Below are 42796 nucleotides of genomic sequence, written 5' to 3'. Positions count from 1 at the left end.
CTCCGGGGGCGTCGCCGCCCTTCAGGCAGGATTTGATCAAGGCATGCCGGTCGGCCTTGTCGGAACCGGCGGATTTCGCCTCCTCCTTGCACGCCTTGCGCGCGTCGACCTTGCAGGACTTCATGAACGTCTTGGCTTCGTCGCCCTTCAGGCCCTTGGCCTTCATCTCCTGCTTGCAGGCCCCGATGCGGCCGCCGACGGCGGCGGAGGCTTCCGTCACCGGCAATCCGGCGAGCATCCCGACAACCAGGACGGACTTCAACGTCGAACTCATCATGATCGTACTCGCTTCATCGGATGGAGAGGTGGGTCCAGGCAGAGGCGGGCCGTGATCGATGGGCCGCCCCGCCTCGTGTCATCGCTCAAAGCGCCGCGGCGCGGCTCCGTCTTCGGCCATGCCCGCCATGGATGCAACGCCCAAGCCCCCTCCGGTCCGTCCCCCGCGCGGGCACATTGCCGTGAGGGAGATCCGCGACGAGGGGGCGCCTTCGGCTCATCCGGCCTGAGGCATCCGGATCTGATCGAAATCGAGCAGGGCCGTCTCGATCACGATCTGCGTCCGGCTGATGACGTCGAGCTTGCGCAGGATCTCGGAGACATGGGCCTTGACGGTGGAATCGCCGACCTGGAGCTCGTGCGCGATCTGCTTGTTGAGCTTCCCCTGCCGGATCATCAGAAGGACGCGCAGCTGCTGGGGCGTCAGGCGGGCGATCCGCTCCGCGAGCTGGGTCGGAGGGGCCGAGCCGGCCGCTTCATCCGACAGGGCGGCGGGGATCGACAGACCTCCGCCGAGCACGTCGGCGATGGCCCGTGTCAGCGTCGCCTTGTCCACCGCCTTCGGTACGAACCCGGCCGCGCCGTGCTGCAGCGCCTCGCGCATGATGCGCGGGTCGTCGAGGCCGGACACGACGAGGATCGGCACACGCGGGAAGCGGGAGCGGATCGAGACGAGCCCCTCGAAACCCAGGACGCCCTGCATCGAGAGATCGAGCAGGACGAGATCGACGGTGCCGGCTGCCGCCAGGACCGCCATGGCGGCGGCGATCCCCTCGGCCTCGTCGATGACCGCTTCGGGAAAGGCGAGCTTGACCGCGCTCGCCAGCGCGTCGCGAAAGAGCGGGTGGTCGTCGACGATCAAAAGATGCATGGCCGCTCCGCCGCTGCCCTCTTCCATCGCAGATCCCCCGCACGCCCTCGGCGATCCTATCAGATCCCCGCCGGGCACGCCAAAGCGGTGGGAGGGCCGGACCCCGAGGGCCCCGGCACCGTCACGGCGCCGTGATCTTGACGCCGGTCTTCTCCACCTCGGCCCGGACCATCGTCTTCGTCTCGACGGGAGCCACGGACCAGGCCACCGCACCGATCAGGCACAGTGCGGCGAGGCTGTAGGCGAACCCGTGCATCACCCTCATCAGGCCGAGGAGGAGCGGAATGAGCGACAGCGCCATCGCCATGGTCGGATTACCCGTCAGGTAATAGACAGAGGCGAATGCGATGACCGACATGATGATCGCTTTGAGGAAGTTAGGCACGCATCTCTCCGTTCCGTGAAGCCACTGACGCCGAGGGTCCGATCGCTCGAAGTCTCCTCGGTCGATCCGACCCCGGAGGTTCCCCTCCGAGGGACTTATGCCGGAACGGTGACAGTTGACGCATCCCTTCCCCCAGGAGGCAGGACGCGACGACATTCCCCGCCCGACGACCCGCCGGTGCCTCGCTTCCTGCAGGGAAGGGAGGGCCGGGACCACCCCTTGCCGAACAGACCGCCCATGCGCGGCAGCGGGCCCGATGGACGGCGTTCGCCCACCCGCCATCCGCACCGGCGAGAACAGGCAATTCCCGCGCCGATGCGGCGGTCATCGACGCGCCGGCCCGCGACCGCGCTCGCAGGCCGGCCGTGCATCCTTGCCGCACGATGGATTCGGCCATCGGGAGAACCAGGCCGAACCGGTTGAATTGAAAAATTGAAGCGAACCGGCAAGAATATGAACGACCCCGCACGGTCCGGCATGGAGGACTTGACGGAGCGCTGCATACAAGTCAGATGTACGATTACGCACGTAAAGTTTCAGGGACGACGAATTTCATCAAATGAATATGCTTCATTTGTTGAATTTGCAGCTGCGTTGCTATGTCATGATCAACCTCCGGCGTTGATGAGCGGCTCATAACTGCGACGTCGTCTCCTCAGGGCGCATGCATGGCCATTTCCTCCCAGCACACGATCCGCAACAACCTCCTCTCCCGGCTGCGAGCGGACGATCGAGCGGCCATCCTGGCTGCTCTCGATCGGGTCGAGCTCAAGCGGAAGGACGTCCTTGCCCAGCCGAACGAACCGCTGACCCATGTCCATTTCCTGGAGACCGGAGTCGCCTCGGTCGTCGTCGGCACGCGGGACCGCCGGCGGATCGAGGTCGGCATCATCGGCTCCGAAGGCGCGACCGGCCTGCCGCTGCTGTTCGATGTGGATTCCACGCCCCACGAAACCTTCATCCAGATCGAAGGCGAAGCCTTGCGGATGAGCAAGGACGCATTCATCGGCCTGATCGAACAAAGACCCGCGTTCCGCAGACTGATGATGCGCTACGCCCACATCTTTCAGCTCTTCACGGCACAGACGGCCCTGTCGCACGGCAGCTATACTTTGGAAGAGCGGCTGGCCCGCTGGTTGCTGATGTGCCACGACCGGGTCGAGAAGGATGAATTTCCCATCACCCATGAGTTCCTGTCCGTCATGCTCGGTGTCCATCGCCCGGGCGTGACGACGACGATCCATATCCTCGAGGGGGCCGGCACCATTCGGGCGCGCAGGTCCCACATCGAGATCGTAGATCGGCCGAAACTCGAACTCATCGCGGGCGACAGCTACGGCATACCGGAGGCCGAGTATCGTCGCCTCATCACGGATGACGTCGCACTAGGGTAATGAATAGTGGGCGCCTTGAGGCCCGACCGATGGCGGACCGCACGGATCCCCATTCTATAAGAGCGTTCATCCAGGCAGGGCGAGACGCCGGAGAGCGTCGCGTTCGTCCGCAGCGAAGGCGATGTTCCGCGCCAAGACAATAAAACGACCCTCATTACCCCGTTATTTATTTGCCATGACGCAGTACAGCCGGAAGATCGCCTTCGACGCAAAATTCAATCCGATCCATCCCTCTCAAGAGTGGTTGCACGGCCGGCTGAATACTGAATTCATGCGTCGACGGGGCCGCACCCATTCGACAAGGTCACGCTTAAATTCGTCTTGTTGTCTGTCGAGGGCGAAGGTGCGGCGAAATGTCGACACGACTTTATGTGTTCGGATCGGGCAGATGCGCGAACAGGTCCATACATACCTCGGGACATTCGCAGACCATTACGACCGAGCCGGAAGACGGAATCCGAGGCTGGACTACGACTTTGGTACATGGTCGATTGCTTTAAGATAATGATCTTTTGCACGTTCATGCCATCATGGCTCGTTGAAGTCGCATCAAGAAAGATGTTACTTCTGAGCAGATTTCGATGCTTATCGATAGAGATATTGAACATTGTCGAGGAATAGAATCTCGAATACGATGGAGAGCGTGTTCAATCCGCTTGTCCAGAAGCTCGAAGGCTTCGTTGCGCTCGACGAAGCCGACAGGGACGTGCTTCATCGGATCACAGCCATCGCCCGCGACGTCCCCGCCCGCACCAACCTCGCCCGTGAAGGCGAGCCGCACAACGACATCGTCCTCATCACCGAGGGGATCGGGTGCCGGTTCAAGCAGCGGGCCAACGGCGCCCGCCAGGTCACGGCCTACCTCGTGCCGGGGGACACCTGCAATCTCGACATCACCCTGTTGGACCGCCTCGATCATACGATCGCGACCATCTCCGCCTGCAAGGTCGCGCGCATTCCCGCCCCGGCCCTCCGGGAGATCATGGAGAACCATCCGGCGATCGCCCGGGCGCTGCGCATCTCCGCCTTGATCGACGAGGCGACGCTGCGCGAATGGCTGGTGAATATCGGCTGCCGTTCGGCCCTCGAACGGATCGCGCATCTCTTCTGCGAACTCCTCGTGAGGCTGCGGGCCGTGGGCCTCGCCACGGAAGACAGCTGCGATCTCCCCATGACCCAGCACGAGCTCGCCGATACGACGGGGATGACGACCGTGCACGTGAACCGATCGCTGCAGGAGCTGCGGCGCCGGGGATTGATCGAACTCAAGGGCAAGAGTCTCAAGATCCTGGACTGGCCCAGGCTGAAATCCCTCGCCGAGTTCAAGGCCGGCTATCTTCGCGTGGAAGGGCAAGCCGTGAGCTGAGCGCCCGTCGGGTCGTCACGGCAAGGAGGTCGGTATGCCGCGTTACTTTCTGAACCTGCGCGATCGCGACGGGCTTCATCGCGACTTCGACGGAGACGTGTTCGACTCCATGGACGAGGTGCGCAACGACGCCGTAATCGGCATCAAGCAGATCGTCGCCGACGCGCTCGGCGGCGGCGCGACGTTGAGCGAAGCCCTGGACCGCTCGTTCGAGGTGGTCGACGAGGCGGGTATGACCGTCCTGACGATCTCGTTCGCCGAAGGCGTCGCATCGCGCTCCACGCCCTGAAGGAGGGACAGGTCACTCGAGGCCGGGTTCGCATTGGAACGGCGCCCGAGAATCTTTCCCCGACACCGTGCTTTGGGTGGTTGACCGGTAGGGACCAGCCGTTGTGTTGTCCCCGCCGACAACGCAACTGGGTTCACACATCTCCTCGACGGCTGCTTTCTCGAGCCGACGGCATCGATATGAGGCGCGGCAGGCCACCTCTTCCTGGAAGGAGAGGGACCCCGTCGTACCCGCGAGAGGTGTGAACATCGCAGGCCGACAACGAGGGGCTTTCGCGGATGACTTCGAGGCACGTGCCGACTTCGCCATTCTCCGACCAGAAGCCGGGGACGTCGGGCCTTCGCAAGAAGGTCCCCGTCTTCCGGCAGCCCCGCTACGTCGAGAATTTCGTCCAATCCATCTTCGACATCATCCCCGACCGCGAGGGCGCGACCCTGGTGGTGGGCGGCGATGGCCGCTTCTTCAACCGCGAGGTGGTGCAGACGACCCTCAAGCTCGCCGCCGCCAACGGCTTCGGCCGGGTTCTCGTCGGCAGGGCTGGTCTCCTCTCCACCCCGGCGGCCTCCTGCGTCATCCGCAAGCACGGGGCGATCGGCGGCATCGTCCTGTCGGCGAGCCACAATCCCGGCGGACCGGATGGGGATTTCGGGATCAAGTTCAACGCCGCCAACGGCGGTCCGGCGCCGGAATCCGTCACCGCAGCGATCTACGAGCGCACGAAGGCGATCACCGAGTATCGCATCGCCGACGCGGCCGATCTCGACCTCGACACCGTGGGCGAGGCGAGGATCGACGGCATGGTGGTGTCCGTCATCGACCCGGTGGCCGATTACGCGGCCCTGATGCAGGAACTCATCGACTTCGACGCGATCCGCCGCCTGTTCGCCTCCGGCTTCCGGATGCGGTTCGACGCCATGAGCGCGGTGACCGGCCCCTACGCCACCGCCATCCTGGAGGGGGCGCTGGGCGCCCCCGCCGGCACGGTGGTGAACGGCACGCCGGAGGAGGATTTCGGCGGCCACCATCCCGACCCCAACCCGGTCCACGCCCACGAGCTCTACGAGCTGATGCTGGGCGCGGACGCGCCGGATTTCGGCGCGGCCTCGGACGGGGACGGCGACCGCAACATGATCGTGGCGCCCGGCCTCTTCGTCACCCCGAGCGACAGCCTGGCGATCCTTTCCGCCCATGCCCATCGCGCGCCGGGCTACGCCTCCGGCCTGGCGGGCATCGCCCGTTCGATGCCCACGAGCCGCGCCGCCGACCGGGTCGCCGCCTCGCTCGGCATTCCCGCCTACGAGACTCCGACGGGCTGGAAGTTCTTCGGCACCCTGCTCGATGCCGGGCTCATCACCCTCTGCGGCGAGGAGAGCGCCGGCACCGGCTCGAACCACGTCCGCGAGAAGGACGGGCTCTGGGCCGTGCTGCTGTGGCTCAACGTCCTGGCGGCGACGGGCAAGCGCGCCGACGCCATCGTGCGCGAGCATTGGGCCGCGTTCGGCCGCGATTACTACACCCGCCACGATTACGAGGAGATCGAGTCCGAGAGCGCCAACCGCCTCATGGAGGGGTTGCGCGCGCAGCTCGCGAGCCTGCCCGGCCGCCGGATCGGCGACCTCACCGTCTCCACGGCGGACGATTTCCGCTATGTCGACCCGGTCGACGGCTCCGTGACGGCGCAGCAGGGCATCCGCATCAGCTTCGCCGAGGATGCCCGTGTGGTCTACCGGCTCTCCGGCACCGGCACGGCGGGGGCGACGCTGAGAGTCTATATCGAGCGCTACGAGAACGCCCCGGACCGGCTCGACCTGACGCCGGATGTCGTCCTCGCCCCTGTCGTCCAGGCGGCGCGCGACATCGCCGACATCGCCGGCATCACGGGGCGCAGCGAGCCGAGCGTCATCACCTGAGCCCGGGGAGCGACGCCCCTCCCCGCCGATGCCGCACCCCGGGAACCGGGTTTTACCGTGCCCATTGTCCTGAAGATCACGGGTGATCGCCGGCCACGTGATGCCCGCGCACCCCTTCTCGCACAGATGGGACAGACATGAAGTTGCAGGGCAAACGCGCTCTGATCACCGGGGCGGATTCCGGTATCGGACAGGCTGCGGCCGAGTTGTTCGCGCGCGAAGGCGCGGACGTGGCGATCACCTACAACACCGACGCGGACGGCGCGCGGGAGACCGCGCGCCGGGTCGAGGCCGCCGGGCGCACATGCCTGGTGATCCAGGACGATGTCGGCGACCCGGCCTCCGTCGAGGCGACCTTCGCCAAGGTGGCGGCCGAGTTCGGCGTCCTCGACATCCTCGTCAACAATGCCGGTCAGGCCATGAGCGGCATGCCGGTGGCCGAGATGGATGACGGCAAACTCGAGCAGATCCTGCGGGTCAATCTGATGGGGCCGGTCTTCTGCGCCCGCTCCTTCATCAAGGTCCGGCGGGCCAATGGCGGGCGGGGGAAGATCGTCATCGTCTCCTCGGTGGCCCAGCACCTGCCGACGCCGGAAAGCGCACCCTACGGCATGTCGAAGGCCGGTGTCGGCTCCCTCTGCCGGAGCCTGTCGCGCGAGCTCGCCGAGGACAAGATCAACGTCAACAACGTCGCCCCCGGCCTGATCGAGACGCCGATGACCAGCGACCGGTTCGAGAACCCCGAGAAGCTCGAAGCCTCCCTGGAACGCATCCCGTGGCACCGCGCCGGCCAGCCCGACGAGATCGCCAAGGCGATCCTCTACCTCGCCTCGGACGATGCCGATTACGTCACCGGCCATACCCTCGTGGTGGATGGTGGCCTGACCATGCAATGGGGCGGCGCGTAGGGCGGGTCTCTCTTCGGGAACGGGATAGCGAAAAGGGCCGGATCGTGATCGATCCGGCCCTTCTCATGTCTGGTCTCACGCCGCCGCCTTGGGTGCGGCGGGTATGAAAGGCTACGCGGCCGGCGGGGCGGTGGCCTCGACGGCCGTGAACTCTTCGAGGATCGTGTAAGTATGCTCGGCCCCGGCCGGGACGAGCCAGGAATCGCCGGGCTCCAGGGTCACGGTCTCGCCGCCGACCGTGAGTTCGGCCCGGCCGGAAATGACGTAGCCCACCGTCTCGTAGGGTCGGCTGGCGCTCGGCTTGTCGTCCGTCGGCGGCTCGTGGCGCCACATCCGCATGGCGACCCGCTCACCCTTGGCGAGGCCGATTTCGCCATGCGCACCCGCGCGGGCATTCTTCGTGGAAATCTTCGTGGTCATGGCGCTTGAAACCTCGTCGCGTTGCGGTGAATCCAACCGGGGAATGGCGGTGGCGTTCCTCAGGAATCGTCAGGAGGGATGGCCCAGGAACGCCTCGGCCGAGCGCAGGGCCAGGGCCATGATGGTCAGGGCCGGGTTGGCGGCGAGCGAACTCGGGAAGGTCGATCCGTCGCTGATCCAGAGGTTCGAGATTTCGAAACTCCGGCCATGGGGATCGACCACGGCGCTGTCGCCGCTCCGGCCCATCCGGCACGTCCCGATCGTGTGCGCGACGCGCTCCAGCACCCAGATGTCGGTGGCGCCGGCGGCTTCCCAGATCGCCGTCATGGTCCGCGTCGCATGGGCGTTCAGCCGGTCCTCGTTGGAGGAATAGCCGAAATCGATGCGCGCCTTGCGCATCCCGAACGCGTCCACCTCGTCGGCGAGGACCAGCACATTGGCGTCGCAGGGCAGGGTCTCACCGTTGATCCCGATGCCCGCCATGTGGTTGTAACGATTGAGATGTTCGGTCAGCGCCCGCCCCCACAGGCCACGCCCCCGCGCCACCGAGTTGCCCCAGGTGACGGGCAGGACGCCGAGACTCTGCATCAGGTAGCCGCCCGCGAAATCCGCATCATCGGGCCGGACCATGTCCTCGCTGATGAGCGAGGAGGGATAGCCCCGGTTCATCCGCATCTCGGCCTCGAACGTGCCCCAGACCTGGGTCGCCACATGGCCCATATAGTTGCGCCCGACCTGGCCGCTGCCGTTGGCGAGCCCGAGATGCAGGAGGAGCCGGGGCGTCTCCACGGCGCCGGCGCAGAGGTAGACCGCCGCGCAACGCTGCCGGTGATCGACGCCGTCGTGCCGGTAAATCACGGACGTGATCCGGCCCTCGCTGTCGCGATCGATCCCGTGCACGCGACAATCGGGACGGATTTCCGCGCCGTTGGAGACGGCATGCGGCAGGTAGGTGACGTCCATGCTGGTCTTAGCGCCATTGCGGCAACCCTGGTGGCAGTATCCGCAATTGATGCAGCCCCGGCGCAGGGCACCGCCCTCCTGGGGGAAGTCACCCGAGACAACGGCTGCCGGTGAATCGGCTGTCCGGATGCCGAGCCGGTCGCACGCTTGGCCCATCACCTGCGCCGGCCCGTTGCGCGGGACCGGGGAGAGAGGATAGCGCCGGCCAGGATCCCAGGGGTACTGGGAGGGGCCGGACACGCCGATAAACGCCTCGACGCGCTCGTAGAACGGCCGCAGGTCATCGTAACCGAGGGGCCAATCCACCCCCATCCCGGTCTCTGAGTGAAGACGCAGGTCGCGCTCGTCGGCGCGAGGCGTGAAGGCGCCCCAATGCAGGGTGGAGCCGCCCACCCCGGTGCCGCTGTTGTTGGCGCCGAAGGCCTCCGGCGTCGAACCGCCGCTGAGGCGCTCCTCGGTCCAGTAGATCTCGTCGGCGAGCGTCTCGTCGAAGGCAAATCGCGCGGGGTCGAAGTTCGGCCCCGCCTCCAGGGCGACGACCTTGAGCCCGGCCGCCGCGAGGCGGGCGAGCACCGGCGCGCCACCCGCGCCCGTACCGATGACGACGACATCGACGATGTCGGTGGTTGCGTAGCGACGCATCGCATCGAGCTTCATCGTCCGGTCTCCCCGAGGGTAGAGGACTTTTGCAGAGCGGAGGACTCCCAGGGTTCCGGGTCACCGATGCCGACGCGCACGAAGCCCGGCAGGGTTTCCGCATCGTCGCCGCCCGCGCCAATCCCGGAAAAGCCGATCCGGGCGAGGCTTGCGGGGTGGGCGAGATAGATCCGCACTGCGTCGCTGCGCAGATCCTCGAACCACAAGGTCATCTCTTCGGCATCGAGCCCATCCACCGGCACCTCATGCGACAGCGGCTCGCCGGCGGCGGCGGCCTGCAGGAAGGCGTCCTGCTCACCGCCGTCGAGGCACAGGAAGCCCGTCGCGTGGACGGACCGGGCGGCGGCATCCAGGGTTCGCAGGGCGGCGCGGTAGGCCGCTCCGTCCGCCGGCAGCTTGGCAAAACGCCATCCATCCCCGGTTCCGGCAGCGAGCCGAGCCTCGATCTGCGCTGCGATGTCGATCCGGCCCGTGCCGTCCTGCGGCAAAACCCTGTCCACGACGGCGCGAAGCTGCGCGAGCTCGACCGGGTCGAGGTACACGGGCCGATCGGCCGAGCCGTCGGGTTCGGCCCGAGCGAGGAGCGCCGCGCGCAGGCGCGTGTTCACCCGGTCGGATTCGATCAGCGCGCGATAGGGCTCCGGCACGGTCGGTGCCTCGGACTTCAGGAGCGGTTCCTCGGAGGCGAGACCCGCGATGAGGCTGGCCACGGCCTCCGGCCGCTCCAGCGGCAGCAGGTGCCCTGCGCCATCGAGAGCAACCAGCCGGCCATGGGCCAAGTGGGGAAGGGTCAGAGCCTTCTGCGCGGCGGTGCCGAGATCGGCATCCTCGGTTCCGCCGACGACCACGGCCGGCATGCGCAGGATGCCGATCCGGCGGCTCCAATCCTCGCGGGAGCCGTCGCGCAGCCACGCCGTCCAGGCGGCGGGAGAGGCGCGCAGAACGTCCTCGACCGCGCGGGTCCGAAGCGGCTCGCCGAGGGGAGAGCCGGTATTCTGGTCGACGAACTCTCCGGCCTTACGGCGACGGGTCTCCGCATCCGCTGAGATCCATTCCATCATCTCCCGCCGCTTGTCGTCGGACATCGGCTCGGGGCTCGGCGGTGAACCGCCCAGCAGCACCAGCCCGGCGAGCCCCGCCAGATCCGGTGCACCATCCTCGGCGCGCCGGGCGAGGGCCAGGGCGACCTTCGCACCCATGCTATGGCCCGCGAGATACCATCGACCACCGGGATCGGCGGCGGCGATCCCCGCCGCCACATGATCCGCCATCGCCGCCACCGAATAACCGGACACGGCGGCGGCATCGCCGAAACCGGGCAGGTCAAGAGCCACAATGCGAGCGACGCCATCGAGAAGAGCCGCGACCGGCTCCCATTCCCGCGCGCTTCCCCCAAGGAAATGCAGGCAAACCACCGTGCAGGGGCCGGGGATGGTAGTGTGGGGGGCGGGAGAGTTTGGCATGCGCCGGGAACTCGGGCGGATCCCATGTCGATCAAGAGTCTCATCCCCATCCCGGCTTGCGGCATGGCGTCCGACCGTCCCCCATACGATCCCGGCCCGACCTGCAATACGGGGCCGATCCATCCATCCCCCCCTCCTCAGTCAGGAGAGTAGGACCGACGCGATGCGATCGTCCGGCACGACGGCGCTGTGCCATCCCAGAGAATTCTCGCTGCCGTCTGCGTTTCGACACCGGATCGCTTGCCGAAGCCCGTGGCGCGGAACAAACCGCCGCCCCTCACGCTTTCGCATGTCGGTGCGCGGGGATATCGGGGATCGGCCGATCTTTCCTCGCCGAACCCTATCGAAGCCGTTAGGATATTGCGGTGCGCCATCGGGTGCCCACCCAACCTTGCAGAGAGCCTGCCTCGTGCCGACCCGGCCGCCACTCGTTTCCTCCGCCGAAGCCTCGATGTCCCTGCCGACCCTGCGCCGCGGGTCACAGCTCCACGAGACCGAGCGCCGGCTGAACGCCGTGCTCAACAACGCGTCGGTGGCGATCTTCCTGATGGATGACCGGCAGCACTGCGTCTACATGAACCGCGCCGCCGAATTGCTCACCGGATTCAGCGTCGGAGAGGTGCTCGCGCGCGACTGTCCGCTGCACGACATCGTCCACCACACCTACCCCGATGGCCGTCCGTTCCCGTTAGAGGAATGCGCCATCGACCGTGCCTTCCCCGAGAACAACCAGGAACGCGGTGAAGAGGTGTTCGTCCACAAGGACGGGCATTTCTACCCCGTCGGCTTCACCGCGAGCCCGATTCGCGACGATGCGGCCAAGATCATCGGTACGATCATCGAAGTCCGCGACATCACGGAGGAGAAGGCGGCGGCCGAGCGGCAGAAATTGCTGACGAACGAGCTGAACCACCGGGTGAAGAACACCCTGGCCACCGTCCAGTCCATCGCGGCGCAGACTTTCCGCAACGTCGCCGACCAGCCGGCCCGCGCCGTGTTCGATGCCCGCGTCGTGGCGCTCTCGGACGCCCACAATGTCCTGACGGAATCCAATTGGGAGAGCGCCAGCCTCATCGGTGTCGTCGAGCGGGCGATCGCACCCCATGCGGTCGCGGAGACCGACGGGACGCGGTTCAACATCACCGGCCCGGATACCCGCCTCCACCCCAAGGTCGCCGTGACGCTGGCGATGGCGTTGCACGAATTGATGACCAACGCCGCCAAATACGGCGCCCTCTCGGTTCCCGAAGGCCGCGTCTCAGTGACATGGACGCTGACGTCCGATGGCGGGCGCGAACGCCTGTCCCTCACCTGGACGGAGACGGGCGGCCCGGAAGTGATCCCTCCGACCCGCAGGGGTTTCGGCTCGAGGCTCATCGAGCGGCAATTGCCGCTGGAATTCGACGGCAGCGCCGAGATCGATTTCGCACCGGCCGGACTCGTATGCCGCCTCGACATCCCACTGACCGCGCTGGGTTGGCATGGACAGGATGTCGTGACGGGGCGTCCGGTCTCATGAGTATCCTGGAGGGACGCCGGGTCCTGCTGGTGGAAGACGAAAGCCTTGTCGCGATGCTCGCCGAGGACATGCTTATCGATCTCGGCTGCGAGGTCGTTGTCGCCATGCGCCTCGACCAGGCGCTGCGGCGGCTTCAGGCCGGCGACTTCGATGCGGCCGTCCTCGATGTGAATCTCGGCGAAACGCGCAGCTATCCCGTGGCCGATCAGCTGTTCGAGCGCTGCATCCCGTTCCTGTTCGCAACAGGTTACGGCTCGGCCGGACTGGAGCCGGCCTATCAGGCTGTGCCCGTGATGCAGAAGCCGTATCAGAAGGATCAGCTGGAGGCGCAGCTCCGGCATCTTCTCACCTGCGAGGCGGTCTCGCGGGGAGCCGACAGCGGCGCCAGGGTGTTCACCTGCGGCTGCGCGCTCAACTCCAAGGATCCCGGCGCGGCCCAGATCCGCGCAGACTGAGGCCGGCCCTGCCCGGCATCCGCTTTTCGGGAGAGCGGCATCCGCTTCCCTGCTATCGCCTCAACGGAAGTCGGGCGGCGTATCCACGGCCTGCAGACCTTTCAGCGACGCTTCGAGCGTACAGACCACACCGGCCGTGCGGTAATCGAGGGAGACCTCGCCGCCGAAATTGCCGGCAAGTCCCCGCCCGATCAAGCGTGTCCCGAACCCCGTGCGGGTGGGCGGACTGACCGGCGGCCCTCCGGCCTCGATCCAGCGCAGCAGCACCTGATCGCCGCCCTCGCCCTCGCTCCGACAGATCTCCCAGACGATGGAGACGCTGCCTTTGGCGGTAGAGAGGGCGCCGTACTTGGCGGCATTGGTCGCGAGCTCATGGAGGATGAGGGCCAGCGACATCGCGGCCTTGGCACCCACATTCAGGGCCGGCCCGCGAAGGGAGAAACGGTCTGGCTTGTCCTTGTGAGGCTCCAGGGCACTTTCGATCAGCGTCTTCAGGGGCGTATCGCCGAGCGACCCGCCCAGTAGCAGGTCGTGCGACTTGCCCAGCGCGATCAGACGTCCTGCCAGCACCTCCTTGGCGCTCACGACATCGGTGGCGTTCCGCATGGTCTGAGTGGCGATGGATTGCACCATCGCCAACATGTTCTTCATGCGGTGGCTGAGTTCGAGATTCAGGACGCGCTGCTGCGCCTCCGCCTCAATCCGCGCGATGGCGGCACGTGTCCGGTCGGCGATGTTGCGGATGAACCCGATTTCTTCGGTATTCCAGGCGTGCGGGACGTCCTTGGCTGCGTAGAATACGGCGACGAATCGTCCGTGCTCCATGACCGGCAAGTCGACGAACGAACGGATGCGGATGTCGTTCAGCGAAACCGCATCCGATGCGGTGCGCGGATCCGCGGCGGCATCCTCGATCAGAACCGCCGTTCCAGCCTTCAGCGCGTCGATACACGAGCCGTAATCCCGAAACTCGCGGGCTCCGTCGATGCCGGGGAAGCCCGGCGCCGACCACCCTCGACCGACGACGATGGTCTCGCGCTCCTGGTCCACGGCTCCGTAACCGGAATGGGACAGTCCCAGGGTCCGGCCCGTGATCTCTGCCGCGACGAACGCGATCGCTTCCGGGTCGCTCAGGTCGCGCAGGCGGTCGCCGAGTTCCGCGATGGCGAGCCGGCGGGTCTCGCCCTGCTTGCGTTCGGTGACGTCGAGGAAAAGGCAGCTGAACCGCTGGCCGCTTTCGTGTCCGGCGCGGACCTCGAAGGTCCGGCCGAGGCCGGGCACGGTGATCTCGAACAGGCTCGGTTCGCCGGTATCGACCACGCTCGCATAACGGTCGATCAGCCCCTGGTCGATCTCGGGAACGAGCTCTCGAACGGTACGGCCGACGCTTTGCTCCGACAGGCCCGATTGCCGGGCGAAGGCCGGGTTGATCTCCAGGAAGCGGTAATCGCAGGCCCGCCCGGCCCCGTCGCGAACGAGTTCGCCGAGGAAGAACCCTTCCTGCATGCTGGTGAACAGGCCCCGCCAGCGCGCCTCGCTGGCGCTGATCCGCTGCTCGGCGGTCTTCTGGACGGTGATGTCGCGGGAGACCGAGAGCAGCCGCTCGGGGCGTCCTTCGGCATCGAGGATCGGGGTGACTTGCACGTCCCACCAGCGGGGATTGCCCGCCATGGTGTTGGCCTGACCCTGGAAATGGCCCGTTCCCCCGGCCTTGGCGGCAGCAAGAGCCGCATAGGCGTCGTCATTGCCCTGGTTCTGCCAGAAATCCGGCCAGGGACAGTTCTGGATCGCGTTGAAGTCGCTCACCTCCATCACCCGCATCCCGCCCTCACTCATGAAGGTCAGGCGGTTGTCGAGGTCGATCACCTTTATGCAATCGGCCGACGAGGCGAGGACGCTGCGCATGAATTCCGCGTCGTCGCGCTGCTTCTGGTTCGCGAGGCGCTGTTCCGTGCGGTCGCGCAGGATCTTGATGAATCCCTCCGGATGTCCGTCCTCGTTCCTGAGCGGCATCATCTCGCCGAGGCCCCAGAACAGGGTCCAGTCCTTGCGCCGGTGCCAGCGCTCGTCGCTAGCCCGCCCGTGCAGCAGTGCGGCACCCATCTCCTGCTCGGGAGCGCCGGTCTCGACATCCTCGGGCGTGAAGAAGACATGGGCGGGCTCGCCGAGCATCTCGGCCTCGCTCCAGCCGATGACGCGTTCCGCGCCGGTGTTCCAGCTCGTCACCCGGCCGGACAGATCCAAGGAGATGATGCCGTAATCGACGGCGCTTTCCAGGATCGCCTTGTTGAGCCGGTCGCTCTCGCGCCGGTCCTGCAGGGCACGGCGCAGTTCGAGCAGGGCCATCACCTGCTTGGCCAGCGTCTGCAGGATCAGCTTCTGCGCCGCGGTCAGGCTGTTCGGTTTTGTGTCGAGGACGCAGAGCGTGCCGAGGGTGACGCCTTTCGACGTCTGCAGAGGCACACCGGCATAGAAGCGCACATGCGAGTCGCCGGTGACCAACGGGTTCGCTGAGGTCCGTTCGTCGCGGGTCGTGTCGGGAATCACGAACACCGCGTCCTGCTCCTGGACGGCATGGCGGCAGATCGAAGAGGAGATCGGGGTCTCCCGCCGACCGAAACCCGTCTCGGCCTTGAACCATTGGCGGTCGCCGTCGAGCAGGGAGATCAGGGAAATCGGCATATCGCAGGCCGCCGACGCGGCCTTCACGATATCGTCGAAATCCGCTTCGGCCTCCGTATCGAGGATGCCGTAGCGCACGAGGGCCGCACGACGGTCGGCCTCGATTCCTGCGCTGCTGTCGTCGTGGTCCACAGAGCTCTTCCCGCCCGTCGTCGTCTGTTTCGGACCGAAAAGCCGAGATCAGCCGGTTCATGCACCCAAATCTCGGGACCGGCAACCGGAAGCGATATGTCCTTCAGTCTGGTTCTAATCAAGCATGATCCCGCCGGAATCCCTTCGGCCGGGAACCCCTTCCGCGCGAGGGCGGGGGCAACTCGCGCGACTTTCCCCGTCGGGACCGGCGGGTGGTCCGGGCTTCAGCAGTCGAGCGTGGTGTCGCGCTCCCACTGGGTGAGGTGGCGCGAATAGGCGTTCCATTCCTCGGTCTTGAGCTTGAGATAGCTCGGCACGAACGAACCCAAGGCCTCGTTGAGCACGTCGCATTTCTCGAGGGCCCGCATGGCGTCCAACATGTTGAGCGGCAGACACTTGACGCCCTCAACCGTATGGCCGTCCGTGTACATGTTGATGTCGAGGCGCTGGCCCGGATCGCGGCGGTTGCGCAGGCCGTCGAGGCCGGCGGCGAGGAGGCCCGCCTGGAGCAGATAGGGATTGGCCGCACCGTCGGCGAGGCGGAACTCGAAGCGCCCGCCATCGGGGATGCGGATCATGTGGGTACGGTTGTTGCCCGTATAGGTCACGGTGTTGGGAGCCCAGGTCGCGCCGGACGTGGTGCGCGGGGCATTGATGCGCTTGTAGGAATTTACGCACGGGTTGGTGATGGCGGCCAGCGCATCGGCGGAGTGGATGAGCCCGCCGATGAAGTGGTAGCCCTCCCGCGACATTCCGATCTCGTCCGACGCATCGGCGAAGACGTTGCGGTCGCCCTTCCAGAGCGAAACGTGGGCGTGGCAGCCGGAGCCGGTCAGGTTCATGAAGGGCTTGGGCATGAAGGTCGCGCGCAGGCCGTGCTTCTCGGCGATCGAGCGGGTCATGTACTTGAAGAAGGCGTGCCGGTCGGCGGTGACGAGGGCGTCGTCGTAGTCCCAGTTCATCTCGAACTGCCCGTTCGCGTCCTCGTGGTCGTTCTGGTACGGCTTCCAGCCGAGTTCCAGCATGGCGTCGCAGATCTCGGTGATCACGTCGTAGCGGCGCATCAGGGCCGACTGGTCGTAGCAGGGCTTCATCTGCCGGTCGGCCATGTCCGCCGGCTCGGAACCGTCCGGCGTGATCAGGAAGAACTCACACTCGACGCCGGTCTTCATCTGCAAACCGTCGCGGGCCGCCTCGGCGATCAGGCGCTTGAGGATGTTGCGCGGCCCCTGCTCCACCGGCTTGCCGCCCATGACGAGATCGGCGGGCAGCCAGCCCACCTCCGGCTTCCAGGGCAGCTGGATCAGGCCGGCGGCATCGGGCACGGCGAGGAGGTCGGCATCGGCCGGGCTCATGTCGAGCCAGGTGGCGAAGCCTGCGAACCCGGCGCCGTTTCTACAGGTGCTGGCGATGGCGGCGGCCGGGACGAGCTTGGCGCGCTGCGTGCCGAACAGGTCCGTGTAGGAGACGAGGAAGTACTTGATGCCGCGCTCTTTCGCGACGGTTTCGAGATCCGTGTTCATGGCGTCACCCTGCGTTGAATCGGGCGGCCCGCTCGGCCGTGCTGTCGAAGGGAAAGGCCGCCCCCGTGGGACGGCCCTTCGTTGTGCTCAGAAGCCGGTCTTGCCCGGAATCCAGCCCGTGCCGGCCATCGGCACCTGCGCCATGGCGGCGGCCTCGATGGTGAGCGCCACGAGGTCCTCGGGTTCGAGGTTGTGCAGGTGGCTCTTGCCGCAGGCGCGCGCGATGGTCTGCGCCTCCAGGGTCATCACGGCGAGGTAGTTGGCCAGCCGCCGGCCGGCGAGGACGGGGTCGAGGCGCTTGGCCAGTTCCGGGTCCTGCGTGGTGATGCCGGCGGGATCCTTGCCCTCGTGCCAATCGTCGTAGGCTCCGGCGGTGGTGCCGAGGGCCTGATAGTCGGCCTCCCAGCGCGGATCGTTGTCGCCCAGCGCGATGAGCGCCGCCGTGCCGATGGCGACGGCGTCGGCGCCGAGCGCCAGGGCCTTGGCCACATCGGCTCCCGAGCGGATGCCGCCCGAGACCACGAGCTGCACCTTCCGGTGCAGACCGAGGTCCTGCAGCGCCTGCACCGCGGGGCGGATCGCCGCCAGGATCGGGATGCCGACATGCTCGATGAACACGTCCTGCGTTGCGGCCGTACCACCCTGCATGCCGTCCAGCACGACCACGTCGGCGCCGGACTTGGCGGCGAGCGCGGTGTCGTAATAGGGCCGCGAGGCGCCGACCTTCACGTAAATCGGCTTCTCGCCATCGGTGATCTCACGCAGTTCCTCGATCTTGATCTCGAGGTCGTCCGGCCCGGTCCAGTCCGGATGGCGGCAGGCCGAGCGCTGGTCGACGCCCGGGGGCAGACAGCGCATGCCGGCGACACGCTCGGTGATCTTCTGGCCGAGCAGCATGCCGCCGCCGCCGGGTTTGGCGCCCTGGCCGATGACGATCTCGATCGCATCCGCCTTGCGCAGGTCGTCCGGGTTCATGCCGTAGCGCGAGGGCAGGTACTGGTAGACCAGCGTCTGCGAATGCCCGCGCTCCTCCTGCGTCATGCCGCCGTCGCCGGTCGTGGTCGAGGTGCCGGCCAGCGTCGCCCCGCGCCCGAGCGCTTCCTTGGCCTGGGCCGAGAGCGAGCCGAAGCTCATCCCCGCGATGGTGATCGGGGTCTTGAGGTGGATCGGCTTCGAGGCGAAGCGTGCGCCCAGCACAACCTCGGTGCCGCAGCGCTCACGGTAGCCCTCCAGCGGGTAGCGGCTGATCGAGGCGCCCAGGAACAGGAGGTCGTCGAAATGCGGCAGCTTGCGCTTCGCACCCGCGCCACGGATATCATAGATGCCGGTGGCGGCGGCGCGGCGGATCTCAGACATCACGTCGGGGGTGAAGGTCGCCGAGAAGCGGGGCTTGGTGCGCGGCAGGGGACGCGCATCCTTGAGGGTCGGGTCCTTGGGAGTCTCGGCCATCAGTAGGCTCCGGCGTTGTCGACGTTGAAATGATAGAGGCGGCGGGCGGAGCCGTAGCGCCGGAACTCCGACGGGCTGACCTCGCCGGCGAGGCCGGCGGCCTGGAGCTTGGCGTAGAGCTGCTCGCGGTGCTCGTCGCGCATCTCCTTCTCGATGCAATCGGCGCCCAGACTCTTGACCGAGCCGCGCACGTAGAGCCGCGCTTCGTAGAGGGAATCGCCCAAAGCCTCGCCGGCATCGCCGAGCACGGTGAGAGTTCCGGCCTGGGCCATGAAGGCCGACATGTGGCCGATCGAGCCCTTCACGACGATGTCGATGCCCTTCATCGAGATGCCGCAGCGCGCGCCCGCATTGCCGTCGACCACGAGGAGGCCGCCATGCGCCGTGGCGCCGGCCGACTGGCTGACGTCGCCGCGCACATGGACGAAGCCCGACATCATGTTCTCGGCGACACCCACGCCCGCATTGCCGTTGATCACGACACTCGCGAGCTTGTTCATGCCGGCACAGTAATAGCCGACATTCCCCTCGATCTCGACGGAGATCGGCGCATCCAGGCCCACCGCGATGGCGTGGCGGCCATCCGGACCGGTGATGGTCCAGTGGGTCTCGTTGGTGTCGGGGCGCAGGGCGTGCAATGCCCGGTTGAGGTCGCGCAGGGGCGCCTGGTTGAGATCGTAGGACGACATCAGTGACGCTCCCAGGCGTAGACCTTGGCGGGTTCGGGTTCGAAGACGCGGGCGGAGGCGATCCCGGGTAGACCCACGAGGGCCCGGTACTCGGAGCCGAACGCCACGTAGTCGTCGGTCTCGGCCATCACCGCCGGCTTGCAGGCGATCGGATCGCGCACCACGGCGAAGCCCGTCTCGGTGCCGACCACGAAGGTGAAGAAGCCGTCGAGATCCGACAGGCTCGATTCCAAGGCCTGCTTGAGAGACGCGCCCTCTCGCATGCGCCAGCTCAGATAGCCGGCCGCGACCTCGGTGTCGTTCTTGGTGGCGAAGGTGAGCCCCTCGCGCTCGAGGCGGCGGCGCATGTCGTTGTGGTTCGACAGCGAGCCGTTATGGACCAGGCATTCGTCGATGCCGGTGGAGAACGGGTGCGCACCGTTGGTGGTGACCGCGCTCTCCGTGGCCATGCGGGTATGGCCGATGCCGTGGGTGCCGGTCATGCCGGCGAGATCGAACCGCGCGGCGACGGCGGCCGGTAGCCCGACCTCCTTGTAGATCTCCATCCGCCGGCCGGCACTGACCACATCGATGCCGGGAGCCTCGGCACCGAGAAAGCCACGCACGTCGCCCTCGAGAGCCGCCGGAACGTCGATCACCGTATGGGTGTCGCGCGCCACCGCCTCGACGCCGCGCCCCAGCCGGCTCTCGAGGTGGGCTACCGCGTCGGCGAGCGATGCCCTGTCGGCTCCACGCAGGGTCAGCTTCACCCCGGCCCCGCCGGCTCCGTAGACGGCAAAGCCCGCACTGTCCGGACCACGCCCCGTCATCGTCTCGAGCATCGTCGACAGCAGAGACCCCAGACGAGGCTCCAGATCAGGATTCTTCAGAAACAACCCGACAATACCGCACATACTTGGTCTCCACGCCGACCCGTCCCTTGAAAGGACTGGTCGCATGGATCACCCGCAGGGGTCAATCTCGGGAACAATTATTTCTTCAAAAGAAACACGGTAGGCGGGCGGTCGCTGGGCTCGGGAGCGCATGGAGGTAGAGAGTGCAACGGATCGGGGTTCCGGCGCACCGGCAGCATGCTCCACGCATCGCGATGACCGCTCGTGATGCCACATAGTCATGCACGGCCTGAGGACTTACACTTCCTCGACGGAGACATGGCCGCCAACCGCACGCCCTCGCGCCCTCTTCGGCGAGAGCCGACGCGCCTGCGAAAGGTCCGTGGCGATCGCTCCTCGCTGGAGATCGACGACCTGTCGTGATGGAATCGGCGGTGCCGAGGAACAAGACGTGCTTTCGAACGACCGACGTTGCGATGAGATTGCTTGGAAACGATGCTGAACACTGCCTCCAATGCACCGACCGATCAGGAACGAAGCCTCGAGCGGGCATTGGGCCACCAGATCCGGCACCTGCGTCGCGAGCGGGACCTCTCCGTAGTTGATCTTGGAACAGCCGCCGGGATCTCGCCAGGCATGATCTCCAAGATGGAGAACGGGCAGATCTCACCGTCCCTGTCGTCGATCAATGCCGTCGCGAAGGCCTTGAACGTGCCCATCACCGTGCTGTTCTCGGCTTTCGAGGAGAGCCGCGACTGCTCCTTCGTCAAGCGCGGACAGGGTGTCGTCATCGAGCGGCGCGGGACGAAAGCCGGCCATCTCTACGAGCTTCTGGGGGCGGGCCTGCGCGGTGAAATCGTCGTCGAGCCCTACCTGATCACACTGGAAAACGATGCCGAATCCTATACCGGGTTTCGGCATGCGGGGACCGAGTTCATCTATATGCTGACCGGCGAAGTCGTCTATCGTCACGACAAGCACGATTACACGCTTCAGCCGGGAGACTCGCTGCTGTTCGATTCGGCGGCGTCCCACGGGCCGGCCAAACTGATCAAGACGCCGATGACCTACCTGTCCATCATCGTCTACCCGCGCGGCTGAACCACCGCCTCGGTTCAAGGCGTCGAGTTGCGCACGTCGTAGCCGAACTCGTCCGCGGCATGGCTCAGCCACGACCAGACGCTGCCGGCGAAGCTGCGTGCCACGGCGAGATCATAGGTGGGGGAAGTGTCCCGCTGCCAGACCTGTGCGCCCATATGCGCAAGGGCGGTGACGGCGACCTGCCCTGGCTGGAAGGCACGGGGATGAAGGTCGATGGCGAGGCCCTTGGCGAGGAACGCGCGGGCGTCCGGCCCGGACACGCGGACGATCGCGCGGGCGTCGCTCTGGTCCGTGACCGCAGCGAGCCCCTGCAAGGCCTGGACAAGGCCGGCCATCTCCCTCGGCGTCTCGAACAGCGCGAGCCATTGATCCGGTCCGGACCAGACCAATCCCCGCTCTCCCGTCAGGCTGGCGGTACCGGTATCGGGCAGCGACCAGCCGAAGCGCTCGTCCAAGACCTGCCGCAGGGCGTCGGTCCGGCCCTTCACCGCGATCAGCGTTGCGAGGCCGAATTCCTCGCGCAGGGTTAGACGGAGGCCGGGCTCTCCGCCCGGACGTCCGTGCCGACCAACCGGTGCGATTCCCGCCCAGGCACTTCTCGGCCGCCATGTCGTCTCGATAGCATCAGACACGCAGCTTCTCCTCTTTCGGGTCGACGAAGACCGGTGAGCAGATCTCGACTTCGATATCCCCGTCGCGCACCGGATCGTAGGCGCGCACCCGTGTCCCATGGCGCTCGGGGCCGCGGCGGATCAGGCCGAGCCCGATCCAGTGGCCGAGGCTCGGTGAATAGGCGACCGAGGTCATGGTGCCCTCATCGGCCGCGAGGCTCGGGGCAGCACCGATGGCGAGGAAACGTGCCCCCGCGCGTAGGCGCTGGCTGCGATCGACCGGGCGGAAACCCACGAGGATCGGCCGCTCGGGATCGACGAGGGCCGGGCGTTCCTTCATCAGGCGGCCGATATAGTCCTTCTTCTTGGCCAGCATGCCGCCGAGGCCGATGTCGCGTGCCGTCGTCTGGCCGTTGATCTCGGCACCGGCCGCGTGGCCCTTCTCGATGCGCATCACCGAGAGCGCCTCCGAGCCGTAGGCCGTGATGCCGTGGGCCGAGCCCGCCGCCATGACCGCCCGCCAGGCGGCATCGCCATATGCCGCCGGGACGGCGAGTTCATAGGCCAGCTCGCCCGAGAACGAGATGCGGAACAGCCGCGCGGGGATGCCCCCTCCGACCGTGACGTCGGCGCAGGCCAGGAAGGGGAAGGCCTCGTTCGACAGGTCGAAACCGGGATCGACGATGCCCAGCAACGTGTCGCGGGCGCGCGGGCCGGCTACGGCGTATTGCGCCCATTGCTCGCTCACCGAAACCATCTGCACATCGAGTTCAGGCCACAGCCATTGGTGGCAGAATTCGAGGTGCTGCATGACCTTTCCAGCGTTGGCCGTAGAGGCCGTCATCACGAAATGGCTCTCGCCCAGCCGCGCGATGGTGCCGTCGTCCAGGACGAAACCGTCCTCGCGCAGGAGTACGGCGTAGCGCGCCTTGCCCACAGGCAGCGTGCCGAAGGGATTGGCGCAGACCCGCTCGATGAGGGCGAGGGCGTCCTGGCCCTGGATGTCGATCTTGCCCAACGTCGTCACATCGCAGACGCCCACATGGGCGCGCACCGTGTTCACCTCGCGATTGACCGTTTCCAGCCAGTCGTTCTCGCCGGCCTGTGGGAAATAGGCCGGGCGGAGCCACAGGCCGGTCTCGACGAAGACCGCCCCCTGCTCCTCGCACCAGGCATGGGAGGGGACGTGCCGGGTCGCGCGGAAATCCTTGCCCCGGTGATGCCCGGCGAAGGCGCCGATGGCGACGGGAGTGAAGGGCGGCCGGAACATCGTGGTGCCGACGCTCGCGACCGGCTGGCCGGTGAGCTCCGCCATGATGCCGAGCCCGGCGAGGTTCGAGGTCTTGCCCTGGTCGGTGGCCATACCGAGGGTGGTGTAGCGCTTCAGGAGCTCGACCGCGCGGAAGCCCTCCCGATGGGCGAGTTCCACATCGGAGGCGGCCACGTCGTTCTGGAAATCGACGAAGGCCTTGCCCTTCGAGACCGGCACGCGCCAGAGCGGCGTATGGGCGATACTCTCGGGGTCGGTCTTCGGAATCTCAGGCGCGGCGCCGGCGAACCCGCAGGCTGAGGCGGCCTCCGCACCGGCCCGGCCGCCGGTCTCCAGGCAGGAAGCGAGGGTGAAGGCTCCGCCCGCCGCCCCGACGGCCACCATGCCGGAGGGAAGCGCACCCGGCACGAAGGCGTGGATCGCCTCGTCCCAGACCGGGCGCCGCGACAGATGCGAATCGAGATGCACGATCGGGTTCCAGCCATTGGCCATGGCGAGGCAGTCGCAGGCGATGGTCTGGCGGCTGCCATAGGTGTCCACCACCTCGATCGCCTCCAGGCCGAGATGCCCCTTCGTGCCGGTGACGTAGCCGTCGCAGATCACCTGCGCGCCGGCTGCCTCGGCCGCCCGGCGCAGGTCGGCCGGCACCGAGGCGCGGGAATCGATCACCGCCGCCACCTGCCCGCCGGCCGCGACGACATCGGCCACGGTGCGCCAGCCGTCGTCACCAGAGGTGAATACGGCCACGTTCCGCCCCGGCAGCACGCCGTATCGGTTGAGGTAGGTCCGCACCGCGCCGGCCAGCATCACGCCGGGCCGATCGTTGCCGCCGAAGACGTGCGGGCGCTCGATGGCTCCGGCACCGAGGATGGCCTGCCTTGCCGTGATCCGCCACATGCGCTGGCGCGGCGCATGGGCGGGTGGCACGGCCAGATGATCGCCGACGCGCTCGACCGCCCCGTAGGCACCGTGATCGTAGACCCCGAACAGGGTGGTCCGGGGAAGGATGCGCACCTCCGGCATGGATTCCAGTTCGGCGAGGGCATCCGCCACCCAATCCGCACCGGATCGCCCGGCGATCTCGCGCCGGTCGGCGAGCAGGCGCCCCCCCATCCGGTGATCCTCGTCGACGAGGATGACGCGCGCACCCGAGCGTCCGGCGGCCAGGGCCGCAGCGAGCCCGGCCGGTCCGGCCCCGATCACAAGCACGTCGCAGAACGCGAAGGCCTTGTCGTAGGTGTCGGGATCCGGCGCGTGCGCGGCCCGGCCGAGGCCGGCGGCGCGGCGGATCATCGGCTCGTAGAGCTTCTCCCAGAGAGCGGCCGGCCACATGAAGGTCTTGTAGTAGAAGCCCGCCGCGAAGACCGGCGCCGCCAGGGCGTTGACCGAGAGGGCGTCGTATTTCAGTGACGGCCAGCGATTCTGGCTCGACGCCTCCAGCCCCTCGTAGAGTTCGGCCACGGTGGCGCGGGTGTTCGGCTCCCGGCGCGCGCCCGAACGCAGCTCGACGAGGGCGTTCGGCTCCTCCGAACCGGCGGTGAGGATGCCGCGCGGGCGGTGGTACTTGAACGACCGGCCCACGAGCCGCACGCCGTTGGCCAACAGCGCCGAGGCCAGGGTATCGCCCTGGAACCCACTGTAGCGGCGGCCGTCGAAGGTGAAGTCCAGGGGGCGGCGGCGGTCGATCATCCCGCCGGTCGCGGTGCGAAAGTCCTGGCCGGTGAAAGTTGCTGGCGCGGCAACGCGCGGGAGGGCGGTGTCCCGAAGGGTGATCGTGGTCATGCGACCTCTCCTGTCCGGCGGCTCAGCGCGACGTCGCGGGCGGAGGACACCCCGGTGATCTCATGGGTTCGCGTATCCCGGTCGACCACGAGCCAGGAGCGGCAGCCGGCGCCGTGATACCAGAGCTCGCGATGGGGGCCGGCCGGGTTGTCGCGCAGGTAGACGTAGTCGTGCATGGCGACGGGCTGCGCTTCCATGCCGTCGGGCCGGATCGGCGCGGCGTCGCCGAGATAGCTGAACTCACCGTTGTCACGGGGCCCGCAATGGGGGCATCGGATACGCATGATCGTCGTTCCCTCAATCCAGATCCGCGCTCAATGCAGGTTCGGCTGGGCGCCCATGCCCTTCTCGTCGATGAGATGGCCGGTGGCGAAACGGCCGAGTCGGTAGGCGGCGGCGTCCTCGTGAGACGTGTCGCGGGCGATGAGATGGGCAAAGCAGAAGCCCGCCGCCGGGGTCGCCTTGAAGCCGCCGTAACACCAGCCCGCGTTGAGATAGAGGCCGTCGATCGGTGTACGGTCGATGATCGGACTGCCGTCCATGGACATGTCCATGATCCCGCCCCAGTGCCGCAGCAGGCGCAGGCGCCCGAGGCCCGGCCACAGGGCCATGCCGCCCTCCATCACGTCCTCAATCGTCGCGAGGTTGCCGCGCTGGGCGTAGGAATTGTAGCCGTCGATATCGCCCCCGAAGACGAGGCCGCCCTTGTCCGACTGGCTGACGTAGAAATGGCCGGCCCCGAAGGTCATCACAGTGTCGATGAAAGGCTTCACGCCCTCGCTGACGAAGGCCTGGAGCACGTGGCTCTCGATCGGCAGGCGCAGATCGGCCATGGAGGCCAGCAGCGATGTCGAGCCCGCCACCGAGAGCGCGACCTTCCTCGCCCGGATGAAGCCACGGCTCGTCTCGACCCCGACCACCCGCCCGTTCTCGCGGCGGATGCCGGTGACGGCGCAGTTCTGGACGATGTCGACGCCTCGGTCGCTGGCTGCGCGGGCGTAGCCCCAGGCCACGGCGTCGTGGCGCACGGTGCCGCCCCGGCGCTGGAGGAGACCGCCCTTCACGGGAAAGCGCGCATTGTCGAAATCGATGAACGGCACTATTCCCCGAACCCCCTCTCGGTCGAGGAGTTCGGCATCGATGCCCGCCATCCGCATGGCGTTGCCGCGCCGGGCATAGGCATCGCGTTGCGCATCCGAATGGTAGAGATTCAGCACGCCGCGCTGGCTCACCATGGCGTTGTAGTTGATGTCCTGCTCCAGCCCCTCCCAGAGCTTCATCGACCGTTCGTAGAACGGGATGTTGCCGGCGAGCCCGTAATTCGAGCGGACGATGGTGGTGTTGCGCCCGACGTTGCCGGAGCCGACATGGCTCTTCTCCAGCACGGCCACGTTGGTGATGCCGTGCTCCTTGGCGAGGTAATAGGCGGTCGCGAGACCGTGGCCGCCGCCGCCGACGATGACGGCGTCATACTCGGCCTTGGGCGCAGCATCGCGCCATTGGGGCTTCCAATCGCGTTGGCCACGCAGGGCCTGACCCAGGACGCTGAGAAGGGAATAGCGCATGGCGGGACATGCTCCGGGGCTGAATGCGGCGTGTGAGCCTCATCGGTAGCTGATCGCCGGCCAGCGCCCCTTGCATTTTGCGACGTCATTCGGACAATTCGCGCAGAAATGAGCATCCGCCCCCCAGCTCCCACTCCTTCACGCTTGGATCGGAACACCGCCGCGCCGGAAAAGCCGAAGCCGCTGACCGTCGGCTTCATCCTGCTGCCCGGCTTTCCGCTCATGTCCTATGCGGCCGCGGTCGAGCCCATGCGGGCGGCCAACACTCTCTTGGACAGCGAAGTCTACCGCTGGTGGCATGCGGCACCGGGGGGAGACGCCGTACAGGCTTCGAACGGAATCGCGATCCTGCCGGATGTCGATGTCGGAGACACCAAACTCGACGCCGATCGGGTCTTCGTCTGTGCGGGCGGAAATCCTGCTGCCTTCGACGACCCGGCCCTGACCGCCTGGCTTCGCCATCTCGCCCGGCGTGGGATCACGCTCGGCGGTATTTCCGGAGGGCCTTACCTGCTCGCCCGCGCGGGTCTGCTGACGGGGCGCCGTTGCACGCTCCACTGGGAGCATGTTCCCGCCTTCGAGGAACGCTACCCGGATATCGAGGTCGTGCGCTCCCTGTTCGAGATCCAGGACGATCGGATCACCTGCTCGGGCGGCATCGCCGCTCTCGACCTGATGCTCAACCTGATCGAGCGCGACCACGGTCCGGGCCTCGCCAACGGCGTCAGCGACTGGTTCCTACACAACCAGATCCGGGAGGGCCTGAGCCCGCAGAGGATGGACCTGCGCCTGCGGATCGGGGTGCGGGATCCGCGCCTGCTCCGGGTCCTCGCCGCAATGGAAACCAATCTGGAAACGCCGCTTTCGCGGCAGGGCCTGGCCGAACTCGCCCGCGTGTCGATCCGCCAACTCGAGCTGCTCTTCAGAAACCGGATCGGTATCAGTCTTCACCAGCATTATCTCGCCCTGCGGCTCGACCGGGCCCATCAGCTCCGCCGCGAGAGCGCGCTGAGTTCGGCCGATATCGCCATGGCGACGGGATTTGCCAATGCGGCCGAACTCGCCCGAGCCGAGCGCCGGCGACGCCTCAGGGCCACGCGTCCGTCGAGCACCGTCGTCGAAGCGTAAACGGCCTGTCCCCGCAGTGGGCGTCCCTACCGGAACGTCCACTGTCGAAGGCTCACGAACGCTCAGCGCCCGTACGCCGTCCGATGAAGGTCGAGATCCGCCTCGGGACGCACGAGATCGAGCCGGGTTGGGACGGCGTGCCGGCGCGGCGCACGACGGGCCGCGAAACGGTCCCGCGCCGCCTTTGCCGCCTGCTCGACGCTGCGGAAGACGAGCCCGTCGAGGGGGTCGAAATCGCGTTCCGACGAGAAGAACCGCACGCCGCCCCGTTCGGGCACGGCGATTCCGGCCGTCACTTCGCCGATTTCGATCACCCGCGGCGGCGGGGCGGCATGAAGGCGGTTGCGGGCACGGGCCTGGAGATGATCCGCCCGGGCATCAGGCGTGTGCAATCGATTCAACGCCCGACGAGCGTCGTCCTGCTGGAGATGGGGCATGGTGTCGTGAACTCCTGACGCGGCCCGAGGGCCATCTGCTGAAAGCGGCTCGATCTGACGGGTCGGTCAGCATCGACAGCCGGAGCAGGCATGCAGAAGAGCTTGGAAGGAGGTTCGATCAATCACGGCAAGTCATCCTTTCGATGAAGGACCACGAGGCGCGAGCGCTCCGCAGTGCTTTAGCGTTTGATGACGCGGCGCAAGCTACACACTTCAAATCACCGCGGCGGATCGGCCCATACGGACCACAACCGCACCTATAGAATGATAGCAGTCCTCCGCTTCGTCAACGGATGCATCTTCCGAATGCATGCGCCCTCATGGCATGAATGACGCGCAGATCAACGGAGCGCAGGCGGTTTCTTCGGGACGAGCCGAGGTCAGACGGATGCGGCGGCGCGCCCGATCAGGCCGGCAAGGTCGCGATGATGCGCATAGACCCGTTCGGCCCCGGCCGCGATCAGGTCCGCCCCCGTGGGATCGTGCTCCCAATGGCCCCCGCCGATGAAGCCGAGGACGCGCATTCCGGCGGCGCGCGCCGCCGTGACGCCGGGCACGCTGTCCTCGACAACGAGGCAGTGGCCGGGGGCGAATCCCATCTCGGCGGCGGCCAGGAGGAAGAGATCGGGCGCCGGCTTGCCGCGGGAGACCATGGTCGCCGAGAAGATGCGGCCCTCGAACAGGGGCAGCAGACCGGTGAGGCCGAGTGAATGGGCAAGCCGCGCCGGATCGCTGCTCGATGCAACGCAGCTCGGAAGCTCCAGCGCCCGCACCGCCAGGGCGATTCCCTCCATGGCGCGCAGGTCGCGGTCGAAGGCACGAAGGGTTTCGGCCTTCACCGCCTCGACGAAGCCGTCGGGTGCGGCGATCCCGTAATCGCGCTCGATATGTCCCATGATCGACGTCATCGACGTGCCGGCGAAGCGCTCCCTCACCGTATCCACATCGATGGCGACGCCGATCCGGTTGAGCCCCGCCGTCAGTGTCCCGAGGCTCAGCGGCTCGCTGTCGACCAGCACGCCGTCGCAATCGAAGATCACCAGTCCGGTGGAAGTTTCGGGTTCGGTCGGCAAGGCGATGGTCCGCTGGAAATGGCTGGGACGGGCTGTGCCACGGAGCCGTCACGGCGCGCAATGGCGGCCGATGCACGCTCGCTGCCGGGACGGCGTGTGCCTCGGAGACCTTGCGCCTCGCGACGGCGCCCCCTAATCCCGCAGGGCCGGCACGGGAGCCGGCGTGTGTGCAAGCCGCGATGCTCCGCTTCCTAAGCCGCCTCCTCGGATATGTCGTCCTCGCGGCGGGCTTCGTCGGCCTCGTCTACGATGGCGCGCGCTCGATCGCCAATAACGGCGTCCGCTTCACCAGCCTGAGCGACCTTCTGATGACGCTGTTCAAGGAGCGCGGGAGTGCGCTCCAGGGCTCGGTGGAGAGCGTGGCCCCATGGCTGTGGCAGGCCCTCGTCCTGCCGCTCACTCTGGCCCCCGCCTGCCTCCTCGGCCTCGGTCTCGGGGCCTTCCTGCTCTGGCTCGGCCAGCCGCCCCGAGAGCCGATCGGCTTTCTCAGCCGGCCCTGACGCCTCGACCGTAAGGCATGGCCGTTTCGACACGGGGCATTCAGGAAGAGGGTCCGGCACCCCATATAGGGAACATCCCGCCCTCTCACGGAGGCCCCGATGCTCCAGTTCTTCCGCAAACGTCCCGAAATGCCGAGCGCCGCCGACGCGCTGCCCGGCCGGTCGACACCGATCCCCACCACCGAGACCCATTTCGTCAACGGCCATCCGCTGAAGGGCCCCTATCCGGAGGGAAGCGAGCAGATCGTCCTCGGGCTCGGCTGCTTCTGGGGCACCGAGCGCAAGTTCTGGCAATTGCCGGACGGAATCGTCGTGACGGCGGTGGGCTATGCCGGCGGCTTCACGCCCAACCCGACCTACGAAGAGGTCTGCTCGGGCATGACCGGGCATAACGAGGTGGTTCTCGTCGTCTACGATCCGGCCGTGCGCCCCCTGGAGGCGGTACTCAAGACGTTCTTCGAGAACCATGACCCGACCCAGGGCATGCGCCAGGGCAACGATGTCGGCACGCAGTACCGTTCGGGCATCTACACGGCGAACGAGGCGCAGGCCGAGACCGCCCGACGCGTACGGGAGGCCTACGGGGAAGCTTTGAAGGCACGCGGGTTCGGCGAGATCACCACGGAGATCGTCCCCCTCGATACGTTCTACTTCGCCGAGGGTTACCATCAGCAATATCTCGCCAAGAACCCTGCGGGTTATTGCGGTGTCGGTGGCACCGGCGTGACCTGTCCGATCGGTACCGGCGTCGCCGCCTGAGGCGCCTCGCCCGCCGAGCTCACCGCTTGTCGAGCTTTGCCGCACATGCCAAACCCCGCCCGGTCGGGCGGGGGATTCGAGACGGATGATCGAACAGGTTTTCGAACGCGTACTCTTCGCGTGCCGCTGGCTACTGGCGCCGTTCTACGCGGCGCTCGGCATCGGCATCGTCGTGCTTCTGGTCAAGCTGTTTCAGGAACTCGCTCATTTCGTCCTGCACATGTGGAGCGCCACCGAGTCGCAGATCATTCTCGGCGTGCTGACCCTGGTGGATCTGTCCTTCACCGCGTCGCTGCTCATCATCGTGATGTTCTCGGGCTACGAGAACTTCGTCTCGAAGATCGATCATACGGACCACAAGGACTGGCCCGAATGGATGGGGACGATCGACTTCACCGGGCTGAAGCTGAAGCTGATGTCGTCGATCGTCGCCATTTCGGCGATCTCGCTGCTGAAAGCCTTCATGGACATCAAGGCGACGCCGGACCGCGAATTGTACTGGCTCGTCGGTCTCCACATGGTCTTCGTCGTGTCCGGAATCCTCATGGCCCTCACGGATCGGATCGCCGCCGGCCACCACGACAAGTAAAGACGCCGCGATGACCCGCGCGGACGCCGTCGGCGAAGCGCTTCGTATCCTCGCTCCGCGCCTGCCCGCTTTCGAGACGGATTCCGTCCTCTCCCGGGCGCTGACAAGTCCGGGGCTGCGGAATGCGAGCCCCGAGAACGCGGCTTGGCTCGCCCTCGTCGCCTTTGCCCGCCACGTCTTCACCGAATACGATTCCTATCTCGACGAAGGCTACGACCGCGACAGTGCCCGCCATTTCGTCCTCGACGAGCTCAACGAGACGTTGCGCGGCTGGGGCGTACGCCAAACCGTGTCCGAGGACGTCGAGCAATCGGACGACGAGTGATCACCGGGTCCGCACTGCCCCCCCAAAGCGGACAACCGTGGGAAACCTTTCCGGTCACGGCACCGTTCTCACCGTCGAGGGGCCCGCGACCGTTCATAGGACAGTGGCCATGCGCAGAATGCTCCCGATCATCGCCGGCCTGGTGCTCGCATCCGGCGCGGGTCTCGACGCCGATAGGGCGTCGGCGCAACAGGTCGCCGATCCGGCCGCCTGCACCTCGTTCGACTGGCCGCTCCTGCGTGAGCAGGCCTGGTTCGAAGCTCCTTCTCTCCCCCGGCTCGATTCCGGCGCGACCCTCTCTGCAGAGATGCCGGGCGCCGTCCTGGCACTCAAGCCGATCGCCGAGGCCGATCTCCCCTTCGTGCCCTCGCGGGAACCGAATCCCGGCACATTCGGCGGCAGCTTGCGAATACCGCCCGTCGTTATGCCCGGCCTGTATCAGGTGACCCTGTCGGACAATGCCTGGATCGACGTGAGCCAGGACGGCACGACGACGCGCAAACCCGTGGCGAGCACGATGCGGCCCGGATGTCCGGGCGTTTCGAAGAGCGTCCGGTTCCAGTTCGGCACCACGCCCATTCTCATCGTCGTCAGCGGCGCGAAATCGGACGCGATCAAGATCTCGGTCTCGCCAGCGGAATAGCCGAGAGCTCTCGACGGCCCGACGGCCGATGGACTAGGTTGGCGCCATGCACCTGACCTTACGCTCGTTCCGCCTCGCGGCCCTCGCCTTCCTCGCCTGCGGAGGGGCCGCACAGGCCCAGGACAGGGGCAGTGTGAACCCCAAGCCCCTACCGCCACTGGACAATCCCGACGCGCCCTCGACACCGGCCAAAGCCCTCTTCGGGCGGGCAACGACGCCGGCTCCCGGTCCTGCAAGACCCTATGGGTCCTATGCCAAGGGATGCTTCTCCGGCGGCGAGGCGCTGGCCCAGGACGGACAGAACTGGCAGGTGATGCGCCTCTCACGCAACCGGATGTGGGGCACGCCGAATCTCGTGGATTTCATCGAGCGACTGGCGGCCAAGGCGCCCAGCGTCGGTTGGAACGGCCTTCTCGTCGGCGACATGTCCCAGCCTCGCGGCGGACCGATGCTCACCGGCCACGCCTCCCACCAGCTCGGCCTCGACGCGGATATCTGGCTGACACCGATGCCAAACCATCGCATGACACGCGCGGAGCGCGAGGAGACCTCGGCCACCAACGTGGTGCGCACGGACCGCCTCGACATCGATCCGCAGGTCTGGACACCGGAACATCTCAAGCTGATCCGCCTCACGGCACAGCAGCCAGAAGTCGCGCGCCTCTTCGTCAACCCGGCGATCAAGAAGGCCCTGTGTCGGGGAGCGGGTGGCGACCGCTCCTGGCTCAACAAGGTTCGCCCGATGTACGGGCACAATTACCACTACCATATTCGCCTCTCTTGCCCGGCCGGCGACGATCAGTGCGGGGACCAGGCCCCGCCGCCCCCCGGCGACGGCTGTGGCGAGGAACTCGCCTATTGGTTCAGCGACGCGGTGCTGAACCCGCCGAAATCGACGAAGCCGGTGAGGCCCAAGCCGCCGATGACCATGGCGGCCCTTCCCGCCGCCTGCCGGGTGGTGCTGAAGGCCCGGTGAGCGCTACGGTTCTGCGGGCCAGGAGCATGGACCGATGTACCGCGACGCAGTGCTGACGGGCGGGGATCCGGAACGGCAGGCCGGATAGGCCATGCGGTCCTGCATTGCGACCGCACCATCCCTTATCGGAGTCCCACAATCGAACGGACTGGTTCCACTGTGGTCGTCGGCAGGACAATATCGGGTGGTCCCGAAGCGATCGGCCGGGCTTCGTCCAGGGCATGGACAACATCCGTTCCGTTCAGATTCGTCAGCCGGCGCGCGGTCAGCATGAGCGTGCGCGTGCCGGACAGGGCCGCCATCTCCGCCGCATCGGTTTCGCCGTCGCGGGAACTCGTCGCCTCGTCGATAACGATCACATCCGGTAATGACGGCCTGGGGGTCGGAGGCATTCAAGAGCGATGCTGATCGCCCCGACCGCTGAAGAATCGGGGGCACAGCCGGAACTCCTCGCGGGGGGACTTAACCGTTCGATGGGCCGAGGGGCCGAGTCTCGCGCGCGCGGCGCAGGAAGGCGCGTGGCGGCTGTCCCGTGAGACGGCGGAAGGTCTTCGACATCTGGCTCGCATCGTTGAACCCCGCCAGGGGAACGATCTCGCTCAGGCTCAACGTCCCGCTGGCAATCAGGTCCTGCGCCCGGTTCACCCGCTCCCGCAGGATGAACTGATAGGGTGTCACGCCGAAGGATGTCTTGAAGGCGCGAACGAGATGGCCGACGCTGGTGCCGACGGCGTCCGCCAAATGTTGCAGGCTCAGCGGTTCAGCGAGGCGGGCGAGGATCAGTTCGCGAAGGGTCGCGGCCTGTGGCGACGTCAGCGTGGGGCCGGTGCGACGGGGCATCGTTTCACCGCCTGAGAACAACTGCAGCAGCGTCGCCGATACGCTTTCCACCAACAATGGCCCGGTGGAGCATCCCGTCTCCAGGTCGGCCGACACGGCTTGCAGCAGATGGCTCACCGCGATCTGCGAGCGCGACGGAACGAACTGGGTCCGGATCTGTGTCTTGGTGAGGGAGGCGTCGGTGATGCGCTCGACGGCCTCCGGGGCCACTCTCAGTGTCAGCGTACGGAACGGCCCGGTCCAACTCTCGACCACGGCAGCCCCCGGCTCGAGGACGATGATGTTGTCCTCCGAGAAATCGTAAGTCTGGCCCGACCAGAGAAAGCGCTGACTCGGCGGCGCCAGCGACAGGGCGAAGTGGACGCCTTGCTGGACGATGGACACCGTCCCCTGGCTGCCGAGCATGATGTCGCTGAAGCCGATGCCGGACCACCCGAGGCCGGTGCTGGTCTGGAGCACAGCCTCGATCTCACCGTCGAGTTCGATCGTGCAACCGCATTCGCTCTGATCAATCCGCATTCACGCGATCATGATGCATGCGAAAACTCCCATTGGCAGCCCGTCTCCCAGACGGTCGCAAGAAACGCGTCTCGAAAGGCCCCGTCCTCGAGCGCCCAGTTTGGGCATTCGATCGGCGATGAGCCGCTTTGACGAACAACCGCCACCGCAAGCCGTTCGATCTGCACTTTCGTGCAAAGCGATGCAGCACGCAAGGGTGAGATCCAATGAACCTGCATCCAACGCGACGAAGCCTATTGTGAAATGTCTTGCCTTTGTCGCTCAGCCTAGCCCGCTGACGGTGACTGCCACGGCCTCCTCGGGCAATGCGACTGCCCTTTGTCAAATCTATAATAAGACTTACCGCCCTCGGACCGCCTCGCTCCGGGGGCCGCAGATCATTGTTGTCGCCTAATCCGATAGGAGGGGAAGCAAATTCCAAACAGTCAAGCCTCACTTTGCCGATTGATTTACCTGCGACAAATTGTCAAATAATTCAAAAAACATGATGTTTATCAGTGTTTTGATTAGGAAAATACAGAATTCTAAGCCTTGCCTCATCCTCAGCAAGAATCGCCAAATTCCAGCAAACTTGGTGAGGAAAATCAGACCTTCGCCGACCGTAGCCGAAGAAACAGCCACGCCGTCATCAATCGACAACAAAGCTCACCAAGGGGCGACCTCGGGCAAGAAGGTCGAAATTGAGGGTTGATGGACGATTCTGAGCGTGTAGTCTGGATAACAGAAAGCAAGACCGAATGCTTTCAAACATAGACTAGAGAAAAAGATCGACGTACCGAATACACTCTGGAGAGAATGAATGTCTAAGACGAATGACACCATCCGCACCCTCGATGCATCCGAGCTCGATGCGGTCGGCGGCGGCCTCTCCCTGGGTCTCGACCTCGACCTTTCGAGTGAACTCGGTGCCGTTTCGGGCACGATCGACCAAGTCGGCGGTTTGGTCGGCGGTCTCGTCGGTGGCCTGCTCGGCGCCGTTGGTGGCCTCCTGGGCGGCAAGTAGCCCGGCCCGCCAACCCGATTTCTCGGCGTGGCGCGAAGCGAACGCGCCGCCTAATCTTGGAGATGTGACATGACCCAGAACCTGGACACCATCCGCGAACTCGACGCCACCGAACTCGACGCCGTCGGCGGCGGCCTGTCCCTCGGCCTGGACCTCGACCTGTCCAGCGAACTCGGCGCCGTTTCCGGCGTGGTCGGTCAGGTGGGTGGCTTGGTGAGCGGCCTCGTCGGCGGTCTTCTCGGCGCGGTCGGCGGCCTCCTCGGCGGCCACTGAGCACTTATCCGCATCAATCCTGATCGGTGAATAAGCGTGGCGGGCCAGTAGGCCCGCCGCGCTTCTCGTGCATAAGACGCCTCAACATCGAACTACGCCGCCATTGGGCTAGGAGGACCGCCGAACCCGATGACGTCGCCGCTTTTTCGCGCAGAGGTCGCCCGAGCGCGCCAGGATTCCTGGTTGGGCGAAGCCCAGATCGTGCAGCCGCTCTCAATCCGGCTGATGACCGCGATCACGATCCTGATCACCATCGCGGCAATCCTGTACGTGGTCTTCGGCACCTACACCCGCCGTATCCACGCCTTCGGCATGCTCACACCGGATGTGGGTCTCATCACCGTGGCGAGCCCGGTGGCCGGACGCGTCAGCGCCTCGGGGGTGAAGGAGGGGGACCGGGTCGTGCAGGGCCAGCTTCTCTACACGCTCGACCTCGACGCCGTCTCAGCCAACGGCCCGACCCAGCAGCGCATCATCGATCAGCTGGCCCGGCAGAAGGAGACGATCGAGGCGCAATCTCGGTTGCGGTCGGCCATGGCGGCCACCGAGAAGCGCTCGCTCGCCGAGCAGATCGACAACCTCCAATCCCAGTCGCGGCAATTGGAGGAGCAGGTCCAGTTGCAGGAGAAGCTGGTGCCGCCGCTGAAAGAGCGGGTCGATGTCCTCGCCAAGGCGGTGAGCGACGGATTTGCCCGCTCGGCCGACCTCCAGAACCAGAATTACCTCTACCTGCAGGCGAGTTCCCAGCTTGCCCAGTTCCGCAATTCGCGCCTGCAGCTCATGGGCAAGGTCGGCGAGTTGCAGGCGACGCTCGCCACCTTCGACGACAAGCTCGCCCGCGACCTCGCCGAGATGGACCGCACCGCCGCCCAGTTGGAGCAGCAGCGGGCCGAGAGCGAGGCCCGCCGGGCCATCGAGGTGCGGGCGCCGGAGAAGGGCATTCTCACCTCCATCCGGGTCCAGGCCGGCCAGGGCGTGGCGGCGGGTGCCACGCTGCTCACCCTGCTGCCGAGCGAGGGTAGGCTGCAGGCGAACCTGTTCGTGGAATCCTCCGCCATCGGCTTCATCGATACGGGGGAGGCGGTGATGCTGCGCTACGCGGCCTTCCCCTTCCAACGCTTCGGCCTCTATCGCGGCACCGTCTCGGAGGTGACCCGCGCGCCCCTGGAGGCCGCCGACCTGCCGGAAGCCGCCGGCGCCAAGGCGAAGAACGGCGACGGCATCTACCGCATCATCGTGCGGCCGGACGAGAACAGCGTGATCGCCTATGGCGAGAGCCGCCGTCTGGAAGCCGGGATGAGGGTCGAGGCCGACATCGCCCTGGAGAAGCGCCCCCTCTACCGATGGCTTCTCGACCCGCTCTACCGGGTCAAGCGCAGCGTCGATCTCGTGACCCGCGGCGGATGAAAGCGTGAGCCTGCTCAGCACCCTTCAGTTCGGCTTCGGCCGGCGCGTGCCCGTCCTGCTTCAGGCGGAGGCCGCCGAATGCGGCATGGCCTGCCTCGGCATGGTGCTGGGGTATCACGGCCGCCATGTCGATCTCGGCGCCCTGCGCCGCCGCCACGCCCTGTCGCTCAAGGGCATGACCCTGCGCAACCTCATCGATCTGGCGGGTTCGATGGGCCTCGCCACCCGGGCCTTGCGGGCGGAACTGAAGGACCTGCCCAAGCTCAAGACGCCCTGCATCCTGCATTGGGGGCTCAACCACTTCGTCGTGCTCACCGCCGTGAGCGGCAGGGGGATCGTCATCCACGATCCCGCCCGGGGGCGGCGCAAGCTCACCTTCGCGGAGGCGTCGCGGGAGTTCACGGGCGTCGCCCTGGAAGCGAGCCCGACCACCAGCTTCGTGCGCGAGAAGCGGCAGCGCGGACTGGCGCTGGGCGACCTGTTCCGGACGATCGGCGGCATCCGCCCTGCGCTCGCCCAGATCCTGGCCCTGTCCCTCGGCATCGAGCTCGTCGCGATCCTGATGCCGATCGCTTCGCAGATCGTCATCGACGAGGTCATCGTCAACGCCGATCTCGACCTGTTGCTGGTGGTGGCGGTGGGGCTCGCCCTTCTGCTCGTCGTCCAGCTCGTCCTCTCGGTGGCGCGGACCTGGGCGATCATGCTCACCGGGACCAAGCTGAACTACCAATGGTCGGGGAGCTTGTTCGACCACCTCTCGCGCCTGCCACTGGACTATTTCGAGAAGCGGCACGTCGGCGACGTGATCTCGCGCTTCGGCTCCCTGGCGACGATCCAGAAGGGGCTCACCACCGATCTCGTCCAAGCCGTGCTCGACGGGATCATGTCCATCGGCATGCTCGCCATGCTGGTGGTCTATGGCGGCTGGCTATCCTTCGTCGTCGTCGCCTCGACGGCGCTCGCCGCAGCGCTGCGGATCGCCGCCTACGCCTCCTACCGCGAGGGCACCGAGGAGGCGATCGTCGCCGAGGCGCGCCAGCAGAGCCACTTCATCGAGACCGTGCGCGGCATGGCGAGCGTGAAGCTCCTCGATCTGCGCGAGCGCCGCCGCGGCACCTGGATGAACCACTTCGTCACCTCGCTGAATGCGCGGCTGCGGCTCCAGCGCCTCGACCTCGTCTTCGGCCGGGCCAATGAGCTGCTGTTCGGCGTCGACAGGCTGCTCCTGCTCGTGCTCGGCGCGCGGGCGGTCATCGACCAGTCGATGACGCTCGGCATGCTGGTGGCCTTCCTCGCCTATCGCGACCAGTTCTCGCAGCGGATCGGCAACCTGATCCAGTCGGGCTTCCAGCTGCGCATGCTCAACGTCCAGACCGATCGGCTGTCGGACATCGTCATGAGCGAGCCCGAGGAGGGTTCCGGCTCCACCCTGGAACCGGCCGCCCCGGCGCTGATCCGGGCGGCGGAGGGTACGGGGAGTGTCGCCGTGAAGGAGCTCGCCCTGCGCTACGGCGCGGACGAGCCCTGGATCTTCCGCGACCTCAGCCTCGACGTGCCGGCGGGGACGAGCTTCGCCATCACCGGCCCCTCGGGCTCGGGAAAGACCTCGCTGATGAAGATCATGATGGGCCTGCTGCCGGCGAGCGAGGGGCGCGTCCTCGTCGAAGGGCAAGAGATCCGCACCCTCGGGGCGGCCAGCTATCGCCGCCGGATCGCGGGCGTGATGCAGACTGACGGCCTCTTCGCCGGCTCCATCGCCGAGAACATCGCCAGTTTCGACGAGCGGCCGGATGCCGGCTGGATCGAGGAATGCGCCGCGCGCGCCGCGATTCTCGCCGACATCAAGCGCACCCCGATGGGGTTCGAGACCCTCGTGGGCGATATGGGTTCGACGCTCTCGGGCGGCCAGAAGCAGCGGGTCATCCTTGCCCGCGCCCTCTACCGCAAACCGGAGATCCTGTTCCTCGACGAGGCGACGAGCCATCTCGACGAAGCGACGGAAGCGGTCATCGCCGAGGCTTTGCGCGATCTGCGCATGACCCGAATCATCGTCGCCCACCGCCCGGCCACCATTGCCGGAGCGGACCACGTCTTCACCCTGATCCCCTCCACATGAGGCCCCGTCGGGACGGGGGTCTTCGCGCCCGCCCGTCGAGGGGCCACCTTTGCGCGAGCGTCAGACGCCGCGATAGTGTTCGTCGGTGACCTGTTCCAACCACGTCACCGCCCGGCCTTCGAGCTGCTCCTGGATCGCGATATGCGTCAGGGCCGTCGTTGCCGTTGCCCCGTGCCAGTGTTTTTCACCCGGCTCGAACCAGACGACGTCGCCCGGCCCGATAGCCTCCTTAGGGCCGCCCTCCCGCTGAACCCAGCCGGCCCCGAAGGTGACGATGAGCGTCTGGCCGAGCGGATGCGTATGCCACGCGGTGCGGGCCCCCGGCTCGAACGTCACGCTCGCTCCGGCGACCCGCGCCGGCTCGGGCGCGGAGAAAAGAGGGTCGATCCGCACGGTTCCGGTGAACCATTCGGACGGTCCCCTGCCGGACGGTCGCGACCCGCTGCGTGTGATGTCCATTCGCCTGCTCCTCCGTTTTCGCCGGATCGACCGTCAAAGCGACCAGCCACCATCGATCACCGTGGCGGCTCCGGTCACGAACCCACCGAGGTCCGAGCACATCCAGAGCACCGCTTCTGCGATCTCCTCCGGCTTGCCGAGGCGACCTACCGGTTCGAGGTCGATCGCCTTTTGAACGTCGCCTCCCGTGAAACGGTCCATCATCGGCGTTTCGATATTGCCGGGCAGGATGGCGTTCACACGAATGTTCTTCCTGGCATAGTCCAGCGCCGCCGAGCGGGTCAGACCGATGATGGCATGTTTGGAAGCGGCATAGGCCGCGCCACCCGCGACACCGCGGATGCCGGCACCGGAGGAGGTGTTGACCACCACGCCGCCACCCTGGCGCACCATCTGCGCCAGCTCATACTTCATGCAGAGGAAGGTCCCCCTCAGGTTGATGTCGAGGATGCGGTCCCATTCGTCGAGTTCGATCTCGTGGACCGGCGTGGCCCTGTTCTCGACTCCGGCATTGTTGAAGGCACAGTCGAGGCGTCCGAAGCGTTCGACGGTTCCGGCAATCGCCGCTTCCACCTCTTCCGGCAGAGACACGTCGCAACGGATCGCCAGGACTTCTCCGCCGGCCGCTTCGATCTCGGCCCGCAAGTGTTCCAGGGTCGCCTCAGTCCGGTCGGCAATCGCCACACGAGCCCCCTCGGCCGAGAAAGCGAGGGCGGCGGCACGTCCGATGCCGCTGGCGGCACCTGTGACGAAAACGACCTTTTCGGTGAAACGGTGCGTGGTGAGCATGTCGGAAGCCTCCGGCTGGCCGTGATGGCGAGCCTTATCGCTCACCGATCAGCGACAAGTAGGCTCACGGCGTCACTCCGATGACCCGCCATTGCTTCAACAGACCGATGAGCATGGCTCATCGCTGGCGACATCGCGCCTACAGACCGAGCGGGCGAAGCTCGCGAACCAGATCGATGAAGAGCCGCAGGCCTGTCGGCAACTGGCGACGTCCCGGATAGTAGATGTGAAAGCCGGCTCCCTCGGGTGCCCAATCCGTCAGAACGACGCGCAGTTCACCGCGACTGACCGGCGACCTGACGCATGGTTCGGGGAGGTAGGCCAGCCCCCCGCCTGCCATCGCGAGGGACAGTGCGAAGTGCGTGTTGTCGATCGTCACGGCGCCGGGCACGTCGAGCGCGAGCGACTCACCGGCCCGTTCGAACTCCCAACCGTAGAGCCGTTCGTCGCCGAGGCGGATGCGCAGGCACCGATGCGCCAACAGGTCGTGTGGATGCGCCGGCGTTCCATGCCGATCGAGATAACAGGGTGCGCCGACAACCACCCAGCGAATGTCGGCCGACAGGCGCTGGGCGATCATGTCCTGAGCGACGGTGCCGCCATATCGGATGCCCGCATCGGCCCCGGCATCCACGATGTCGAGCAGCTCGTTGGAGACGCGGACGTCGATCTCAATATGCGGATGGCGCTCGGTGAAGACGGGCAGCACTGGCGCGAGCAGCAGCGTGCTGGCATGTTCGAGCACATTGAGACGAATGCGCCCCGCGGCGTTCCCTGGCTCCCGGTGGCGGTTGAGTCCGTCGAGCGCCGAACCGATCGCCGCGAAGGGCGCATCGAGCGACGCCAGAAGCTCTTCACCCGTTGCGGTCAGGGTGACGCTCCGGCTGGTGCGATTGATCAGCCGCACGCCGAGGCGAGCCTCCATCGCCTTGAGGGCATGGCTCAGCGCGGAGGCACTGACACCGAGTTCCAGCCCTGCGCGCCGGAAACTCAGGTGGCGAGCGATGGCGAGGAAGGTGCCGAGATCGGCAAGATCGGTCCGACTGGTCAGCATGAGGGCAGGAGAACGTTCGCTGGCGGGAAAGTGATCCGAGCCGGCCTCCGTCAGCACAGGCTCGCAGGCCGAGGTTATCCACCGTCAGGCATTGTCCCTAGGGACTTCCGGTTCGACCGGGCACAATCGGCCGATGGGCCTGCTTCTCATCCTCTCCATCGGCCTCGTGGCGGGCGTCGTCAGCGGCATCATCGGCACCGGCTCCTCGATCATGCTGGTGCCGGTCCTCGCTTATGTCTACGGGCCCAAGGAAGCCATTCCGATCATGGCGGTCGCGGCCGTGATGGCGAACCTCTCCCGCATCCTGGCATGGTGGCGAGAGGTCGACTGGCGGGCCGTCGCTACCTATGCGGCGACCGGAATTCCGGCGGCGATGCTCGGCGCCCGCACGATGCTGGTCCTGCCGCCGCATGCTGTCGATCTGGCGATCGGCGCGTTTCTTCTGGCGATGATCCCCGGACGCCGCTGGCTGGCCGACCGCCTCGTCAGAGTGCGGCTCCCCCATCTGGCGGTTGCCGGAGCGGTCATCGGCTTCCTGACGGGCATCGTCGCCTCGACCGGCCCGGCCTCGGTTCCGGTCTTCATCGGCTACGGCCTGACCAAGGGTGCGTTCATCGGCACGGAGGCCGCTGCGTCGCTGGCAATCTACCTGACCAAGACCCTGACCTTTCAGGGAACCGGCGCATTGCCGGTCGCGGATTTCGTCAGAGGCCTCGCCGTGGGCGCGGCTCTCATGGTGGGGGCGTTCGTGGCAAAGCCCTTCGTGCTTCGCCTCGCCCCGGAGACGTTCCGGTTCATGATGGACGGGCTTCTGGCGATCTCGGGCACGTGTCTCGTCTGGAATGGCCTCGGGTGACCCATCGCGTCGAGGAGCCGAGGCCGTGCTCGACGCGAAAGGGGCTGCCGGGCCATTGCGGTCCGGCAGCCCCTTTCGGATCGTCTTCGAGCCGGCTGGATCGCCACCCGGCTCGAAGTCGGGACGGGTGTTACTCCGCAGCCTGGAGAACCGGCATCTCGGCTGCCAGAGGCATCGGGTTGCCGCCCAGTGCCGCCGCGAGTCTGACCTCGTCGACCTCGCCCTCCCAGCGGGCGACCACGATGCAGGCCACCGCATTGCCAATGAAGTTGGTGAGCGCGCGGCACTCGGACATGAAGCGATCCACGCCGAGGATCAGCGCCATGCCGACGACGGGCACGGAGGGCACCACCGCGAGGGTCGCCGCCAGGGTGATGAAGCCCGAACCGGTGACGCCGGCCGCGCCCTTGGAGGAGAGCATGGCCACGAGGAGCAGGAGGCCCTGCTCGCCGTAGGTGAGCGGCGTGTCCGTGGCCTGCGCGATGAAGAGCGCCGCCATGGTCATGTAGATGTTGGTGCCGTCGAGGTTGAACGAGT

The 42796-nt window shown here is 66.7% G+C and carries 43 protein-coding genes; 21 read left to right on the top strand and 22 right to left on the bottom strand.

Annotated elements, in window-relative coordinates:
- From MBTS_RS13040 to MBTS_RS13030, 3 genes are all read right to left on the bottom strand, one after another.
- A partial coding sequence (locus MBTS_RS13040; protein ID WP_192215814.1) for a PsiF family protein occupies positions 1-277 on the bottom strand: 277 nt, incomplete at its 3' end.
- Positions 278-493: 216 nt separating this feature from the next.
- Positions 494-1174 carry a response regulator gene (locus MBTS_RS13035; protein WP_056141172.1) on the bottom strand — a complete coding sequence of 227 codons (681 nt, stop codon included), beginning with the start codon at positions 1172-1174 and terminating at the stop codon, positions 494-496.
- A gap of 94 nt (positions 1175-1268) precedes the next feature.
- Positions 1269-1532 carry a hypothetical protein gene (locus MBTS_RS13030; RefSeq protein ID WP_018045570.1) on the bottom strand — a complete coding sequence of 88 codons (264 nt, stop codon included), beginning with the start codon at positions 1530-1532 and terminating at the stop codon, positions 1269-1271.
- Between the two features lie 668 nt (positions 1533-2200).
- On the opposite strand from MBTS_RS13030, the gene MBTS_RS13025 reads away from it, so the two are divergent.
- The 5 genes from MBTS_RS13025 (at position 2201) to MBTS_RS13005 (ending at position 7399) form a co-directional block, all read left to right on the top strand.
- Positions 2201-2926, top strand: a complete 726-nt coding sequence (locus MBTS_RS13025; protein ID WP_192215813.1) for a Crp/Fnr family transcriptional regulator — start codon at positions 2201-2203, stop codon at positions 2924-2926.
- Between the two features lie 634 nt (positions 2927-3560).
- The gene (locus MBTS_RS13020; protein ID WP_056141181.1) at positions 3561-4292 is read left to right on the top strand and encodes a Crp/Fnr family transcriptional regulator; all 732 of its coding nucleotides are present in this window, start codon (positions 3561-3563) and stop codon (positions 4290-4292) included.
- Positions 4293-4326: 34 nt separating this feature from the next.
- Positions 4327-4581, top strand: coding sequence for a DUF6894 family protein (locus tag MBTS_RS13015; protein WP_056141185.1), 255 nt, complete (start codon positions 4327-4329; stop codon positions 4579-4581).
- A gap of 278 nt (positions 4582-4859) precedes the next feature.
- Complete coding sequence (locus MBTS_RS13010) at positions 4860-6491, top strand: alpha-D-glucose phosphate-specific phosphoglucomutase (RefSeq protein ID WP_192215812.1); 1632 nt, start codon at positions 4860-4862, stop codon at positions 6489-6491.
- A gap of 137 nt (positions 6492-6628) precedes the next feature.
- Complete coding sequence (locus MBTS_RS13005; protein ID WP_192215811.1) at positions 6629-7399, top strand: SDR family NAD(P)-dependent oxidoreductase; 771 nt, start codon at positions 6629-6631, stop codon at positions 7397-7399.
- Between the two features lie 111 nt (positions 7400-7510).
- On the opposite strand, the gene MBTS_RS13000 is transcribed toward MBTS_RS13005, so the two are convergent.
- The 3 genes from MBTS_RS13000 to MBTS_RS12990 form a co-directional block, all read right to left on the bottom strand.
- A complete protein-coding gene (locus MBTS_RS13000; protein ID WP_147832256.1) occupies positions 7511-7819 on the bottom strand; it encodes a cupin domain-containing protein in 309 nt (102 codons plus the stop codon).
- 69 nt (positions 7820-7888) lie between these two features.
- Complete coding sequence (locus MBTS_RS12995) at positions 7889-9439, bottom strand: GMC family oxidoreductase (protein ID WP_192215810.1); 1551 nt, start codon at positions 9437-9439, stop codon at positions 7889-7891.
- Positions 9436-10902: an alpha/beta hydrolase gene (locus MBTS_RS12990; RefSeq protein WP_192215809.1), complete on the bottom strand. Its 1467-nt coding sequence runs from the start codon at positions 10900-10902 to the stop codon at positions 9436-9438. The genes MBTS_RS12995 and MBTS_RS12990 overlap by 4 nt, the downstream gene beginning before the upstream one ends.
- Positions 10903-11353: 451 nt before the next feature.
- Here MBTS_RS12990 and MBTS_RS12985 point away from each other — a divergent pair, with 451 nt between their 5' ends.
- Positions 11354-12421: a sensor histidine kinase gene (locus MBTS_RS12985; protein WP_147830777.1), complete on the top strand. Its 1068-nt coding sequence runs from the start codon at positions 11354-11356 to the stop codon at positions 12419-12421.
- Positions 12418-12876: a response regulator gene (locus tag MBTS_RS12980; protein ID WP_147830775.1), complete on the top strand. Its 459-nt coding sequence runs from the start codon at positions 12418-12420 to the stop codon at positions 12874-12876. The genes MBTS_RS12985 and MBTS_RS12980 overlap by 4 nt, the downstream gene beginning before the upstream one ends.
- 60 nt (positions 12877-12936) lie before the next feature.
- On the opposite strand, the gene MBTS_RS12975 is transcribed toward MBTS_RS12980, so the two are convergent.
- From MBTS_RS12975 to MBTS_RS12955, 5 genes are all read right to left on the bottom strand, one after another.
- Positions 12937-15690 (bottom strand): PAS domain-containing protein, encoded by a 2754-nt coding sequence (locus MBTS_RS12975; protein ID WP_192215808.1) that lies wholly within the window; start codon positions 15688-15690, stop codon positions 12937-12939.
- 224 nt (positions 15691-15914) lie between these two features.
- The gene (gene glnT / locus MBTS_RS12970) at positions 15915-17213 is read right to left on the bottom strand and encodes a type III glutamate--ammonia ligase (protein WP_056141203.1); all 1299 of its coding nucleotides are present in this window, start codon (positions 17211-17213) and stop codon (positions 15915-15917) included.
- Positions 17214-17300: 87 nt separating this feature from the next.
- Complete coding sequence (locus MBTS_RS12965; protein ID WP_018045583.1) at positions 17301-18662, bottom strand: FMN-binding glutamate synthase family protein; 1362 nt, start codon at positions 18660-18662, stop codon at positions 17301-17303.
- Entirely contained in the window at positions 18662-19351 is a 690-nt protein-coding gene (locus MBTS_RS12960; protein WP_018045584.1) for a protein glxC, read from the bottom strand. The genes MBTS_RS12965 and MBTS_RS12960 overlap by 1 nt, the downstream gene beginning before the upstream one ends.
- On the bottom strand, positions 19351-20244 hold the full coding sequence (locus tag MBTS_RS12955; protein WP_192215807.1) for a class II glutamine amidotransferase: 894 nt from the start codon (positions 20242-20244) through the stop codon (positions 19351-19353). The genes MBTS_RS12960 and MBTS_RS12955 overlap by 1 nt, the downstream gene beginning before the upstream one ends.
- A 435-nt stretch (positions 20245-20679) precedes the next feature.
- Here MBTS_RS12955 and MBTS_RS12950 point away from each other — a divergent pair, with 435 nt between their 5' ends.
- Positions 20680-21285: a helix-turn-helix domain-containing protein gene (locus tag MBTS_RS12950; RefSeq protein ID WP_056141207.1), complete on the top strand. Its 606-nt coding sequence runs from the start codon at positions 20680-20682 to the stop codon at positions 21283-21285.
- A gap of 14 nt (positions 21286-21299) precedes the next feature.
- On the opposite strand, the gene MBTS_RS12945 is transcribed toward MBTS_RS12950, so the two are convergent.
- From MBTS_RS12945 to MBTS_RS12930, 4 genes are read right to left on the bottom strand one after another with little or no spacing between them, the layout of a single operon-like run.
- A complete protein-coding gene (locus MBTS_RS12945; protein ID WP_192215806.1) occupies positions 21300-21917 on the bottom strand; it encodes a sarcosine oxidase subunit gamma in 618 nt (205 codons plus the stop codon).
- Entirely contained in the window at positions 21910-24948 is a 3039-nt protein-coding gene (locus MBTS_RS12940) for a sarcosine oxidase subunit alpha family protein (protein WP_192215805.1), read from the bottom strand. Before MBTS_RS12940 ends, MBTS_RS12945 begins: the two co-directional genes overlap by 8 nt.
- Entirely contained in the window at positions 24945-25232 is a 288-nt protein-coding gene (locus tag MBTS_RS12935) for a sarcosine oxidase subunit delta (RefSeq protein WP_056164073.1), read from the bottom strand. The genes MBTS_RS12940 and MBTS_RS12935 overlap by 4 nt, the downstream gene beginning before the upstream one ends.
- 30 nt (positions 25233-25262) lie before the next feature.
- Positions 25263-26513: a sarcosine oxidase subunit beta family protein gene (locus tag MBTS_RS12930; RefSeq protein ID WP_147830763.1), complete on the bottom strand. Its 1251-nt coding sequence runs from the start codon at positions 26511-26513 to the stop codon at positions 25263-25265.
- 108 nt (positions 26514-26621) lie between these two features.
- On the opposite strand from MBTS_RS12930, the gene MBTS_RS12925 reads away from it, so the two are divergent.
- Both MBTS_RS12925 and MBTS_RS24250 read left to right on the top strand, forming a co-directional pair.
- On the top strand, positions 26622-27641 hold the full coding sequence (locus tag MBTS_RS12925; RefSeq protein WP_373321295.1) for a GlxA family transcriptional regulator: 1020 nt from the start codon (positions 26622-26624) through the stop codon (positions 27639-27641).
- 83 nt (positions 27642-27724) lie between these two features.
- Positions 27725-28096: a hypothetical protein gene (locus MBTS_RS24250; RefSeq protein ID WP_187273363.1), complete on the top strand. Its 372-nt coding sequence runs from the start codon at positions 27725-27727 to the stop codon at positions 28094-28096.
- A 362-nt stretch (positions 28097-28458) separates the two neighbouring features.
- On the opposite strand, the gene MBTS_RS12915 is transcribed toward MBTS_RS24250, so the two are convergent.
- Entirely contained in the window at positions 28459-29151 is a 693-nt protein-coding gene (locus MBTS_RS12915) for an HAD family hydrolase (RefSeq protein ID WP_147830759.1), read from the bottom strand.
- A 179-nt stretch (positions 29152-29330) separates the two neighbouring features.
- Here MBTS_RS12915 and MBTS_RS12910 point away from each other — a divergent pair, with 179 nt between their 5' ends.
- The 6 genes from MBTS_RS12910 (at position 29331) to mepA (ending at position 32943) form a co-directional block, all read left to right on the top strand.
- Entirely contained in the window at positions 29331-29651 is a 321-nt protein-coding gene (locus MBTS_RS12910; protein ID WP_147830757.1) for a PetM family of cytochrome b6f complex subunit 7, read from the top strand.
- 99 nt (positions 29652-29750) lie between these two features.
- Positions 29751-30410, top strand: a complete 660-nt coding sequence (gene msrA, locus MBTS_RS12905; RefSeq protein ID WP_056141223.1) for a peptide-methionine (S)-S-oxide reductase MsrA — start codon at positions 29751-29753, stop codon at positions 30408-30410.
- Between the two features lie 85 nt (positions 30411-30495).
- Positions 30496-30999, top strand: a complete 504-nt coding sequence (locus MBTS_RS12900; protein WP_056141226.1) for a TIGR00645 family protein — start codon at positions 30496-30498, stop codon at positions 30997-30999.
- Between the two features lie 10 nt (positions 31000-31009).
- Positions 31010-31324, top strand: coding sequence for a DUF2293 domain-containing protein (locus MBTS_RS12895; protein WP_192215804.1), 315 nt, complete (start codon positions 31010-31012; stop codon positions 31322-31324).
- A gap of 109 nt (positions 31325-31433) precedes the next feature.
- Positions 31434-31967, top strand: coding sequence for a hypothetical protein (locus tag MBTS_RS12890; RefSeq protein ID WP_238253980.1), 534 nt, complete (start codon positions 31434-31436; stop codon positions 31965-31967).
- Positions 31968-32013: 46 nt separating this feature from the next.
- A complete protein-coding gene (gene mepA / locus MBTS_RS12885) occupies positions 32014-32943 on the top strand; it encodes a penicillin-insensitive murein endopeptidase (RefSeq protein WP_018045601.1) in 930 nt (309 codons plus the stop codon).
- 122 nt (positions 32944-33065) lie between these two features.
- Here the strand turns inward: mepA and MBTS_RS12880 are convergent, their stop codons facing one another.
- Positions 33066-33302 (bottom strand): P-loop NTPase family protein, encoded by a 237-nt coding sequence (locus tag MBTS_RS12880; RefSeq protein WP_187273362.1) that lies wholly within the window; start codon positions 33300-33302, stop codon positions 33066-33068.
- A gap of 103 nt (positions 33303-33405) precedes the next feature.
- A complete protein-coding gene (locus tag MBTS_RS12875; protein ID WP_147830753.1) occupies positions 33406-34302 on the bottom strand; it encodes a helix-turn-helix domain-containing protein in 897 nt (298 codons plus the stop codon).
- Positions 34303-35101: 799 nt separating this feature from the next.
- Here MBTS_RS12875 and MBTS_RS12870 point away from each other — a divergent pair.
- The 4 genes from MBTS_RS12870 to MBTS_RS12855 all read left to right on the top strand — a co-directional run bounded on the left by MBTS_RS12870 (position 35102) and on the right by MBTS_RS12855 (position 39101).
- A complete protein-coding gene (locus tag MBTS_RS12870) occupies positions 35102-35305 on the top strand; it encodes a hypothetical protein (RefSeq protein WP_018045604.1) in 204 nt (67 codons plus the stop codon).
- 69 nt (positions 35306-35374) lie between these two features.
- On the top strand, positions 35375-35578 hold the full coding sequence (locus MBTS_RS12865) for a hypothetical protein (protein WP_018045605.1): 204 nt from the start codon (positions 35375-35377) through the stop codon (positions 35576-35578).
- Positions 35579-35707: 129 nt separating this feature from the next.
- Positions 35708-36985: an HlyD family secretion protein gene (locus tag MBTS_RS12860; protein ID WP_147830751.1), complete on the top strand. Its 1278-nt coding sequence runs from the start codon at positions 35708-35710 to the stop codon at positions 36983-36985.
- 4 nt (positions 36986-36989) lie between these two features.
- On the top strand, positions 36990-39101 hold the full coding sequence (locus MBTS_RS12855) for a peptidase domain-containing ABC transporter (RefSeq protein WP_192215803.1): 2112 nt from the start codon (positions 36990-36992) through the stop codon (positions 39099-39101).
- Between the two features lie 60 nt (positions 39102-39161).
- Here MBTS_RS12855 and MBTS_RS12850 read toward each other — a convergent pair whose 3' ends face one another.
- The 3 genes from MBTS_RS12850 to MBTS_RS12840 all read right to left on the bottom strand — a co-directional run bounded on the left by MBTS_RS12850 (position 39162) and on the right by MBTS_RS12840 (position 41403).
- Entirely contained in the window at positions 39162-39560 is a 399-nt protein-coding gene (locus tag MBTS_RS12850) for a (R)-mandelonitrile lyase (protein WP_192215802.1), read from the bottom strand.
- A 33-nt stretch (positions 39561-39593) separates the two neighbouring features.
- A complete protein-coding gene (locus MBTS_RS12845; protein WP_192215801.1) occupies positions 39594-40349 on the bottom strand; it encodes a glucose 1-dehydrogenase in 756 nt (251 codons plus the stop codon).
- Between the two features lie 139 nt (positions 40350-40488).
- Positions 40489-41403 carry a LysR family transcriptional regulator gene (locus MBTS_RS12840; RefSeq protein ID WP_192215815.1) on the bottom strand — a complete coding sequence of 305 codons (915 nt, stop codon included), beginning with the start codon at positions 41401-41403 and terminating at the stop codon, positions 40489-40491.
- Positions 41404-41536: 133 nt separating this feature from the next.
- On the opposite strand from MBTS_RS12840, the gene MBTS_RS12835 reads away from it, so the two are divergent.
- Positions 41537-42259, top strand: coding sequence for a sulfite exporter TauE/SafE family protein (locus tag MBTS_RS12835; protein WP_056141253.1), 723 nt, complete (start codon positions 41537-41539; stop codon positions 42257-42259).
- A gap of 130 nt (positions 42260-42389) precedes the next feature.
- Here MBTS_RS12835 and MBTS_RS12830 read toward each other — a convergent pair.
- Positions 42390-42796, bottom strand: a 407-nt coding sequence (locus MBTS_RS12830; RefSeq protein ID WP_192215800.1) for a cation:dicarboxylate symporter family transporter, incomplete at its 5' end; no start/stop codon positions are given.

This window comes from Methylobacterium bullatum, assembly GCF_014845095.1.
Lineage (GTDB): Bacteria > Pseudomonadota > Alphaproteobacteria > Rhizobiales > Beijerinckiaceae > Methylobacterium > Methylobacterium bullatum.
This window is presented reverse-complemented; position numbering and strand designations above follow the sequence as displayed.

Excerpts from the sequence above, each read along its gene's own strand:
- MBTS_RS13035 (WP_056141172.1), bottom strand. The coding sequence starts at position 1,174 with ATGGAAGAGGGCAGCGGCGGAGCGGCCATGCATCTTTTGATCGTCGAC.
- MBTS_RS13025 (WP_192215813.1), top strand. The coding sequence starts at position 2,201 with ATGGCCATTTCCTCCCAGCACACGATCCGCAACAACCTCCTCTCCCGG.
- MBTS_RS13020 (WP_056141181.1), top strand. The coding sequence starts at position 3,561 with ATGGAGAGCGTGTTCAATCCGCTTGTCCAGAAGCTCGAAGGCTTCGTT.
- MBTS_RS13015 (WP_056141185.1), top strand. The coding sequence starts at position 4,327 with ATGCCGCGTTACTTTCTGAACCTGCGCGATCGCGACGGGCTTCATCGC.
- MBTS_RS13010 (WP_192215812.1), top strand. The coding sequence starts at position 4,860 with ATGACTTCGAGGCACGTGCCGACTTCGCCATTCTCCGACCAGAAGCCG.
- MBTS_RS13005 (WP_192215811.1), top strand. The coding sequence starts at position 6,629 with ATGAAGTTGCAGGGCAAACGCGCTCTGATCACCGGGGCGGATTCCGGT.
- MBTS_RS13000 (WP_147832256.1), bottom strand. The coding sequence starts at position 7,819 with ATGACCACGAAGATTTCCACGAAGAATGCCCGCGCGGGTGCGCATGGC.
- MBTS_RS12995 (WP_192215810.1), bottom strand. The coding sequence starts at position 9,439 with ATGAAGCTCGATGCGATGCGTCGCTACGCAACCACCGACATCGTCGAT.
- MBTS_RS12990 (WP_192215809.1), bottom strand. The coding sequence starts at position 10,902 with ATGCCAAACTCTCCCGCCCCCCACACTACCATCCCCGGCCCCTGCACG.
- MBTS_RS12985 (WP_147830777.1), top strand. The coding sequence starts at position 11,354 with ATGTCCCTGCCGACCCTGCGCCGCGGGTCACAGCTCCACGAGACCGAG.
- MBTS_RS12980 (WP_147830775.1), top strand. The coding sequence starts at position 12,418 with ATGAGTATCCTGGAGGGACGCCGGGTCCTGCTGGTGGAAGACGAAAGC.
- glnT (WP_056141203.1), bottom strand. The coding sequence starts at position 17,213 with ATGAACACGGATCTCGAAACCGTCGCGAAAGAGCGCGGCATCAAGTAC.
- MBTS_RS12965 (WP_018045583.1), bottom strand. The coding sequence starts at position 18,662 with ATGGCCGAGACTCCCAAGGACCCGACCCTCAAGGATGCGCGTCCCCTG.
- MBTS_RS12960 (WP_018045584.1), bottom strand. The coding sequence starts at position 19,351 with ATGTCGTCCTACGATCTCAACCAGGCGCCCCTGCGCGACCTCAACCGG.
- MBTS_RS12955 (WP_192215807.1), bottom strand. The coding sequence starts at position 20,244 with ATGTGCGGTATTGTCGGGTTGTTTCTGAAGAATCCTGATCTGGAGCCT.
- MBTS_RS12950 (WP_056141207.1), top strand. The coding sequence starts at position 20,680 with ATGCTGAACACTGCCTCCAATGCACCGACCGATCAGGAACGAAGCCTC.
- MBTS_RS12940 (WP_192215805.1), bottom strand. The coding sequence starts at position 24,948 with ATGACCACGATCACCCTTCGGGACACCGCCCTCCCGCGCGTTGCCGCG.
- MBTS_RS12935 (WP_056164073.1), bottom strand. The coding sequence starts at position 25,232 with ATGCGTATCCGATGCCCCCATTGCGGGCCCCGTGACAACGGTGAGTTC.
- MBTS_RS12930 (WP_147830763.1), bottom strand. The coding sequence starts at position 26,513 with ATGCGCTATTCCCTTCTCAGCGTCCTGGGTCAGGCCCTGCGTGGCCAA.
- MBTS_RS12925 (WP_373321295.1), top strand. The coding sequence starts at position 26,622 with ATGAGCATCCGCCCCCCAGCTCCCACTCCTTCACGCTTGGATCGGAAC.
- MBTS_RS24250 (WP_187273363.1), top strand. The coding sequence starts at position 27,725 with ATGAAGGTCGAGATCCGCCTCGGGACGCACGAGATCGAGCCGGGTTGG.
- MBTS_RS12910 (WP_147830757.1), top strand. The coding sequence starts at position 29,331 with ATGCTCCGCTTCCTAAGCCGCCTCCTCGGATATGTCGTCCTCGCGGCG.
- msrA (WP_056141223.1), top strand. The coding sequence starts at position 29,751 with ATGCTCCAGTTCTTCCGCAAACGTCCCGAAATGCCGAGCGCCGCCGAC.
- MBTS_RS12900 (WP_056141226.1), top strand. The coding sequence starts at position 30,496 with ATGATCGAACAGGTTTTCGAACGCGTACTCTTCGCGTGCCGCTGGCTA.
- MBTS_RS12895 (WP_192215804.1), top strand. The coding sequence starts at position 31,010 with ATGACCCGCGCGGACGCCGTCGGCGAAGCGCTTCGTATCCTCGCTCCG.
- MBTS_RS12890 (WP_238253980.1), top strand. The coding sequence starts at position 31,434 with ATGCGCAGAATGCTCCCGATCATCGCCGGCCTGGTGCTCGCATCCGGC.
- mepA (WP_018045601.1), top strand. The coding sequence starts at position 32,014 with ATGCACCTGACCTTACGCTCGTTCCGCCTCGCGGCCCTCGCCTTCCTC.
- MBTS_RS12875 (WP_147830753.1), bottom strand. The coding sequence starts at position 34,302 with ATGCGGATTGATCAGAGCGAATGCGGTTGCACGATCGAACTCGACGGT.
- MBTS_RS12870 (WP_018045604.1), top strand. The coding sequence starts at position 35,102 with ATGTCTAAGACGAATGACACCATCCGCACCCTCGATGCATCCGAGCTC.
- MBTS_RS12865 (WP_018045605.1), top strand. The coding sequence starts at position 35,375 with ATGACCCAGAACCTGGACACCATCCGCGAACTCGACGCCACCGAACTC.
- MBTS_RS12860 (WP_147830751.1), top strand. The coding sequence starts at position 35,708 with ATGACGTCGCCGCTTTTTCGCGCAGAGGTCGCCCGAGCGCGCCAGGAT.
- MBTS_RS12850 (WP_192215802.1), bottom strand. The coding sequence starts at position 39,560 with ATGGACATCACACGCAGCGGGTCGCGACCGTCCGGCAGGGGACCGTCC.
- MBTS_RS12845 (WP_192215801.1), bottom strand. The coding sequence starts at position 40,349 with ATGCTCACCACGCACCGTTTCACCGAAAAGGTCGTTTTCGTCACAGGT.
- MBTS_RS12840 (WP_192215815.1), bottom strand. The coding sequence starts at position 41,403 with ATGCTGACCAGTCGGACCGATCTTGCCGATCTCGGCACCTTCCTCGCC.
- MBTS_RS12835 (WP_056141253.1), top strand. The coding sequence starts at position 41,537 with ATGGGCCTGCTTCTCATCCTCTCCATCGGCCTCGTGGCGGGCGTCGTC.